This is a genomic window from Methylobacterium sp. NEAU K, assembly GCF_030700285.1.
Lineage (GTDB): Bacteria > Pseudomonadota > Alphaproteobacteria > Rhizobiales > Beijerinckiaceae > Methylobacterium.
Map to the genome: position 1 here is coordinate 1 of NZ_JAUYZJ010000027.1, position 57,671 is coordinate 57,671.

The 57,671-nt window shown below is 68.3% G+C and carries 40 protein-coding genes and 8 pseudogenes (1 of these 48 running past the window's edge); 34 read left to right on the plus strand and 14 right to left on the minus strand.

What is annotated here, in order from left to right; translation table 11 throughout:
• The 4 genes and pseudogenes from Q8W67_RS19545 to Q8W67_RS19560 form a co-directional block, all read right to left on the minus strand.
• Positions 1 to 170: pseudogene (locus Q8W67_RS19545) on the minus strand (transposase); the annotation flags it as partial.
• Between the two features lie 257 nt (positions 171 to 427).
• Positions 428 to 1,150: pseudogene (locus tag Q8W67_RS19550) on the minus strand (IS110 family transposase); the annotation flags it as partial.
• Positions 1,141 to 1,777, minus strand: a pseudogene (locus Q8W67_RS19555) (transposase); the annotation flags it as partial. The pseudogenes Q8W67_RS19550 and Q8W67_RS19555, both read right to left, overlap by 10 nt.
• Before the next feature lie 722 nt (positions 1,778 to 2,499).
• Positions 2,500 to 2,931: a PAS domain-containing protein gene (locus Q8W67_RS19560; RefSeq protein ID WP_305548808.1), complete on the minus strand. Its 432-nt coding sequence runs from the start codon at positions 2,929 to 2,931 to the stop codon at positions 2,500 to 2,502.
• An 878-nt stretch (positions 2,932 to 3,809) separates the two neighbouring features.
• Between Q8W67_RS19560 and Q8W67_RS19565 the strand changes: the two genes are divergently transcribed.
• A complete protein-coding gene (locus tag Q8W67_RS19565; RefSeq protein WP_305548810.1) occupies positions 3,810 to 4,031 on the plus strand; it encodes an SDR family oxidoreductase in 222 nt (73 codons plus the stop codon).
• A gap of 121 nt (positions 4,032 to 4,152) precedes the next feature.
• Positions 4,153 to 5,394: an ABC transporter substrate-binding protein gene (locus Q8W67_RS19570; protein WP_305548813.1), complete on the plus strand. Its 1,242-nt coding sequence runs from the start codon at positions 4,153 to 4,155 to the stop codon at positions 5,392 to 5,394.
• On the opposite strand, the gene Q8W67_RS19575 is transcribed toward Q8W67_RS19570, so the two are convergent.
• Entirely contained in the window at positions 5,391 to 6,377 is a 987-nt protein-coding gene (locus tag Q8W67_RS19575; RefSeq protein ID WP_305548816.1) for an ATP-dependent RecD-like DNA helicase, read from the minus strand. The genes Q8W67_RS19570 and Q8W67_RS19575 overlap by 4 nt on opposite strands.
• Here Q8W67_RS19575 and Q8W67_RS19580 point away from each other — a divergent pair.
• The 8 genes and pseudogenes from Q8W67_RS19580 to Q8W67_RS19615 form a co-directional block, all read left to right on the plus strand.
• Positions 6,360 to 6,587, plus strand: a pseudogene (locus tag Q8W67_RS19580) (helix-turn-helix domain-containing protein); the annotation flags it as partial. The gene Q8W67_RS19575 and the pseudogene Q8W67_RS19580 sit on opposite strands and share 18 nt — an antisense overlap.
• A 242-nt stretch (positions 6,588 to 6,829) precedes the next feature.
• Positions 6,830 to 7,816: an IS481 family transposase gene (locus Q8W67_RS19585; RefSeq protein WP_305548819.1), complete on the plus strand. Its 987-nt coding sequence runs from the start codon at positions 6,830 to 6,832 to the stop codon at positions 7,814 to 7,816.
• 265 nt (positions 7,817 to 8,081) lie between these two features.
• Positions 8,082 to 9,335: pseudogene (locus Q8W67_RS19590) on the plus strand (SulP family inorganic anion transporter); the annotation flags it as partial.
• A gap of 344 nt (positions 9,336 to 9,679) precedes the next feature.
• Positions 9,680 to 10,045 (plus strand): annotated as a pseudogene (locus Q8W67_RS19595) (transposase); the annotation flags it as partial.
• A gap of 185 nt (positions 10,046 to 10,230) precedes the next feature.
• On the plus strand, positions 10,231 to 12,618 hold the full coding sequence (locus Q8W67_RS19600) for an EAL domain-containing protein (RefSeq protein WP_305548822.1): 2,388 nt from the start codon (positions 10,231 to 10,233) through the stop codon (positions 12,616 to 12,618).
• A gap of 352 nt (positions 12,619 to 12,970) precedes the next feature.
• Positions 12,971 to 14,677, plus strand: coding sequence for a methyl-accepting chemotaxis protein (locus Q8W67_RS19605; RefSeq protein WP_305548825.1), 1,707 nt, complete (start codon positions 12,971 to 12,973; stop codon positions 14,675 to 14,677).
• Between the two features lie 411 nt (positions 14,678 to 15,088).
• Positions 15,089 to 15,443, plus strand: a pseudogene (locus Q8W67_RS19610) (transposase); the annotation flags it as partial.
• A 300-nt stretch (positions 15,444 to 15,743) separates the two neighbouring features.
• A complete protein-coding gene (locus Q8W67_RS19615) occupies positions 15,744 to 16,568 on the plus strand; it encodes a hypothetical protein (RefSeq protein WP_305548827.1) in 825 nt (274 codons plus the stop codon).
• A 189-nt stretch (positions 16,569 to 16,757) separates the two neighbouring features.
• Here Q8W67_RS19615 and Q8W67_RS19620 read toward each other — a convergent pair whose 3' ends face one another.
• Positions 16,758 to 17,042 carry a hypothetical protein gene (locus tag Q8W67_RS19620; protein WP_305548830.1) on the minus strand — a complete coding sequence of 95 codons (285 nt, stop codon included), beginning with the start codon at positions 17,040 to 17,042 and terminating at the stop codon, positions 16,758 to 16,760.
• A 201-nt stretch (positions 17,043 to 17,243) separates the two neighbouring features.
• On the opposite strand from Q8W67_RS19620, the gene Q8W67_RS19625 reads away from it, so the two are divergent.
• A complete protein-coding gene (locus Q8W67_RS19625; RefSeq protein WP_305548833.1) occupies positions 17,244 to 19,415 on the plus strand; it encodes a hypothetical protein in 2,172 nt (723 codons plus the stop codon).
• 165 nt (positions 19,416 to 19,580) lie between these two features.
• Here Q8W67_RS19625 and Q8W67_RS19630 read toward each other — a convergent pair whose 3' ends face one another.
• Entirely contained in the window at positions 19,581 to 21,020 is a 1,440-nt protein-coding gene (locus Q8W67_RS19630) for an IS1182 family transposase (RefSeq protein WP_305548836.1), read from the minus strand.
• 187 nt (positions 21,021 to 21,207) lie between these two features.
• Here Q8W67_RS19630 and Q8W67_RS19635 point away from each other — a divergent pair, with 187 nt between their 5' ends.
• Entirely contained in the window at positions 21,208 to 21,828 is a 621-nt protein-coding gene (locus Q8W67_RS19635; protein WP_305548839.1) for a hypothetical protein, read from the plus strand.
• Positions 21,829 to 21,875: 47 nt separating this feature from the next.
• Here the strand turns inward: Q8W67_RS19635 and Q8W67_RS19640 are convergent, their stop codons facing one another.
• Entirely contained in the window at positions 21,876 to 22,688 is an 813-nt protein-coding gene (locus Q8W67_RS19640) for an IS5 family transposase (RefSeq protein ID WP_305548842.1), read from the minus strand.
• Positions 22,689 to 23,100: 412 nt separating this feature from the next.
• Here Q8W67_RS19640 and Q8W67_RS19645 point away from each other — a divergent pair, with 412 nt between their 5' ends.
• From Q8W67_RS19645 to Q8W67_RS19690, 9 genes and pseudogenes are all read left to right on the plus strand, one after another.
• A complete protein-coding gene (locus Q8W67_RS19645; RefSeq protein WP_305548845.1) occupies positions 23,101 to 24,186 on the plus strand; it encodes an efflux RND transporter periplasmic adaptor subunit in 1,086 nt (361 codons plus the stop codon).
• Positions 24,183 to 27,296 (plus strand): efflux RND transporter permease subunit, encoded by a 3,114-nt coding sequence (locus tag Q8W67_RS19650; protein ID WP_305548847.1) that lies wholly within the window; start codon positions 24,183 to 24,185, stop codon positions 27,294 to 27,296. The genes Q8W67_RS19645 and Q8W67_RS19650 overlap by 4 nt, the downstream gene beginning before the upstream one ends.
• 199 nt (positions 27,297 to 27,495) lie before the next feature.
• Positions 27,496 to 28,038 (plus strand): TetR family transcriptional regulator, encoded by a 543-nt coding sequence (locus tag Q8W67_RS19655; RefSeq protein WP_305548850.1) that lies wholly within the window; start codon positions 27,496 to 27,498, stop codon positions 28,036 to 28,038.
• A 151-nt stretch (positions 28,039 to 28,189) separates the two neighbouring features.
• Positions 28,190 to 28,738 carry a PaaI family thioesterase gene (locus tag Q8W67_RS19660; protein WP_305548853.1) on the plus strand — a complete coding sequence of 183 codons (549 nt, stop codon included), beginning with the start codon at positions 28,190 to 28,192 and terminating at the stop codon, positions 28,736 to 28,738.
• Positions 28,739 to 28,875: 137 nt separating this feature from the next.
• Positions 28,876 to 30,336, plus strand: a complete 1,461-nt coding sequence (locus Q8W67_RS19665) for an MATE family efflux transporter (RefSeq protein WP_305548856.1) — start codon at positions 28,876 to 28,878, stop codon at positions 30,334 to 30,336.
• A 278-nt stretch (positions 30,337 to 30,614) separates the two neighbouring features.
• Entirely contained in the window at positions 30,615 to 31,436 is an 822-nt protein-coding gene (locus tag Q8W67_RS19670) for an oxidoreductase (protein WP_305548859.1), read from the plus strand.
• 877 nt (positions 31,437 to 32,313) lie between these two features.
• Positions 32,314 to 32,538: a hypothetical protein gene (locus tag Q8W67_RS19675; protein ID WP_305548862.1), complete on the plus strand. Its 225-nt coding sequence runs from the start codon at positions 32,314 to 32,316 to the stop codon at positions 32,536 to 32,538.
• Positions 32,539 to 32,646: 108 nt separating this feature from the next.
• Positions 32,647 to 35,541: pseudogene (locus Q8W67_RS19680) on the plus strand (PAS domain-containing protein); the annotation flags it as partial.
• A gap of 9 nt (positions 35,542 to 35,550) precedes the next feature.
• On the plus strand, positions 35,551 to 37,269 hold the full coding sequence (locus Q8W67_RS19690; RefSeq protein ID WP_305548865.1) for a sensor histidine kinase: 1,719 nt from the start codon (positions 35,551 to 35,553) through the stop codon (positions 37,267 to 37,269).
• A gap of 79 nt (positions 37,270 to 37,348) precedes the next feature.
• Here Q8W67_RS19690 and Q8W67_RS19695 read toward each other — a convergent pair whose 3' ends face one another.
• The 3 genes from Q8W67_RS19695 to Q8W67_RS19705 form a co-directional block, all read right to left on the minus strand.
• Positions 37,349 to 37,738, minus strand: coding sequence for a phage holin family protein (locus Q8W67_RS19695; RefSeq protein WP_305548868.1), 390 nt, complete (start codon positions 37,736 to 37,738; stop codon positions 37,349 to 37,351).
• Positions 37,739 to 37,821: 83 nt separating this feature from the next.
• Positions 37,822 to 38,253, minus strand: coding sequence for an RNA polymerase sigma factor region1.1 domain-containing protein (locus Q8W67_RS19700; RefSeq protein ID WP_305548871.1), 432 nt, complete (start codon positions 38,251 to 38,253; stop codon positions 37,822 to 37,824).
• Positions 38,254 to 38,334: 81 nt separating this feature from the next.
• Positions 38,335 to 39,429, minus strand: coding sequence for an acyltransferase (locus tag Q8W67_RS19705; protein WP_305548874.1), 1,095 nt, complete (start codon positions 39,427 to 39,429; stop codon positions 38,335 to 38,337).
• 600 nt (positions 39,430 to 40,029) lie between these two features.
• Between Q8W67_RS19705 and Q8W67_RS19710 the strand changes: the two genes are divergently transcribed.
• Both Q8W67_RS19710 and Q8W67_RS19715 read left to right on the plus strand, forming a co-directional pair.
• Positions 40,030 to 40,182 carry a hypothetical protein gene (locus Q8W67_RS19710; RefSeq protein ID WP_305548877.1) on the plus strand — a complete coding sequence of 51 codons (153 nt, stop codon included), beginning with the start codon at positions 40,030 to 40,032 and terminating at the stop codon, positions 40,180 to 40,182.
• A 1,044-nt stretch (positions 40,183 to 41,226) separates the two neighbouring features.
• Positions 41,227 to 41,448 (plus strand): hypothetical protein, encoded by a 222-nt coding sequence (locus Q8W67_RS19715; RefSeq protein ID WP_305548880.1) that lies wholly within the window; start codon positions 41,227 to 41,229, stop codon positions 41,446 to 41,448.
• Positions 41,449 to 41,854: 406 nt separating this feature from the next.
• Here Q8W67_RS19715 and Q8W67_RS19720 read toward each other — a convergent pair whose 3' ends face one another.
• Entirely contained in the window at positions 41,855 to 42,718 is an 864-nt protein-coding gene (locus tag Q8W67_RS19720; RefSeq protein ID WP_305548883.1) for an SMP-30/gluconolactonase/LRE family protein, read from the minus strand.
• A 186-nt stretch (positions 42,719 to 42,904) separates the two neighbouring features.
• A complete protein-coding gene (locus Q8W67_RS19725) occupies positions 42,905 to 44,206 on the minus strand; it encodes a sugar MFS transporter (protein ID WP_305548886.1) in 1,302 nt (433 codons plus the stop codon).
• Between the two features lie 163 nt (positions 44,207 to 44,369).
• Between Q8W67_RS19725 and Q8W67_RS19730 the strand changes: the two genes are divergently transcribed.
• Both Q8W67_RS19730 and Q8W67_RS19735 read left to right on the plus strand, forming a co-directional pair.
• Positions 44,370 to 45,521, plus strand: a complete 1,152-nt coding sequence (locus Q8W67_RS19730) for an aldose epimerase family protein (protein ID WP_305548889.1) — start codon at positions 44,370 to 44,372, stop codon at positions 45,519 to 45,521.
• Complete coding sequence (locus Q8W67_RS19735; protein WP_305548892.1) at positions 45,522 to 47,321, plus strand: IlvD/Edd family dehydratase; 1,800 nt, start codon at positions 45,522 to 45,524, stop codon at positions 47,319 to 47,321. It begins immediately after the preceding gene.
• An 80-nt stretch (positions 47,322 to 47,401) separates the two neighbouring features.
• Here the strand turns inward: Q8W67_RS19735 and Q8W67_RS19740 are convergent, their stop codons facing one another.
• Positions 47,402 to 48,151: a FadR/GntR family transcriptional regulator gene (locus Q8W67_RS19740; RefSeq protein ID WP_305548895.1), complete on the minus strand. Its 750-nt coding sequence runs from the start codon at positions 48,149 to 48,151 to the stop codon at positions 47,402 to 47,404.
• Positions 48,152 to 48,296: 145 nt separating this feature from the next.
• Here Q8W67_RS19740 and Q8W67_RS19745 point away from each other — a divergent pair, with 145 nt between their 5' ends.
• The 9 genes from Q8W67_RS19745 to ssuC all read left to right on the plus strand — a co-directional run.
• On the plus strand, positions 48,297 to 49,904 hold the full coding sequence (locus Q8W67_RS19745) for an aldehyde dehydrogenase (NADP(+)) (RefSeq protein ID WP_305548899.1): 1,608 nt from the start codon (positions 48,297 to 48,299) through the stop codon (positions 49,902 to 49,904).
• A gap of 67 nt (positions 49,905 to 49,971) precedes the next feature.
• On the plus strand, positions 49,972 to 50,952 hold the full coding sequence (gene araD1 / locus Q8W67_RS19750; protein WP_305548902.1) for an AraD1 family protein: 981 nt from the start codon (positions 49,972 to 49,974) through the stop codon (positions 50,950 to 50,952).
• A gap of 1 nt (position 50,953) precedes the next feature.
• Positions 50,954 to 51,889 (plus strand): Gfo/Idh/MocA family protein, encoded by a 936-nt coding sequence (locus Q8W67_RS19755; protein ID WP_305548905.1) that lies wholly within the window; start codon positions 50,954 to 50,956, stop codon positions 51,887 to 51,889.
• A 70-nt stretch (positions 51,890 to 51,959) separates the two neighbouring features.
• Positions 51,960 to 53,459: a carbohydrate porin gene (locus tag Q8W67_RS19760; protein WP_305548908.1), complete on the plus strand. Its 1,500-nt coding sequence runs from the start codon at positions 51,960 to 51,962 to the stop codon at positions 53,457 to 53,459.
• A gap of 290 nt (positions 53,460 to 53,749) precedes the next feature.
• Entirely contained in the window at positions 53,750 to 53,911 is a 162-nt protein-coding gene (locus Q8W67_RS19765) for a hypothetical protein (protein WP_305548911.1), read from the plus strand.
• A gap of 821 nt (positions 53,912 to 54,732) precedes the next feature.
• Positions 54,733 to 55,311 carry an FMN reductase gene (gene msuE, locus Q8W67_RS19770; RefSeq protein ID WP_305548914.1) on the plus strand — a complete coding sequence of 193 codons (579 nt, stop codon included), beginning with the start codon at positions 54,733 to 54,735 and terminating at the stop codon, positions 55,309 to 55,311.
• Positions 55,312 to 55,319: 8 nt separating this feature from the next.
• Positions 55,320 to 56,273 (plus strand): aliphatic sulfonate ABC transporter substrate-binding protein, encoded by a 954-nt coding sequence (locus Q8W67_RS19775; protein ID WP_305548917.1) that lies wholly within the window; start codon positions 55,320 to 55,322, stop codon positions 56,271 to 56,273.
• Positions 56,274 to 56,278: 5 nt separating this feature from the next.
• The gene (locus Q8W67_RS19780; RefSeq protein ID WP_305548920.1) at positions 56,279 to 57,292 is read left to right on the plus strand and encodes a sulfonate ABC transporter substrate-binding protein; all 1,014 of its coding nucleotides are present in this window, start codon (positions 56,279 to 56,281) and stop codon (positions 57,290 to 57,292) included.
• Positions 57,292 to 57,671, plus strand: the start of a protein-coding gene (gene ssuC / locus Q8W67_RS19785) for an aliphatic sulfonate ABC transporter permease SsuC (protein WP_305548979.1). It continues 403 nt past the right edge of the window; 380 of the gene's 783 nt are visible here — the first part of the coding sequence; its start codon is at positions 57,292 to 57,294; the stop codon falls past the right edge of the window. The genes Q8W67_RS19780 and ssuC overlap by 1 nt, the downstream gene beginning before the upstream one ends.

Sequence of the window (57,671 nt, forward strand, 5' to 3'; positions counted from 1 at the left end):
AGATGGGCCAGGCAGGTCTGGTGCTCAGCCGCGTGGCCCTGTTGGGCGGTGTAGCGGTCCGAGATCCACACCGCCGGCCGGTGGCCGTCCATCATCTCCCGCACCACGACGGCCCCGCGCGTCGGCGAGGCCGTGTGCACCACGGCTTGTGCCGCGTGGAACACCCATGTGTGGACGGCCCCTGCGGTGCAAGCGGGAAGTGACGCTGAGCGGTCGGGTTGCAGCCATGTGTCCGGCCTGTTCGTGCGGCGCACATGGCCGCTGGCCCTGATGAAGTCCGCGATCGAGGTCCCAATCAGTGGTCCGCGCTCAAATGCGCCTGGGTGTTGCGGGTTCGCCTCGATCCCGGTTCGACCGGTTCGTCATCACATCTCAGCACCCTGCACCCCCGGACGCCGGCATCTGACGACCAGCGGCCGGGATCACGTCAGGCGGCAGGTGCCGCCCTGTAGACTTCGCCGCGCGCCAGCACCGCCCAGGCGATCCGCGCGGTCTTGTTGGCCAGCGCCACGGACACGACCCGGGCGGGCTTGCGGTCGAGCATCTGCTTCGCCCATACCCGGCCGGGCGTGTCCTGACGCGCGACCCGGATCACCGATGTCGCACCGATGACCAGCAGGCGGCGGATGGCTCCGTCGCCCTGCTTGCTGATCCGGCCGAGCCGCTCCTTGCCGCCACTGTTGTGCGGCCGCGGCGTGAGCCCGAGCCAGGCCGCGAACTGTCGGCCGGAGCGGAACAGGGTGGGATCCGGCACCGCCGCCGAGATCGCACTAGCGGTGATCGGCCCAATGCCGGGTATCGTCAGGAGGCGGCGGCTGGCGGCATCGTTCCGACACCAGGCCACGATCTCGGCCTCGGCCTTCCTCACCTCGCCGGCGACCTCCTCGATCCGACCGATGAGGCGTCGGATCGCCGATCGCGCCAGTTCCGGCAGAGTATCCTGGTCGGCGTGGAACTCGGCGATGACGGCCTTCACCCCAGCGGGTCCCTGTGCTGCGACGAAGCCGAACTCGGCGAGATGACCACGCAGGGCGTTGATCAGCATCGTGCGCTGCCGGACGAGAAGAGGGCTCCTGTCGATGAGATCAACGACCTCATCCTGGCACAGCGATGCCAGTAGCGGGGCCGTCCACCTCATCAGTGGTAAGCGGTGGAGCCCTCGATGCGCACGCCGGTCTCGTCGCAGGCGACAACCTCAGCTTGGCGAAGAGCCGAGACGGCCGCGTCGCGACCCGGACGGAAGCAGTCTTGCGCGCGGCGGAGCAGGTTCATCAGGCCGCCCTGGCTGAGGTTGAGACCGAACAGATCGGAGAGCGCCATCTGTAGCCGCTCATACGAAAACGCCTGGAAGGTCTTCAGGTACGTGGCCACCGCATGCAGCCGCGGCCCGAACGGCGTGCCCCGCGCTGCCTCGGGAGCCGGGGCGATCACGCGCGTCCCGCAGGTCGGGCAACAAACGGCAAGGCGCTGATGCTGGGTGACGATGGGCGTCACCTCCGGCAGCTCGATCTGCTCAGAGACGCTGACGACCTCCGCCGCAGCACGCGCAAGCCTCGGGACGATGCTCGACGATCGTATCGGGATCGTCGCTCAGCACCCGGCTGTGGCCTTCGTGGCCGGGCTTGGCGCCGCCGGGCTTGGACTGCGCGCGTTGCTCCTTGCGATCTGTCGCGGGCGGCTTGGACGAGGTGCGTGAGGTCTTCTCTGGCCGCTGCAGCCGCAGCACCAGCTCGATCAGCTCTTCGCGGCTCAGCCGTTCGAGTTCGCTGCGGCCCATCTCACGAGGGAATCAGCGAAATCTGACCCGCGCAAGGGCCTGGGTAATTACACGGCGATGGCAGATTATATGATGAAAATATCCCACCCCAGGGAACAAGATGCACGCTTATAATTTTGAATGATCATGCTCATTGAAAGAGGCCCAATCATTATTCGGCATAGATGATGATGAAGCTATAGATATAGCGGATATATTATCAGACGGATAGAAATTTGAATTATGACAAGGATTTCGCTTCATATCTTGCTTGACGGGCAAGCCGCATTGAGAAATTATATTTCCTCTGAGGACTTTCTTCGCCTTCGGCTCGGACGTTCACGAGGCACTCCGGTGAGGTTCGCGCTCACGCTCCGTCAATTCCGCTCAATTTGGATCTCGGCGGTTATCCGAGCCGTTCTCTGCGCGTAATATATCTTTTAACTCCTGTTCAGCAACGAAAAGCAAATTCGCTATGTAGCGCCTCTGTTTTTCATCGACTCTCAGATAGTCATCGGAGTAATTTGACAATATATTTTGATAGCGTCGGACATTTTCTATAAGAACGAATTTCTGTGTTGCGCAGTCTATCGGGAGCGATTTCATTGTCCGGAACCTAAAGTTGTTAATTTTCGGTTGTAAATAATGATATCGCCTCAGCTACGTTCTCGCTACTAGGATATGACAAGCCCGATACACTTTATCTCATCCGTCGCGCCGCGGTTGGTATCGGAAGAGCGAACCTATGCCGCTCCGAGCGTTGTAATCCTCAGAAGAATGTTGGACGCTGCCACGATGGCGCCCGATGTATCCCGCAGTGGTGTCGGATAGGGCATGAACGGGATGCGCGTGCCATCTGGGCGCTCCAGCACGGCCTGCACACCGCGAATTGGACGCCCTGCCTTGATCGCCAGGGCCATCGGGCACTGGTCGAGCGGCAGGGGCATTCCGTCGGCGGTGTAGATGCGCCAGCAGCCGCACCAACGCGTCTTGCCGAGTTTGGGGCGGTAGCCCCACAGTTCGGCCGCGGCGTCGTTATAGTAGGTCAGCCAGCCGTCCGCGTCGGTCGTGTAGACGGGGGACGTGAAATGTCGGAAGAGATCGGCGCGTGAGGGCTCGTAGTTCCAGCCGCGGTCGGGGCCAACAAATTCGAATTCTTCGTCGTCCGGAAACATGCGACACCCCCTCGACCAGCGGGCAACGAAATGCCCGCTTAAGCATTTCGGTCGCCCCCCTCTGTCGCGGGTGCCTGCAAGTCGAGTTCCGCCGTCACAATGGCGGTCGCGGCTCGTCGGTGACGCGAAATGCGTCGCACTCCAGATCGTCCAACGTCACGAGATTGTGCCTCGAAGCTTCCGGGGGCGGTCGCTCCTCGACGCCATAACCGGCTCACGCCAGCCTGGGCTCTCCCGCATCGCCTTGTACGGACGCCTCTCCTTCGCACGAACCAGGATAGTATTCAACGGCCTGATACGAGATTCCAAATTCTTCGAACAGGCTCGCGATGCTCGATCCGGTGCGTCTCAGCAAAAACTCGCTGACGAACCTTCATTGCAATGCTCCTGACTTAAACGCTTCGTAGGAAGGTTACACGCTAGAAATAGCAGTCAAAAATTTCGTCAGGAGCATTATCGCCGAAGCTCCTCGATCCGCTCGAACGCCGCCTCAGCCGCCACGAGCCTAGACGCAATCCTCCCCTTGTTCTCGGGCGAGCAGCGCTCGGCGCGCTGCGCGGACGACGACATCGCGCGCGGTCGCTGTGAGCCCTACCGAAGCATCAGCCTACCATCCGCGTGCTTTGAACCACTTGCGAAAATCAGCCGCTTCAGTCGCGTCCTCGAACTCGAAGGTCACAGTATCCAACATGGCGTAGCCTCTTCGCTCGCCGATACGACGGCGCCATCAGCTATACGCATGTGCCTCACACCATTCGTTCGCGACGCGGTGCCGGTAGTCCCGAGATCGAGAATTTAGATCCAGGATCATCGGGACGGTTTCTGCGACCACGAAGGCGTGGCGAGCAAGGATGGCCTGAATTTCCGGCTTGGACTGTATGCGGGTCAACACGGCGACGTGCGGCCTCAGCAGGACGCCGCTGTGCTCGCGCATGCCGGAGGCGGATCGCTTGGCCATTTTCGCGAGCACGGCCGAGCGGCTCCCCACGCGACGTATCATGCAGGCCAAGGACACCTCCAACGTGGCCCTGTTTCTTGCCACAACACTGTTCGCGACCGGCTGCACGGTGCGCGTTGATGGCGATGACGTGATCGGCTGATCAATCCGGCCTGTCGCTTGCAACGCCGCTGTACCGGGCCCTCACACGATCAGGCTCGGATGAACGAGGCCGGTCTACCGGATGCAGATCCATCCCGGCCGTCACCGCGGAGAGCACGCGCATGCCGGGCAAGCTGAAGACTCATATGCGGGCATTGCTCGGGGGGCTCCTAATCATCACCGCTGGAGCCCCGGCGGCGATCAGCGCCGAGATCTCCGGCGGCGTCGTCCGGATCGGTGTCGTCAACGACCAGACCGGGTTCTTATCTGATCCGACCGGCAAGGGGTCCGTGATCGCCACCCAGATGGCGGTCGAGGACTTCCACCGGAAGGCGCCCGAAATCAAGGTCGAGATCGTCTCGGCCGATCACCAGAACAAGCCGGATGTTGGCGCCACGATCGTCCGCAAGTGGATCGACGTGGACGGCGTCGATCTGATTGCCGACGTCGGCAACTCAGCCGTCGCGCTGGCAATCCAGTCGATCATCAAGGAGAAGAACCGGATCGCCGTCTACTCAGCCGTGGCTACCACCGAAGTCACCGGCAAGCAGTGCGTCCCCACCGGGCTGTCGTGGCTGCACGATGCCTACAACCTCGTCGCCGGGCCGATCCGCGACCTCGTCCCGAAGGGTCAGAAGACGTGGTTCTTCATCGGCGCGGACTACGCCTTCGGACGCAACATGGTCTCCGTGTCCCAGACGCTCCTCGCAGCGGCTGGCGGCAAGTCCTTGGGCGAGGTGTTCCACCCCACGGCAGAGACCGACTACACTTCGTACCTGTTGCAGGCTCAGGCGTCCGGCGCCGACACCATCGGCTTCGCCAGCACCGGCTCGCAACTCGTCACCGAGATGAAGCAGTGGACCGAGTTCGGCATGACCGGCGGTCCCCAGAAGCCGGTGGCCGGGCTGCTCTTCCTCACGGACACGCACAGCATGGGCTTGAACATCGCCGCCGGGCTGCGCGCGGTGACGGCATGGTACTGGGACCTGAACGACGAAACCCGTGCCTTTGCGCAGCGGTTCTACAAGCTGCACGGCGCCATGCCGAGCGAGGCGCAAGCCTCGATGTACTCGGCGGTGAGCCACTACCTGAAGGGCGTCGCGGCCACTGGCACGGACGACACCGACAAGGTGCTCGCCTGGATGCGCGCCAACCCAGTGGACGACTTCTACGCCCGCGGCGCGACGCTGCGCGCCGACAGCAGACTCGTCCACGACTTCTACCTCGTGGAGGCGAAGGCCCCGGCGGAGTCGAAGGGGCCGTGGGACGTGTACAAGGTCCTGAGCACGATCAAGCCGAAGGACGCCTATCCGCCGCTGGCCGAGAGCGAGTGCCCGCTGGCGAAGACGGTTGCTGCTCGTTAAGCGGTCGTCCCGCCCAGCCACTCGACGAGCTTGGTGTAGCGCCGCCGTGAGCCACCGCGCACTGCCATGCCGACCGCCTTGCGCTGGCCAATCAGCACGACTAGCCGCTTGCCGCGCGTCACAGCGGTGTACAGGAGGTTGCGCGCGAGCATCGTGAAGTGCTGCGTCACGATCGGGATCACCACCGCCGGATACTCTGACCCTTGCGACTTGTGGATCGTCGTGGCGAACGCGGGCACCAGCGTGTCGAGTTCGCCGAACGGGTAGATCACCTCCCGACCCTCGAAGCTGACAATCACCGCACCCTCCTCCTCGTCGATGCGGGCCACCATGCCCAGATCGCCGTTGAAGACCTCGCGGTCGTAGTCATTCTGGGTCTCCATCACCCGGTCGCTCGGCGCGAACCGCCACCCAAACCGCTCTATCTGCTGGGGTGGGTTCGGGTTCAACACGCGCTGGAGTTCGTGGTTGAGGTTGCGCGCCCCCAGCGAGCCGCGCTGCATCGGGGTGAGCACCTGCACGTCCTTGACCGGATCGAGGCCGAAGGAGCGCGGGATGCGCCGGGTCGCCACCTCGATCAGCTTGACTACCCCGACCTCCAGGTCGTCGATCTCGACCATGTAGAAGTCTATCTTTTCGTCGGGTCTCGGCCGCTCGGGCATCTGGCCTGCGTTGATCCGGTGGGCGTTGACGACGATCCGGCTCTCGGCTGCCTGCCGGAACACCTCCGTGAGCCGCGCCACCGGCACCGCGCCCGAGGCGATCACGTCGGCAAGCACCTGCCCCGGTCCGACCGAAGGTAGCTGATCCACGTCACCGACCAGCAGCAGCCCCGCGTGCTCGGGCACCGCTTTCAGCAGCGCATTCATCAGCGGCACGTCGAGCATCGAGCACTCGTCGAGCACTAGGTGTTTGATCCCGCGGTGTGGTGGTACGGTTGACCACCATGCTGCGAGGGATGCGCTATGGGCCAAGTTCTCCACGGCAGCGCCCGCACGACGCAGGCGATCCGTCGCGCAATACAGCTACGTCAAGAGAGTGTGAGAGCGGCGGCCAAGCGGTACGGCGTCAGCCCGACGACGATCCAGAAATGGTGCGGACGGCAGTCGACGGCGGATGCCGCCATGGGGCCAAAGGACCCTCGCTCGACCGTGCTGACGCCAGAGGAGGAGGCGGTCATCGTCGCCTTCCGGCCGCAAAACGGACGCCTGGAATCACAAAACGACAAACCCTCCAACAGCTTGGTTCGGTTCACACCCTAGCGTTCGGGCGTTGGCTCTGCTGTAGCCAAGCTCCCCCGCCAGCGGACGGGAAAGGTGCTGTCGGGTAGCTATTTGGTTGCGGAACGTCGTTGGGATGCGGCGCGTTGGGCGATCAAAGCTTATGCGTGGCGGTTCGACGGTGTGCGCCTCCATTCTGCCAGGAAGGAGCGCTGATGCTCGCCATCCATCCCCAGGCCCGCACAACCCCAGCCGTGCGCGCCGAGATCGCCCGCTCGCACGAGAGCTCCGGCGTGCTGGCCAAGCGCTACGGTGTGTCCACCGAGACCATCCGCAAGTGGCGCAAACGCGGCCCCGATGCTTGCCAGGACCGCTCGGCGCGCCCCCACAAGCTCGCGTGGCGCGCCAGCGATGAGGAGCGCGCCATCGTATGCGCGCTCCGCCGCTCCACCGGCTTTCCCCTCGACGCGCTGACCTTCGTCGTCAGCCACTTCCTGCCACACCTGAACCGGGATGCGGTCTATCGCATCCTCAAGACGGAAGGCCTCAACCGGCTGCCGCCCGCCGAGAAGGCCCGCAAACCGCACGGCAGCTTCAAGGACTACGAGGTCGGTTTCATCCACGTCGATGTGAAGCACCTGCCCAAGCTGCAGGATCGCGACCGCGTCTCGCGCAAACGTTACCTGTACGTCGCCATCGACCGGGCCTCCCGCTATGTGCATCTCGCCGTCAAGGACGACGAGACCACCGCCTCGGCGGTGGCCTTCCTCACGGACGCCCTCGGGGCCTTTCCGTTCAAGGTCACGCATGTGCTCACTGACCGCGGCTCCTGCTTCACGGCCGATGCGTTTGAGGCCGCCTGCGAGCGGCACGGTGTGCAGCATCGCAAGACGCGCCCCTACACGCCCAAGACCAACGGCATGGTCGAGCGCTTCAACGGCCGCGTCCAGCGGGAGGTGCTGGGGATCACGCTATATAGCCACGCCGACCTGGAGATCGTGCTGCGCGGCTTCAACGCGGCCTACAACGGCCGCCGGCAGCGCGTGCTGAACGGGCTCTCGCCCGAGATGGTGCTGCGTCAGCGCCTCGACGCTGATCCCGCGCTGGCCAACCCAACCTACAAGCCACCCAGTCTCAGTCTCATCAAACGGGCCCTCCGCATCGTTAAAGACGCCAAGGAGGTCTCACATCCAGACAGGTAGAAAGCCTACCCAAACGCGGTGAAGAGCCCCGACGTTCGTTCCCCAGTGTTCTGTGCCCCGGTATCCCCGGACCTGATTTCGGCCGCCACTTTCAGCGAGGGAAGGTAAACCCCGTAGGAGCGCTCCGGCCAATTCCTGCCCACCCTCCTCAGTCAATGGAGGCGATCCTGGGAAGCTCTTGCGCTGGATCAATGCGGCCGCGGTGCTCACAAGCCGTGGTGAAAGGACTCCTCACTGGCGGACCCCGCAACCTGAAGACGAAGCCATGCCCAACGGCGCCGCGACTGCGCACCTCTACAAGCCCAAGCTCGTCACCGCCCTGGTAGAGGGCTATGGATTGCACGCGCTGCGCCGCGACGTCATGGCCGGGCTGACCGTCGCCATCGTTGCCTTGCCGCTCTCCATGGCCATCGCCGTCGCGTCCGGGGTCTCGCCGGACCGGGGGCTCTACGCCGCCATCGTAGGCGGCTTCGTCGTCTCCGCCCTCGGCGGCAGCCGCTTCCAGATCGGCGGCCCTGCGGGTGCCTTTATCGTCCTCGTTTCGGCTACCGTTGCTCGCTTCGGCGTTGAAGGCACGCTCCTGGCCGTGCTGCTCTCCGGCCTGTTGCTGACTCTCGTCGGCGCACTCCGGCTGGGCTCGCTGATCCGGCACATCCCGCACGCGGTCACCGTCGGCTTCACGGCAGGCATCGCCTGTACGATCCTGGCCAGTCAGTTGAAGGAACTGGGTGGTCTTAGACTAGACGGCGCTGAGCCCGGGCCTGTCATCCCGAAACTTGTAGCCCTCGCCCACGCTTTGCCCACCCTCAATCCACTAGCGCTTGCCCTGGGTTGTGGGGTCGCGGGAGGAATCTTCGCGCTGCGGCGGTGGAAGCCGTCCTTTCCTGGCATGCTCGTGTCCGTTGCCGCCGCCTCGGCTCTGGTTTGGCTTGGCGACCTCGACGTCGCCACCATCGGAAGCAGCTTCGGCGGCGTGCCGCACGGTCTGCCTATGCCTCAGATGCCGCAGGTGACATCCCAATTACTGCGCGACGTCTTCCCGACCGCCCTGGCCTTCACATTGCTGGGCGGTATCGAGAGCCTGCTGTCGGCCAAAGTTGCAGACAGCATGACAGACCGCATCCACCGCTCGAACATGGAACTGATCGCCCAGGGCATCGCCAACATCGTTTCGGCCCTGTTCGGTGGCATCAGCGTGACCGGCACGATAGCCCGAACTGCGACCAACATCCGTGCCGGCGCGGCAACCCCCATCTCCGGCATACTGCACTCGGCCTTCCTCCTACTCTTCATGCTGGTCGCAGCGCCGCTCGCCGGCTTCGTGCCGCTGGCGGCTCTGGCAGGCGTGCTGGTGGTCGTCTCCTGGAACATGGTGGAGAAGAGCGAGTTCGCGCGGCTCCTGATGAATTGGCGCATGGCCATGGTTCTGCTCACCACCTTCGGCCTGACCCTGCTGGAGGATCTGACTGCTGGCATCATCGCCGGCTGCGTGCTCGCCACCGTGCTTGCTTTGATGCGCCGAGGTGTGCCGGAAGAAGGTGCCTGACGTTGTGCTTGCCCTGTCATGCGCCAAACGAGAGCTACGCTGACTCATTCAAGGCGAATCTTGTTGAACTCACAGAACCTTCGGCGGGAGCAAAATCCGCCCCGAGCCAAGGCAGGGAGTAAACCAAGTTTTGAAGAGTCTGGCGGCCTCTCATCAACGAAGTGCGGATGATAGAAGGTCGGTTGCCATGTAGTGAGCGGTCATCCCGGACGCTTACATCGAAGGTCCGCTGATGGCCGATTGTGTTGAAAAACTCGGGTGTTGCGGCGGTAGTCGTGAGATGACTCATTTCTGTCGAGAGACGGAGATAGAAGCAGATGATGGGATATCGGCAAGTCGAGCAGGGTGCCCTGTTCTACGAATTCTCGCTCGATACCCACGTCCCAGCCGACCATCTGCTGCGCTCCATCGACCGCTTCTTCGACCTGTCGGACCTGCGCGCGTACCTGCGGCCCTTCTACAGCACGACGGGCCGGCCCTCGATCGGCCCCGAGCTGATGATCCGCATGCTGCTCGTCGGCTACTGCTTCGGCATCCGCTCCGAGCGCCGCCTGTGCGAGGAGGTGGACCTCAACCTCGCCTTCCGCTGGTTCTGCCGGCTCGGATTGGAGAGTGCCGTACCCGACCACTCGACCTTCTCGAAAAACCGCCACGGCCGCTTCCGCGACAGCGATCTGCTGCGTGAGCCGCCTCGGCGGCGGCGTCGAGGGTCAGCCGCGCAGGCTGGAGGCGAAGGCTGCGGTGACTCGCCGCGGCCATAAAGGCGCCCCTCACTTGCCGATCCACAAATCGATTGCCCACTATTAAGTCGATCTACAGAGGTGCCGAGCACCCTGGGTTGAACTCACGGCTCTCCGGGCTTCCTCCCATGCTCACCGTCGTCGGCTGCCTCGTCGAGGCCCATGATCTTCGCCTCGTCACCCTGGCGGCGCTCATCTGCGCGCTGTCCGCCTTGACGACGGTCTGCCTCGTCAGCCACGCGCGCAGGGCTGGCGGCTGGGCGCAGATCGGCTGGCTCGCCGTCGCGGCTGCCGCCGGCGGCTCCGGCATCTGGGCGACCCACTTCATCGCGATGCTTGCCTTCGAGCCCGGCGTCCCCGGCGGCTACGACATCGCGCTCACCGCCCTATCCCTCGTCATCGCCATCGCTCTGGTCGGCAGCGGTCTTTCCCTGTCGGTGCTGGTAGGGGGCGCGCCCGCATCCTGGTGCGGGGGCGCCGTCCTGGGCCTCGGCATCGCGGCGATGCATTACACCGGCATGGCTGCCTACGCCGTTGCCGGCCACAAAGTGTGGGATGTGACTACGGTGTGTGTGTCGCTCGCGCTCGGCGCGATACTCGCCGGGGCGGCCCTCTCGACCCGGCCCGGCGGCAGCGGCATGAGACACCAGTTGCCGGGCGCGGTCCTGCTGCTGCTCGCCATCTGCAGCCACCACTTCACCGCCATGGGCGCCGTGACCGTGATACCGGACCCCACAGTCGTGGTCTCCGAGGCCGCCGTCCCCAACAGTTGGCTCGCGGTGGCCGTCGCGCTGGCGAGCTTCGCTATCCTGCTGCTTGCCGGCGCCGCCCTGGCGCTCGACCTCCGCGACCACCGACACGCCAAGCTGGAGGGGGAGCGCATGCGCAGCCTCGCCGACGCCGCCGTTGAGGGACTCGTGGTCTGCACGGGCGACACCATCGTCAGTGCCAACAACAGCTTCGCTCGCCTCGTCGGCCTGCCCCAAGGGGCGCTCTCGGGTGCTTTGCTCTCGGCCTTTCTTCCGGCCGAGGCGGCCCGGATCGCCCTGGCCAGCCGGCCCGAGCGGCCCGCCGAGGCTGAACTGCGACAGGCGGACGGCGGATTGGTTCCGGTCGAGATCATCATGCAGCCGGTCGACCACGCCGGCCGGCCCCACTACGCCGTGGCGGTCCGCGACTTGCGCGGCAGCCGCCAAGCTGAAAACCAGATCCAGTTCCTCGCCCACCATGACGCGCTGACCGGACTGGCCAACCGCGCGAGCTTCGGCAAGCGGCTGGAGCAGGAGATGCGGGCGGCGGACGCGGGCAACCGCAAGCTCGCGGTGCTTTGCCTCGACCTCGACCGCTTCAAGGAGGTCAACGACCTGTTCGGGCACGCCGCCGGCGATGCTATGCTGGAGAACGTGGCCCGGATCGTCACGGACGAGCTCGACAGTACGCAGATGATGGCGCGGCTCGGCGGCGACGAGTTCGCCGTCCTGATGCCCTGCGAGCATGCTGCAGCGGTCGGGCGCTTGGCCGAGCGCATCTTGGAGGCCTTGCGCTCCGGTAAGGCCGAGAGGACTGGCCCGCAGATCGCCACCAGCATCGGCATCGCCCTCTACCCGGACGATGCGCAGGAGCGAGCGGCGCTCCTCAGCTACGCCGATACGGCCCTCTACCGGGCCAAGTCGGAGGGTCGCGGCACGTATCGCTTCTTCGAGGCCAAGATGGGACTGGAGGTGCGGGAACGTCGCCTCCTGGAGCACGACCTTCGCCACGCCGTGGCTCGCGGCGAGATGCATTTGGTCTACCAGCCTCAAACGGAGGTCGGCAGCGGCGACGTCACGGGCTTTGAGGTGCTGCTGCGCTGGAAGCACCCGGAGCGGGGCTATGTCTCGCCGGCCTTGTTCATTCCCATCGCGGAGGAGAGCGACGCCATCCTGCAAATCGGCGAGTGGGTTTTACGCGAGGCTTGCCGCGAAGCGGCAAGCTGGCCGAACCCGCTGAACGTAGCTGTAAACGTCTCGGCGGTGCAGATTCACAGCGCGCATTTCGTTGGCCTCGTGCACGAGATCCTGCTTCAGACCGGCCTGGCGCCGAAGCGGCTGGAGGTCGAGGTGACCGAGACAGCCCTCATCCGAGACCCAACCCGCGCGCTGCTCACGCTCCGCCAATTGAAAGCCCTCGGCCTGCGCATCGCGATGGACGACTTCGGCACAGGCTATTCGTCGCTGTCGAACCTGCGCTCATTCCCGTTCGACAAGATCAAGATCGACGCGTCATTCGTACGGGCGGTCGACAGCAACGAGCAGACGGCTGCTATTGTCCGCTCCGTACTCGGTCTTGGTCGCGGTCTCGGGCTTCCGGTCCTGGCCGAGGGCGTGGAGACGGAGGCGGAACTCGGCTTCCTCGCCGCCGAGCAGTGCCACGCGGCGCAGGGCTACCTGATGGGCCGGCCCTTACCCATAGCGGAGTTTAGTGGACATACGCATGATGGGAATTCAGTCACGGCCGGTGAGCGTAAAGTCGCCTAAGGACGGCAGAGGAAAGGTTGCTCGGTTTTTCTGAACAGCGGATTTCTGGTCTTGGCCAAGTATGCGATCAGCAGGGTCAACATTGCGTGGCGCGGCCCTTCCGGTAATTGCACTGGGCCGGGACGCTGAGTCTGGGTACGATACTGTATTTGATCATCGGCGCAGACCATCACGTTGCTCCCAACGCCGGTTGATGGGCGGACTCCTCCTCGACTACAGGCAGCCACACGCGCGGCGCGAGGAAGGAGGACGCCGTCGAAGATCGTCCGTGCCAGCTTCAGCATTTCAATCGATCCGGGATGAGGCTTTCTTAAAATTTTAAGGCGACTCTTATTCAGGATCGCGGTGTGCCATGGCGATCTCATCGCAGCCCCGGCTCAAAATCATGTCGCTCAAGATATCTCATCGAATTGCCCTGCTGATCGTCTGCGCCATCATGATCATGGCAGTTCTTGAAGGGCTGCACCTTTCAAGCGCGCGCGAAGCAATCCTCCAAGAACGTCGAACTGCGATCGCCGCTCAAGTCGAGACGGCGCTCTCTGTTGTTAAGTCTCTGGCAGGCAATGTTGATGCGGGGATCGTCTCAAAACAAGAGGCGCAGGATCGCGCCAAGAAGATCTTGCGATCTGTGCGATATGGGAAGGGGGACTATTTCTTCGTTTATACATTCGATGGCATCAACCAAGTACATGGTCTCAAGCCTGAGATGGAGGGCAAGAACCTCCTAGAGGCGAAGGATGCAAACGGGGTGCGCTTTAATGCCGCCCTGATCGACGCCGCCAAGGCGGGTGGCGGCTATGTCGAGTTGTTGTTCCCCCGCGCCGGGCAGGATCAGCCTTCTCCGAAACTAGCCTATTCTCTGGGTTTCGAGCCCTGGCAGTGGGAGATTGGTACGGGTGTCTACATTGACGACATTGACGCTCGATTCCGGGAAATCATGCTGCGCGACTCGCTGTATCTCGCGGGACTTCTCGCGCTTCTGATCGCCTGCGCATGGCCGATCGCGCGTAGCATCATACGGCCCATTCGTGCGCTCACGAGCGCCATGGATCACTTGGCTACCGGTGACACCGCCGTAATAGTACCCACCCTGGACCGCACCGACGAAGTCGGCCTGATGGCACGAGCGGTTCAGGTCTTCAAGGATGCGCTGATCGAGAAGCAAGTGGTGGAGACCGCCGCGCTCGAAGAGGCCGAAGCTAAAATGCGCCGCGCCAGCGCGCTGGACGACCTCACCAAGCGCTTCGAGCGCAATGTCTCGGTGCTGACGCAGGAGCTTGCCGGAGCGGCAACCGAGATGGAGGCCACGGCCCGCTCAATGACCGGTACGGCGGATGAGACCACCCAACAGACCCTGTCTGTGGTCGGTGCGGCCCAGCAGACCTCAGCCAACGTGCAGACGGTCGCCGCTGCCTCCGAGGAGATGTCGGCTTCCGTGCAGGAGATCGTACAGCAGGTCAGTCAGTCGGCTCAGATCGCCAATAGGGCCGTCGAGAAGGCGCAGCTGACGGACGCCACTGTTCAGCGGCTGGCCGGGACGGCAGAGCGGATCAACAGCGCCGTGTCCATCATCTCCACCATCGCGGCGCAGACGAATCTGCTGGCGCTGAACGCTACCATCGAGGCCGCGCGGGCCGGCGAGGCGGGCCGCGGCTTTGCCGTGGTCGCTACAGAGGTGAAGGAGTTGGCCGGTCAGACGAGCCGAGCCACGGGCGAGATTGGCGAGCGGATTGCCGAAATCCAGGGCGCGACGGATGAGGCGGTTGCCGACATCCGCGAGATCGGCCGTGTGATCTCCGAGATGTCCGCCTACACCGCCTCGATCGCGGCTGCGATGGAGGAGCAGGGTGCGGCCACCCAGGAGATTACCCGCAACGTGCAGCAGGCGGCTCAGGGGACTGAACAGGTGACGCGGAACATCGCTGGTGTGCGTGAGGGGGCAGGTAAGACGAGCGTGGCGGCCTCGCAGGTCCTGAGCGCTGCCCAAGAACTGGCCCGCTATTCAGCCAGCTTGTCGCAGGAAGTAGGAACCTTCCTAAGCAGCGTCAAAGCCGCCTGAACTGCCGAGAATCGACCGACTGATCTCCGTCGTCAGATGATTTGAGACGGCTTGCGGCGCTCAGGAGCGGAGGCTCTGGTCCACCTAGGGTGTGACCCTCCCCGATTTTGCGGTTCTCCCGCACGTTGATATTGGTGGCGAATTCGTCGCGGCCCGGTCGGGCCGCAAGTGGATGCAGCCGCGCGAAGACTGAGGATCTTGTTTGGGCCTTTGGTTCGTTCACCAGCCACCGCAGCAATCGCACCAAGTTCATCGCCGCTGCCGTCATGAGGTGGGCGAGGTGCGTCGTTGCGTACCCGAAGTACGGGGTTCGTCGACCCCGCCACCGGCGTCGTGCGCGAGGCCGAGATCTTCGTGGCCGTGCTCGGCGCGTCGAGGCTCCCTACGCCGAGACGACCTGGACCCAGACGCTATGGCACCAAGGCCTGCGTGATCGCTGACGGCAGCGTACGCGCCATCGCCTTTGGGCTGGCGCCTGGTCAGGCCCATGAGCTGCCTCACGCGGTTCCTCTGCTCGACGAACTGCCGGGTGTGCCCAAGTGATCGTGGGAGATCGCGGCTACACCAGCCACGCCTTTCGCGAGCACATCTGGAACATGGGCGCCCGGCGATCCCACCGCCGCGCTACGAGGCACCTGTGACCTGCCCGGACTGGATCTACAATAATCGCAATCAGGTCGAGCAGCTCTGTGCCAGGCTCAAAGAGTGGCGCGGGATCGCCACCCGCTACGAGAAGACCGCCGTCAGCTTCATGAACGTCCTCTGAGTGGCCGCCGCCCTCGACTGGCGCAAGCGATGACGCGCCCTGGCGGAAGTGTTCGGGCATCCGCTTTGGAGACGCGGATTCAGCCCACTGAATGACCACAATGGGCGCAAAGCCGCTCGTCGACTTTCGAGCCATCAACCATGACGGTCCACCATCTCGCCCACCCATTCGGCTGCTTGAGTCACACTGGCCCGAAATCGAGGGCTTTCGAGCAGGCTGCTTTCGCCCTTTTCACGTCGCTCATGATAGCGAGGCCTCGGCTCCGAAGCCGCCGCTGGTCGGCAGCAAGACGCCTGGGATATGGTCTTGGCAGCAATGTGGGTGACAGCTCTTATCCGGGCGCTGACCTCGGGAGCCGTCGTCGTACTCGCCTCGGTTCTGGCGGAACTCTTAGGGCCGGTCTGGGGAGCGCTCATCATCAGCCTGCCGGTCTCCGCCGGACCGGCCTACGGCTTCATGGTCTTGGAACATGATACCGCCTTCGTCGCAGGCGCGGCCCTCAACGGTTTCGCGGCGACCGCGGCAACAGGCGTGTTCCTGATCGTCTATGCCCGCCGTGCGGCCGGCCGAGGTCTGGTCCTCAGCCTGGGCACAGCGATGCTGGCGTGGCTCGCGGTGGCCGTGCCAATCTCTGCCGTGTCGTGGACGCCGCTCACGGCGTTCCTGCTCAATGCCGCCGTCTACGGCACTGGCACCCTGATGACCCGAGCGGCGACGGGAGCGTCTCTTGCCCGGAGCCCCGTCGTTGCAAGGCCCCGACCGCTGGACCTCATCGTTCGGGCGGCCGCTGTTGCTCTCTTCGTGACAGCCGTCCTGGCACTGAGTTCAGCCTTGGGGCCGGCGCGAACCGGGGTGATTGCCGCCTATCCGGTCACCCTCACAAGCACCTTCGTCATCCTGCACCGCCGCGTCGGTGGAGCGGCGATGGCGCGGCTCGCGAGCATCACGATCCGCGGCGTTTTTGGCTTCGGCCTAACTCTGCTCACGCTTCACCTGATGGTCCAGCCATTCGGTGCCGCTCTCGCCCTTGTGGGCGCTCTGCTCGTCTCTCTGACCTACTCGGCCGGGCTTCTCGCCCTGCAGCGCCGTCCAAGTCTCCACGAGCCAAGCATAACCACGCGCTAGGTTTCCGATAGTCGATCGCTGACCATCGCGCGTACCTGCGTCGCGTATGATCGCGTTTGGCCGAAAGCCGCTGGTCCGCTTCGGAGCAGGTGCGCCGCAAAAGCAGACGGTCCTGTACCGACTCAACTCAGCCACACTGGCTATCCCGCTGGATGCTCCTAACCAGACATTGAGAGCGCTTTCGATCGCTTAGCGTCCCCCGTTCAACGGCATCAAACTCTTGGGATAGATCTCTGGCATCTTCGCCATCTGGTCGAAGGGCACGACCGCCATCACTTGGCCGCCCGGCATTTTGATGATTTTGAACTGCTTGCCGGTGGCCTTGTCGGTTGCCATCGCGACCATGAGCTGCATCGGCCCGAACGGCGTGACGACAAAGTCGTGCCCCCAGGCGCCGACGACACTCGACAAGGACGCCGTGGTCACGCCTGTATCGGCGAGGAGAGCGACAGCCGGTAGAATTGCGCGCATCATGATGAATCTCTTCCGGTTCGATCAATGGGACTTCGCAGGACTGGGCCAGGCGGTTACCTGGACTGGATCTCCATCGCCCGTCCCGTAACGGAGAGCCGACGGCGAACGAAGAGCGGCAGGGCGAAGAGGAATTTCGATGACGCCGTATGCGCTCCGACTGATGTGGCAACCTTCGGTGACCCAGACCAGGACACGGGCACGATGAGCGTGGGACGGGTGACAGCGCGGGGCGAGCGTCGGCACGCCGTGCGTCGGGCAGTCTTCAGGCTCGTTCGCTGGGTCATGCACGCGTTGCGCACCACCGTCCGGATTGCTGGCGCGCTCGTCCTCGGGGGCCTCGGCATATTGTTCCTGAACTACGTCGTGCTCTCCACGGACAAGGCGCACGCCTATCGCAACCTCGATCCGAGCCTCGCCGAATGCCGAGACGGGCTCGCGAAGGGCTGGACGGTCCTGGCCGATACCGGGCGCGAGGCTCTGCGGGCAACGATGCCGTCCGACGGCGACGGTTGGGTCGATGCCAGCAACGACGAGGGCGCGGTGATCGCGACGGATGCGCATTGGGCGATACGGCTGCGCTGCGTCCTGCAGCGCCACGTCGTCCCGGCCCTCAAGCCCGGCGGGCAGGACCTCGCCTACCACCTCGGCTTTATCGAGTTCCAGGAGGACGGCGAACCTTACGCGCTGGTCTCTCGCGAGGGGGCGGGCGACACGGCCATCGACAGCGCGATGCTTCGCCACGCCATGGACAACGAGATGCGAGCCAAGGGCATGCCGGCCACGATGGTCAAGCCCGTCATCACCCAGCTCGATGCCCTGAAGCAGCATCTTTCAACCGGGTCGCACTACGTAATCGCGTTCGTCCACGGCTGGCGGCACGACGCGCGGATCGGCGACGGCAACGTGGCGGACCTGCGCCTTTACGCGGCCCACGCCGCCCGTTTTCTCGCGCAGCGCTGCCCGAGCGACCCGAGCGTCTGCGACATGGACGTTACGGCGATCTATGTCGGCTGGCGCGGGGCGCGGGTCGACGAACGTGGTCTGCGGCTCTGGTTCGGCGACGCGATCGGCGGCTTCTTTGGAAGCCTATCGGCCGGCGTCACCCTGTTCGACCGGAAACCCGTGAGCGAAGCGATCGCGCCCGCGGCGATCTCGGCGCTCCGCACGATCGAGACGACGCTCAGTGCGCCGGGTGCGCACAACAAGCTGATCGTCGCCGGACACAGCCTCGGCGGCAACATGCTCGCGAGCGGGCTCAAGGACGACATGGTCAAGGCGGTGCGCCGCCATCGGTTCGGAGAAACACTACCGCCGGTGCTCGGCAATCTCGTGGTCCTGATTAACCCGGCCTCCGAGGCGAGCAAGTGGACCGCGATCCAGCGCGAGGTCTGGATGAAGCTAGCCGACCATGCTGACGCGCACACGCCGGCCTCTGAGGTCGAGCGCGACGACGGTTACTTTCCGGCCGACCAGCGGCCGGTCCTGATGTCGGTGACCGCGGCCTTAGCATTCCCGGCGGGTGGACTGCGGCCTGGGGACTGCGCGTGGATCGGCCTCGATGTCGACGACGCATTCGCTGCCGCCCGCCGGAAGATCCGGGGCCGGCTCTCCGCGACCGACAGCATGTTCGATGCGGGCGTCGATTATGATTGGGCGACTCACGACCTGTTCCCGACCTTCAAGTTTGATTTCCGCCCTGCTGCTGGCTTCCTCGACCGTGTTGCGGCGCGGTTCGAGGGCCGCCAGCCCCGCGGCGAGAGCTGCTCGCCGCCGCCGCCCGTCGACCTCGTGGCTGGATTGCTGACGCTGCCGCTCCGCACCCTGTCGCTGCTGGCTGCGACCTTCCCGTTCCAGAACACCGCCCGAGAGGATTCGCACACCATCGGCAACCTCGACCCGCCGCGGCCGGCGGCTGGCGTGCTCGCCGATGCCCAGCCTTCAGCCGCGCCCTTCGGCACGACTCACGAGCTGCTCGGGCTCGACGCTCCGGGCCTCGAACGGCACCACCCCTACGCGACGCTTGCCGACGCCGCCTTCGACTGCCCCCGTTCTGACCACTGGCTGACCCGGGCTCGGCTGGCGCGCGCCGACCGGCGCGGCAACTTTTGGGACAGCGCCGACCTCGCGCCCGGCGCGTCCGGCGAGAGCAGCCCGGCCGCGCGCTTCCTGCACGGGCTGCAGTTGACCGGCCTTGCACCGATCACCCGCTCCAACGACCCGTTTTGGAACGTCCGAGCGTTCGACAACGCCCTCTCGCGCCACGACGGCTACCGGCTGTCTTCGTTCATCTGTGCCCTGAACCAACTCGTAATGGACGACATCACCGATGCACCGTCATCAATGAGCGATCACCGGGACACTCAGATCCCGTAGAGCTTATTCTGAACGGCCGGTTTCTCAAGCTTTCGCCCCGAAGCGGACGGTCGCCGATCCACCCCAACCGGTCATTCGGCTTGCGACCGAGGCCGTGTCAAAACGCATTGATCGTGGCCGCCAGGGCCGATCGGCGAGATGATGACGGCGGCGCAGTGGGCTGCTTCAGGTTCGAATGGCCTGGATGAGCCAGGTTGCGCCGAACAGGCGGATCATCCGCTTCACGTTGTAGGCGAGGATCGCGAGGCTCATCTCGGTTCTCACGCCTTTCAGGCCCTTCGTCAGGAAGGGCGTGCTGCCCATCCAAGCTTTCAGCGTTCCGAAGACGTGCTCGACCGTGGCGCGCCGTACCGCCATGGCGTCGGGCATGGCATCGAGCCGCCTCTGCATGGCCTCCAGCACCGCCTCGTGCTTCCAGCGCTTGAAGCGCTTGACCTTCTCGGTCGTGCAATGCGCCCGCATCGCGCAGGCATGACAGGCTTCCAGGTTGCGGTATTGGTCGATGTCGCCGTGTCGATCGGAGCGCGCGGCAGACTTCGTCAGCACAGCGCCGGCGGGACAGACGTAGTGATCGGCCGCAGCGTCGTAGACGAAGTCGGCGCGCACGAAGAGCCCCTTCTTGGCTCGACCCGACGTGTCGGCCCGCGGCATGGCCGGCAGGATGCCCGTGCCTTCGCAGGCCAGAACCTCGTCGCCGTTGTAGTCGCCGCGATCGGCCAGGACCACGACCACCCCCGCATCGATGACTCGCCTGGCCCGATCGCCCATCGGCACGAGCTGGGTCCGGTCGTGGCCCTCGTTGACGACGTCATGGGCTACGACGAGACGATGCTCGGGATCGACGGCGATCTGGACGTTGTAGCCGACGATGCCGGTGCCGCGTCCGCTCGTCGCCATCGAGCGGGCGTCCGGGTCGGTGAGTGAGACCTGTCCGTCGTCCGCGGCCTCCACGCGCTCCTGCATCTCGCGCAGGAAGGCCATCTGTCGGCGCAGGGCGGCGATCTTCTCGCCGATACGCTGCCTCCGCGCCTCGGGAACGTCGTTGCCTTCCCTGTCCGCTCGGTCGAGCGCCGCCAGGTAGCGAGCGATGCTGGCATCCACCTGTTCCAGGCGCTTGGCGACCTTGGCCACGGTGTCGTTGCGGTCCCGGTTGTTGACCGCTTTGAACTTCGATCCGTCCAAGGCGACGGTCGCCGCGGCGAAGAGCTTCAGATCTCGGCACAGGACCACGAACTGCCGACAGGCCGCCTGGATCGCAGGCTCGTTGTCGCGCCTGAAGCTGGCGATCGTCTTGTGATCGGGGGCAAGGCGGCCGGTTAGCCACATCACCTCGATGTTGCGCTGTGCTTCACGCTCAAGCCGCCGGCTCGACGGTACCCGGTTGAGATAGCCGTAGAGGTAGAGCTTCAGAAGGGTGGCCGGATCATAAGCAGGCCGCCCCGTCGCTGCGGGCTCGAAGCGGGTGAAGCCGAGGGTGCCCAGATCGAGTTCGTCGATGAAGACCTCGATCACCCGAACCGGATTGTCCTCGGTGACATAGTCGTCCAGCGAACTGGGCAGCAACCAGGACTGCCGACGGTCCTGCCCTTCGACGAACCGACCCATGCTGGCCTCCGCGGATGAGGCCGCAAGTCTATCTCAGAAAGGACTTTTGACACACCCTCGACCCATAGCGGCCATCAAAGCTGCCCTGGGATGGCGTGGTGACCCGGTCGAAAGGCATCTGCCGTAGAAAGGTCGACCCATGCCACGGGATGCGATGATGGACACAGAGACGGTTCGGATACCGGGAGTGGCGACGTTCGCTCGAACCTATGCGATCCCTCCTATTTCAGTTGGACTGCCTCTCGAAGCTCGAACCCGTGTGAGCTTGCAGCTTCTCTACGCCCTTTTCGCCTTCACGACTGGCCTAGTCGGCATCCTCGTGGTCGTCGTAGCGATCTGGCTGGCGGCGTCGTATCCAGCGGAATGGGTCACCTGGATCGTTGCTGTCGCCGGTGTGCCCCTCGCCCTTGCCGGAGCGATCTCCGGTCCCGCCATCGCCTGGAATTGCCTGAAGGACGCTGCTCGGCCAGACCCCGTCCTGATCGTTCGCGCGAACGGGATCGAGGATCGACGCGCACAGGCGATGATCCCGTGGGCTACGGTTTCCGAGGCCCGCATGGTCTATTCCTATGCTCTCGGTGGCCTGAACCACGTCCATCTTACGCTTCGGACGCCAGTCCTTGCTCGACATAACCCGTTCCGCCCCGGAACGAAGGGCTATCCGTGGCGCAGGCGGCCGGATGAAGTGCGCGTCCCCGTGGTCCTGCTCGACGTGAAAGCCTATACGCTCGCGCAGGTCGTCGCTGCCCTCGTCAAGCGTTATGGCGGAGAGGTTACGGTGATCGGGGGTCCAATGCTGCCAAGCTAAAACCGATGGCGTCCGCTTTTCACCCAACTGAGAGTCCGTCCGAGAAGTCAGGCTGATCGGGCGAGACGTCTGACTAGGATCATGACGGCTGCGGCGTAGAGGAAGGCTCTGGCGGAGGCGAGGGTCGCTTCCGGATCCTTCCAGAGGCGTCGGTTGCGGCTGATCCAGGCGAAAAACCGTTCACCGACCCACCGGCGTGGGTGGACAGCGAAGCCAACCTGATCCGTCGGCTTGCGCACGATCTCGACGGCGATGATCGTCGCGCTCGCTGGCTTGTCGCCGGCATAGCCGGCATCGGCGAAGGCCTTGGTGATGAACGGGAAGGTCCGGCGCGACAGGCGCAGGACCGGAACGGCTCCGTCCCGGTCCTGCACGTCGGCAGGCTGCGGATCGAGGACGAGCGCACGCCCGTCCGTGTCGACCAGCGCTTGGCGCTTGCGGCCTTTGACCTTCTTACCGGCATCGTAGCCGCGCGGCCCGCCGCTCTCCATTGTTTTGACGGTCTGGCTGTCGAGCACTGCGGCAGACGGCGAGGCTTCCCGTCCGACACGCTCGCGATCAGCCATGACGAGGTGGTGATTGATTCGGCCGAACAGCCCTGTGTCGCGCCAGCGGCTGAAGTAGCCAAACGTGGTCGAACGCGGCGGCAGATCCTTGGGGATCAGCCGCCATGCGATGCCGCCGCGCAGGACGTAGAAGATCGCGTTCAGGATCTCCCGCGGCGTCCAGACCGGAGGCCGGCCGCGCGGCTCAGGCCTCGGCATCAGCGGCTTGATCACTGCCCACTCGGCATCGGTCAGGTCGGTTTCATAGCGAAGGCCCGCGCGGCTATGCTGCCGCCGGGTGGTCGGGGTCCACATGGCGCGTCCAGATCAGGCTTCAGCAACCCGCCTGGAATCATCGCCATCCCGGCCACTCAACCCCACCTCAGACCCTTATCGGACGGGCTCTGAGACATTCACGCGGGCTCTGTGCGGTCGCCGATGCTGGCCGGAAGCGGCTGGTCCGCTTCGGTGCATCGGGCGTGACAAACCGGCCCTCGGTTGCCGGCTCTCGCTTTTCCGCCCCGGCCGATCCTGTCCATCGCCCATGATCGGCGCTGACGGATCGGTGCGACGTTCAGCCAGACGTCGCCAGCCGACCTCAGACCCTTGCCTCCCATCGAAGCGAACCCGCAGGCCGCGCGCCACGGCAGCCATTGACGATGTCGCCGCGCCATAATAGATGATGACAATAATTTTTAAGGCGCTCGGACGGCGACGGGGATCGGCAATGGACGCGAGATGGATGATCGGGCTCGCCGGCCTGGCCCTGGCGGCATGCTCCCCGGCCGAGACCGCCGTGACGCCGGAGCCTGCGCTGGTGCAGACCATCGCGGTCGCGCCCGCCGCAGGCAGCGTCGCGCGCTACACCGGCGTGATCCGAGCCCGCACCGAGAGCAATCTCGGCTTCCGCGTCGGCGGCAAGATCTTCGAGCGCCTCGTCGATCCGGGCGACCACGTGCGCCTTGGGCAGCCCCTGATGCGGCTCGACCGGACCGACTTCACCCTCGCGCTCAACGCGGCCCGCTCCTCGGTCGAGGCGGCCCGGGCGCAGATGATCAAGGCCAAGGCCGACGAGGAGCGCAGCCGCAAGCTCGTCGGCGACGGCTGGACCTCCAAGCAGACCTACGATCAGAACAAGGCCGCCGCGGATGCCGCCATCGCCCAGTTCACCAATGCCGAGGCGCAGGCGAGCCAGATCGCCAACCAGGCCGGCTACGCCGAGCTTCAGGCGGATGCCGATGGCGTCGTGATGGAGGTGCCCAGCGAGCCCGGGCAGGTCGTCGCCGCCGGCCAGACGGTGGTGAAGCTCGCCCGCGACGGCGCCCGCGAGGCGGAGGTGTTCCTGCCGGAGGGGCGCGGGCACCTCGCGAAGGGGACGGCGTCGGCGACCCTCTACGCCGAGGGCGAGATAACCTATCCGGCCCGGCTGAGGGAGCTGTCGGCCACGGCCGACCCGGCGACCCGCACCTACCGCGCCCGCTACATCCTCTCCGGTGGCGGCGAGACCGCGCCGCTCGGGGCGACGGTCACCCTCCGGTTGAGGCCCGCCCAGCCACAGGCGACGGCTGCGGTGTCCGTTCCGCTCGGAGCCCTGTTCGACCAGGGCGGCGGCTCGGCCGTCTGGCGCTACGACGCCCAGACGCAGACCGTCACGGCGCAGCCCGTCACCGTCGCGCGCCTGTCCGAGGAGAGCGCGGACGTCGCCGCCGGCCTGAACCCGGGCGACCGGATCGTCGCGCTCGGCGCCCATCTGCTCAAGGCCGGGGAGAAGGTCCGGCTGGCCGACTCGAGCATGGCGGAGGCCGGCCGATGACCGCCTCCAGCTTCAATCTCTCGGCCCTGGCGGTGCGCGAGCGCGCCGTGACGCTGTTCCTGCTGCTCGCGGTCACCGCGGCTGGGATCTTCGCCTTCGAGAAGCTCGGGCGGGCCGAAGATCCGACCTTCACGGTCAAGACGATGGCGGTCTCGGCCGCGTGGCCCGGCGCGACCACCGACGAGATGCAGCGGCAGGTCGCCGACCCGCTGGAGAAGCGCCTGCAGGAACTCGTCTACTACGACCGGGTCGAGACGACGGTCCGTCCCGGCCTGATGCTGATGAAGGTGTTCTTCAAGGACTCGATGCCGCCGGCCAAGCTCCCGTCGGAGTTCTACCAGGCGCGCAAGAAGCTCTCCGATCAAGCTTCCACCCTCCCGCGCGGCGTGCTCGGCCCGCTGTTCAACGACGAGTTCTCGGACGTCTACTTCGCCCTCTACGCGCTCCAGGCGCAGGGCCTGCCGCACCGGCACCTCGTGCTGCGCGCCGAGGACCTGCGCCAGCAGCTGCTGCGCGTGCCCGGTATCGAGAAGATCAACATCCTGGGCGAGCAGGCGCAGAAGATCTTCGTCGAGGTCTCTTACCAGCGCCTCGCGACGCTCGGAATCACCGGCCAGCAGCTCCTGGCCGCGTTGGCCAACCAGAACGACGTGACGCCGGCGGGCTTCGTCGAGGCCGATGGTCCGCGCGTGTACGTGCGGCTCGACGGAGCCATCGACGGCCTCGACGCGATCCGCAACCTGCCGGTGGCGGCTGGCGACCGCAGCCTCAAGCTCGGCGATATCGCCGAGGTGAAGCGCGGCTACGAGGACCCGAAGACCTTCGCCATCCGCAATGACGGCGAGCCGGCCCTCGTTCTGGGCCTCGTGATGAAGCCAGGATTCAATGGCCTCAGCCTGGGCGAGGCGTTGAACGCCGAGGAGGTCGAGATCCACCACGCGCTGCCGACCGGCGTGACCTTCACCAAGATCACCGACCAAGCGAAGGTCATCGACGACGCCATCCACGAGTTCATGGTGAAGTTCTTCACCGCGCTCTCGGTGGTGATCTTCGTGAGCCTCGTGGCGCTGGGCTTCCGGGTCGGCATCGTGGTGGCCCTTGCGGTGCCACTGACCCTCTCGGCCGTGTTCGTGGTGATGATGGTCACCGGCCGCGACTTCGACCGTATCACCCTCGGTGCGCTCATCATCTCGCTGGGCCTCCTCGTGGACGACGCGATCATCGCCATCGAGATGATGGTGGTGCGCATGGAGGAAGGGGCCGACCGGATCTCGGCGGCGACCTACGCGTGGAGTGCCACCGCCGCGCCGATGCTGACCGGCACCATCGTCACCATCGCGGGCTTCCTGCCCGTGGGCTTCGCCGCCTCCACGGCGGGCGAGTATGCCGGCAACATCTTCTGGGTGGTGGCGTTCTCGCTGATCGTCTCGTGGATCGTGGCCGTGACCTTCACGCCCTATCTCGGCGTCAAGCTCCTGCCGAACATCAAGAAGGTCGAGGGCGGGCACGAGGCGATCTACGCCACCAAGAACTACCAGCGCCTGCGCCGAACCGTGCGGCTCTCGGTCGACCACAAGTGGATCACGGCCGGCATTACCGTGGCGCTGTTCGCGGCGTCGGTGGTCGGCATGGGCAAGGTCGAGAAGCAGTTCTTCCCGAATTCGGAGCGCTCTGAACTCATCGTCGAGGTGACGCTGCCGACCGGTTCCGCCTTCGCGACCACCGAGGCCAGCGTGAAGAAGGTCGAGGCGGCCGTGCGGTCGCTTCCCGAGGCGCGCGAGATCACGAGCTATATCGGCCAGGGCATGCCGCGCTTCGTGCTCTCCTTCGACCCCGAGCTGCCCGATCCCGCCTTCGCCCAGATCGTCGTCCAGACTGCGGATTCCCACGCCCGCGACGTGCTGCGGGCCAAGGTGCGCCAGCTCGTCGACGAGGGCCGCTTCCCCGAGGCGCGGGTGCGCGTCCTGCAGATCGTGTTCGGGCCGCCGGTGCGCTTCCCCGTCGCCTTCCGGGTGGTCGGGCCCGACCTCGACGTGATCCGGGGCATCGCCGCGGAGGTGCGCGACGTCATGATGGCCAACCCCAACATGCGCCTCGTCCACCTCGACTGGGGCGACCGGACACCGACCCTGCATCTCGCCCTCGACCAGGAGCGCCTGCGCCTGATCGGCCTGACACCGAAGGAGGCCGGCCAGCAGCTGCAGAGCTACCTCAACGGCACCCCGGCGACCCAGGTGCGCGAGAATCTCCGCTCGGTGGACGTGCTCCTGCGCAGCCCCGGCACGGAGCGGCGCTCACTCGGCGACATCGGCGATCTGACGCTCGCCACCCGGGACGGGCGGCAGGTCCCGCTCTCGCAGGTCGCGCACCTGGAGAGCCGCAACGAGGATGCGGTGCTCAAGCGCTACAACCGCGAGACCTACATCCGCGTGCAGGGCGACGTGATCGACGGCAAGCAGCCGCCGGACATCCATGCCCAGATCGTCCCCGAACTCGCGGCGATCAGGGCGAAGCTGCCGCCCGGCTACCGCATCGACACGGCCGGGTCGGTGGAGGAGAGCGAGAAGGCGATGAAGGCGCTGGTGACGGTCTTCCCGCTGATGCTGATCGTGACGCTGACGGTCATCATGCTGCAGGTGCGCTCGTTCACCACCATGTTCATGGTGTTCGCCACCGCGCCGCTCGGCCTCGTCGGCGCCGTCCCGACGCTGCTCGTCTTCCACCAGCCCTTCGGCTTCAACGCGATTCTCGGCCTGATCGCCCTGTCGGGCATCCTGATGCGCAATACGCTGATCCTGGTGGACCAGATCCACCACGACCGCGCGGCGGGGCTGTCGGACTACGAGGCCATCGTCGAGTCGACGGTGCGCCGGGCTCGTCCGGTGATCCTGACGGCGGCGGCCGCGATGCTGGCCTTCGTCCCGCTGACCCACTCGGTGTTCTGGGGGGCGCTGGCTTACGTCCTGATCGGCGGCGTCGGGGTCGGGACGCTCCTGACGCTGCTGTTCCTGCCGGCCCTCTACGCCCTCTGGTTCCGGGTCGCACGCGAGCCGCGTAGACAGGACGTTCCGGCCGGTCGGGACGCAGTGCCCCACCAGGCCCAAGCGTGAAGCCTCGGTCCCGAAGCCTTGAAGGATCGCGCGCTCACACGGTGGTCGCGCGGTACGGCGGCCGGCCTGCGCTTTGCCCCCTCGCGCAGGCCGGTCGACTGCCCTCGCGGATCGCTCCCGCGTGTGTAACGGATGGACGACCTTCTTTAGATGACGCGGCGCATCTATATTGGAGTCGGAAGCACTGAGGGATCAGGCAATGCCGCGGGTTTCGCAGGAACAGGCCAGGATCAACCGGCAACGCGTGGTCGAGGTCGCCGCGGCCCTGTTCCGCGAGCGGGGACTCCACGGCGTCGGGGTCGTGGACATCATGGCCGCCGCCGGCCTGACCCATGGCGGCTTCTACGGTCAGTTCGCCAACAAGGATGCGCTGGCGGCCGAGGCGTTCGATGCGGCGCTCGCGGAGGAATACCGGGGGACCACGGACACCGTGGTCGCGAACTACCTGTCCCTGGGCCATGTCCAGACGCCGGGGAAGGGCTGTCCCCTGGCGGCGCTGGCGAACGACGTGTCCCGCGAGCTATCGGGCAGCCTCGTCCGGGCGCGGTTCACGCAGGGCGTGGAGCGACTGGCGTCCCTCTTCGCCGGTCTGACACCCAAGGCCTCGAAAGAGCGCCGTCGGCAGCGAGCCTTGGCGACGATGGCCACCCTCGTCGGAGCGGTGGTCCTGGCGCGGGCCGTCGATGACGAGGCACTGGCGAAGGAACTCCTCCAGGCGGCGCAGGACTCCGTCGCGCCCTGACGGCCCTTCGCGCGACGGGCCTTCCGCACGCCGGACCGATTGACTCTCGCTTCATATAGATTATGGTCAACATGAAAATGTGGAATGCGGCTCGGGATCGATGTGCGCACGTCCGCAGGCCGGGCATTCGGCCTTTTCTTGGAGGCCGGCGATGGACGACGGAGCGACTTCGGGAATCGATGCACCGCCGCGGCAGAGGGTCGTCGAGTGGGCCGATCCCCGGTCCATCGCCACGGCGGGAGACGGTCTCGCGGGCCTCGATTTCCTGCGCGCGCTCCTGACGGGAGACCTCCCGCCACCGCCCGCGATCCAGCTGCTCGGGATCGAGTTCGTTTCGGTCGAACCGGGCACGGCCAGCATGTGCATGCCGGCCGCCGAGTACCTCTTCAACCCGCTGGGCACGGTCCATGGCGGATCCCTCGCCACGCTCCTCGACAGCGTCATGGGGTGTGCGGTCCACTCGACCCTGCCGGCCGGGCGCGCCTACACGACGCTCGAGTTCAAGGTGAATTTCCTGCGCGCGGCCACCGAGAGGTCCGGCCTGCTGACCGCTGTCGGCCAGGTCGTTCACGCCGGGCGTCAGCAAGCGGTGGCGGAAGGTCGCCTCAACGACGCGTCCGGCCGCCTCGTCGCGACCGCGAGCACGACCTGCCTCCTGTTCGACCGGCCCGTGGCCAGGATGCCTTCCGCCGCCGGATGACGGGGACCGCCATTGCGGCGCCACCGCCGCTCCGTCGGCCGGACACCGCATCGCCTCGGCCCGGCGGGCCGCGCCGGCCGGGAGCGTATCGGCCGCCGTGCCCGCGCTGAAACCCGTGACGCCGTGAGGGCTCTGCCATGGACATCCGAACGCGTCGCCTGCTCGAAGCGCCCCTCGTGCCGACCCTGGCCCGGCTGGCCGGGCCGAACGTCGTGGTGATGGTCGTCCAGACCTCCATCGGCCTGATCGAGACCTACTTCGTCGCGGAACTCGGCACCGATGCCCTGGCCGGCATGGCCCTCGTCTTCCCGTTGGTCATGCTCGTCCAGATGCTGTCCGCCGGCGGCCTGGGCGGCGGCATCCAGTCGGCGGTCTCGCGCACCCTCGGCACCGGCCGGCGGGTGGATGCCGGACTTCTCGCTTGGCACGCCGCCGCCATCGGTCTCGGACTGGGTATCGTGACCAGCCTCCTCGCCCTGCCTCTGGGGCCGCGCCTCTACGCCGCGATGGGGGGCGCCGGGGGCTCGCTCCAGGCGGCGACGGCCTATGCGACCGTCGTGTTCGGCGCGGCCATCCTGATCTGGCTGTTCAACGCGCTGGCGGCGGTGATCCGCGGCACCGGCAACATGGCGCTCCCGGCCGGCGTCACCTGCGCCGGGGCGCTCGTGTTGATCCCGCTCTCGCCCGCGCTGATCTTCGGCTGGGGTCCGCTCCCCCGGCTCGGGATCGTAGGCGGCGGCGTCGCCTTCGCGATCTACTACGCCGTCGGCACCGCCGTCTTCGCCACCTACCTCTGGTCCGGCCGCGGCGTCCTGCACCCGAGCCGGCGTCTCCCGCGGCTCGCCTGGGCGCCGTCCCGCGAGATCCTGCGCGTCGGCCTGCTCTCCGGCATCGCCAGCATGACCTCGAACGTCACGGTCATCGCCGCGACCGGCTTCGTCGGGGTGGCGGGGCCGGCCGCTGTGGCCGGGTACGGAACCGGCGCGCGGCTGGAATACCTGCTGGTCCCCCTCGTGTTCGGGCTCGGCTCGCCCATCGCCGCCATCGTGGGCACCGCTCTGGGCGCCGGCATGCAGGCACGCGCCCGTCAGGCCGCGCTGACCGGCGCCATCGTGGCGGGCGTCCTGACAGAAGCCATCGGCCTGGCGGCCGCCCTGCATCCAGCGGGCTGGCTCGGGCTGTTCGGGGGCGATCCGGCCATGGTGGCAACCGGCTCCTCCTATCTCCGCATCGTGGGACCGTTCTACGGGTTCTTCGGCGCCGGCCTCGCCCTGTACTTCGCGGCCCAGGGCGCAGGCCGCGTCGGCTGGCCGCTGACCGCGAGCCTCCTCCGGATGGGCGTGGCGCTCGGCGGCGCCTGGATGGCGGCAGCCCTCGGACTCGGGCTCCCGGGGATGTTCGCGGCCCTCTCGGCCGGATTCCTCACCATGGGCCTCGTCAACGCGACGGCCTTTGTCACGGGAAGACTGTTTCGGGCCGAGGCTGCGCCCCAAGGAGCCGGAGCGCGGGACGCCCTCGCGGCGGGCGGCGGTCTGGAACACCGCGCCGGGATGCCCGAACCGGCACCGGCCCTCGCGGCCCGACGGCCGGCGTCGTGACCCCTTGGCGCCGAGAGAGCGATGAGGACCGTGTTCTGCCCGCCCGGCCTTGCCGTCGGCGTCCGGGATGATGCTCTGCGCCTGCGGGGCGGAATGGTTCTCTGACCGATCGGGCGGCCTTGCTCCATCGAGGGGCTTTCGTTGGGCGGTGGTGCTTTCCGGTGCTCCAGCGCACCGGACACCCGCCAAAGTGCGATCCGTGGCTTGCCATTATATATTACGTTCGTAATTTATAAGCGTCGGTTGGCCGCACGCCGGCCGCTCGGAAGGAGAGCATCGTGAACCAGACGTCCAGCAAGACTGCCGTCGTGACCGGAGCGGCCTCCGGCATCGGCCTCGAAACCGCCAAGGCCCTGCGGGCTGCCGGATACCGTGTGTTCGGGACGAGCCGGAAGTCGCCCGCCGCCGCGGTCGCCGATATCAGGATGCTCACCTGCGACGTCACCGACGACGCGTCCGTCGCCGACATGATCAAGACGGTCTTCGGTGAGACGGGTCGGATCGACCTCTTGGTCAACAATGCCGGCTTCGGCATCAGCGGAGCTGCGGAGGAATCTTCCATCGCGCAGGCCCAGGCCATGTTCGACGTCAACGTCTTCGGGATCATCCGCACGACCCGCGCCGTCCTACCCATCATGCGGGCTCAGAAGGGCGGTCGCATCGTCAACATCAGCTCTGTCATGGGGCTGATCCCGGCGCCCTACATGGCGCTCTACGGCGCGAGCAAGCATGCGGTCGAAGGCTACTCCGAGTCGCTGGACCACGAGGTTCGCGGCCAGGGCGTTCGGGTGATGCTCGTCGAGCCCGCCTTCACGCGCACGGCGTTCGACCAGAACCTCGTCCGGTCCGACGCGCCGCTCGACGTCTACGACGTTGAACGCGCCGGGCGCGACCGTTTCCTGAGCGAGGCCATGAAGAGCGCGGATGCGCCCGAAGTCGTGGCGCAGGTCGTCATCCAGGCCGCCACGGCGTCGACGCCCAAGCGCCGTTACACCGCCGGATCCAGGGCGCGCCAAGTCAGCTTCCTGCGCAGGTTCGTTCCGGCGGGCGCTTTCGACAAGAGTTTCCGCAAGGAGATGCGTCTTCCTCAGCTGCCGTAATTCGCTGAAAGCCCATCACAGCCGGTGTTGCTGGGCACAGACGACCACGCTCGGTGAACCGTGGACCGTTATACAGCCGCAGGCGCTCCGGAAACCGGGGTTGGCCTGCGGCCCGTAGCCGTGGCCGGCTCTGTCGAAAGCACAGGCTAAGGTGAAGAGCGCCGGACCGATGTCCGGTTTGGGGACGCTTGCGAAGGTCGTTTCATGACCGAGAAGGGCGCATTGCGGAACGTCCGGTTTCGTAGGACGCGTTGCGGCTTGTTAGGGGTCACATTGACCGTGACGTGCCGGGGTAGCGGCAGAGCCATTGAAATTACCGCGCTACCTCAATAACATAGGTGTCCGCATTTTTCTTGAGACTGGCGCGCCAATTAAGTCAATGACTTAGCCGGCGTCGCAACGCGGTCCGCAGGTCGCTGCGGAAGCGGGCGGATCGAAGCGCCGTCCCCTTGTCCGCGTTGCTTGGATCTCGGAACTGCCCGGTTCGGACCATGCGCCTCGAGGGGCGGTCCGCGACATTGCCATGACGCTGCGAAGGCCCGTCATCGGGGGTCTATCGGGTTCAGGGTTGGTCGTCGCAACCCGACCCCGCAACCGCCGATGACCACCTCTCAGCTACACCACCACTGGGGACACGACCTTCGCGCCCCGCAGGGCCGCCAGTACCACCTTCGCCTCGAAGGCCGGAAGATGGTTCCGGCGCTGTCGCTTGCTCAGCGTCACTCCTGATCCCCCGCCGTCCTGGCCGCGGTCAGGCAGAAACTCCACTCCGCCCCGTGGGGCGGATTCCCCGAGCCGATTCTGCGTCCTCGCGTGAGCGCGTGTTAACCTTTCATCAACCATGCGGGCGCGAAGGTTCCTGACTGAGGGCTGAGCCATGACCCGACGCCGGGATTTCGACGCGCTGAGCGAGGCGCAGATCGCCGCAGGACGCACGCTGAAGCGCTGGGTCGAGCCCAAGGCCCAGTTCCGTCCCGTCGCGCCGCAGGCGGTGGCCGATCTGCTCGACACGATCCAGCATGTGGCGGAGGCGGCCACCGGGGAGCGCAGCTTCCTGCACCTGCGCCCCGCTGCGGGCGGCGCGCGCGGGCGCGACCACTGAGGCGATCCGGTCCACGGGTCGGTCCCCCCGGCGGGCTGGCAAGCGCAGGCCGGTTCTGCAAAAAGCCCGGGATGAGCCGGCGCACAGCCTTCGATCCCGCTCCCGGCGGTGCGCAGACCGCCTCCGGGCGATGCTGCGCCGTCCGCGCGCCATGAGTGCGGACGAGACGGAAGAGCTTCGCCGTCGCAACCGCGCACTCGAGGACGAAGTGGGCCGCCTGCGCGCCGCGACCGGCGCGGGGAGCGCGGCCGAGGCGACGACGCAGGACGAGACCGCCTTCAGCCGCGAGTTCTGGCACAAGCCTGCGCGGATCGACGCGGTCCTGCCCGAGCCCGACCCAGAGCGGATCGACGATGCCGAGTTCCGCCGGCTCGCCGACCACCTCCCGAGCCTGTGCTGGCTCGCCCGGAGCGACGGCTATCTCTACTGGTACAACAGGCGCTGGCTCGACTATTGCGGCACCACGCATGCCACGATGGCGGGCTGGGGCTGGCAGAGCGTCCACGATCCCGTCGCGCTGCCGAGGGTGATGGCGGTCTGGGCCGCCTCGATCGCCACCGGCGAGCCGTTCGAGATGGTCTTTCCCCTGCGCGGGGCCGACGGTGTTTTCCGGCCGTTCCTCACGCGGATCGTGCCGCTGCGGGACGCCACCGGCCGGGTAGCACGCTGGTTCGGCGTCAACGCCGAGATCGGCGCCCAGGCCCGGGCCGAGGCGGCGCTCCGCGCCTCCGAGATCCGGCTGCGTCGGGCGCAGGAGGCCGGCGGCGTCGGCGTGTTCTCCATCGACATCGCCGACGACGTCATCCACGCCACGCCGCACTTCTTCCGCCTGTACGGACTGCCCGAACGGGAAACGGTGCCGGTCGAGGCGGTCGCCCGCCTCGTCATCCCGGACGATGCCGGGATCATTACCCGCCGGGCCGACCGGGACGCCGGCCTGACCGAACAGGACGCCGCCTACCGGATCCGGCGCGCGGATGACGGCGCGGAGCGCTGGATCGCCCGCCGCGGCGCGTTCGAGCGCGACGGCCAGGGGCGCGCCGTCCGCTTCGTCGGGGCGGTACGCGACGTCACCGACCACGAGGCCGCCGAGCTGCGCGCGGAGGCCAACGAGCGCGAGCTGCGCCTCGTCACCGACGCGCTGCCGGTTCTCATCGCCTTCATCGACCGGGACTACATCTACCGCTTCGCCAATGCGGCGTACCAGGACTGGTTTTCCGCCCGGCCTCGGAGATCGTGGGCCGGGACGTGCGCGATCTGATGAGCCCGCCGGGCTACGAGGCACGGCGCCCCTATGTCGAGCGCGCGCGCGCCGGCGAGGCCGTCCTGTTCGAGCTCGCCTGGCCCCGTCAGGACGGGCGTCACCGCGAGGCCGAGGTGCGCTACCTGCCGCGGCGCGGCGCCGACGGCGCGGTCGACGGGTTCCATGTCTTCGTGCAGGACATCACCGACCGCAAGCAGGCAGAAGCCGCGCTCCTCTCCGAGGTCACGCAGCGCACCCGCGAGCGGGACCGGCTGTGGGAGACCACCAACGACCTGATGGGCACGGCGGGCCTCGACGGCTTCCTCAAGAGCGTCAATCCGGCCTGGACGCGCATGCTCGGCTGGAGCGAGGCGGACCTGCTCGACCGCGCGTTCCTGGATTTCATCGATCCGGCCGACCACGCCGAGACGGCCGACGTCGTGTCCCGCCTCGCGGCCGGCGAGACGGTGACCGGCTTCCTCGACCGCGTCCTGACCCGGGCGGGCGAGCGCAGGGCGGTGATGTGGACGGCGGTGCCGGATCCCGGCACCGGGCTGTTCTACGTCGTCGGGCGGGACCTCACCGAGCAGCGCAGCGCCGAGGAGCAGCTGCTGCAGGCGCAGAAGATGGAGGCGATCGGCCAGCTCACCGGCGGCATCGCCCACGACTTCAACAACCTGCTGACCGGCATCGTCGGCTCCCTCGACCTGATGCAGACCCGGATCCAGCAGGGACGAACCGACGCGATCGAGCGCTACGCCCGCGCGGCCCTGTCGTCGGCCAACCGCGCCTCGGCGCTGACCCACCGCCCCCTCGCCTTCGCCCGGCGCCAGCCCCTGGAGCCGCAGCCGACCGCCGCCAACCCGCTGGTCACCGGCATGGAGGACCTCCTGCGGCGCACGCTCGGCGAGCGGGTGCAGCTCGAGCTCGTCACCGCGGGCGGCCTGTGGCTGACGCTCTGCGACCAGCACCAGCTCGAGAACGCGCTGCTCAACCTCGCCATCAATGCCCGGGACGCGATGCCCGAGGGCGGCCGCCTCGTGATCGAGACCGGCAACACCCATCTCGACCGCGCCTACGCCCGGCAACACGCGGGGGTGAACGAGGGCCAGTACGTCTGCGTCAGCGTCAGCGATACCGGGACCGGCATGCGCCCGGAGATCGTCGCCCGGGCCTTCGACCCGTTCTTCACCACCAAGCCCCTCGGCCAGGGCACGGGCCTCGGCCTGTCGATGATCTACGGCTTCGTCAAGCAGTCGGAAGGCCACGTCCGGATCTACTCGGAGCTGGGTTGCGGCACGACGGTCAAGCTCTATCTGCCGCGCCACCGCGGCGGCGTGCCGCCCGAGACGGTGGCGTCGGGTCTGACCGACATGCACCGGGCCGAGCGCGGCGACACCGTGCTCGTGGTGGAGGACGAGCCGGTGGTGCGCGATCTGATCGTCGAGGTTCTGGGCGACCTCGGATACACCGCGCTCCAGGCCGCGGATGCCGGCGCCGGCCTCGCCCTGCTGCGCGGGCCGGGCCGGATCGACCTGCTGATCAGCGATGTCGGATTGCCCGGCGGCCTCAACGGCCGGCAGATGGTCGACGCCGCCCGCCTGCACCGGCCCGACCTGAAGGTGCTGTTCATCACCGGCTATGCCGAGAACGCGACCTTCGGCAACGGCCATCTCGAACCCGGGATGCGCATGATCACCAAGCCGTTCCCCGTGGAGGCGCTGGCCGCGCGGGTGCGCGAGATGATCGCCGGCATCGACTGACCGCCCATGTCGCTCACAACGCGCATCCTGCTGCTGGTGCTGCTCGCGCTCGTCCCGGCTCTGGCGATCCAGGGCTACAACGAGGTCGACCTGCGGACGAGCCGCAACGCGGCGGTGCGTGCCGACACGCTCGCCACCGTCCGGGGCGTGACCGAGGACCTGTCCCAGCTCTCCGAGCGGATGCGGCAGGCCCTCGACCTCATCTCCGGTGACCCGTCCGTGCGGGCCCGCGACCCCTCCGCCTGCGCCGCCTATTTGCAGCGTTCCGCCGCGCGGCTGCCGCACGTGATCCTGCTCGCCCTCACGAATCCTGACGGCACCGTGATCTGCGACAGCGCCGGCTCGGCGGCGGGATCCTATTCGAGCGGGGCGCGCGCGTATCACCGCCGGGCCCGGGAGGCAGCCGGCTTCGCGGTCGGCGGCTATGCGCTGGGCATCGTGTCGAAGCGGCCGTCGATCCACTTCGCCCGGGTCGTGGGCGGCGGGGACGAGGCGGACGGTGCCGCGACGGACGTCCCTGCGACGGGAATCCTCTTGGCCGCCGTCGACCTCGACTGGCTGTCCGACCACCTCGAGCAGGCGGTGCACCAGACGGAGACCGCCATCACGGTGATGGACAGCGACGGCCGCATCATCGCGCGGCGCCCGGACGGGGCGGCCTGGCTCGGCAGGCTGGTCCCGCCCGAGCGCGTCGCCCTGCTGGCAGCCCGGGACGGCGAGGTCCGGGTCGCCGAGGGCCTCGAAGGCCGGGCGCGGATCATCGCCACCGCCACGCCGGGCGGCCCGCTCTCGGGCATGCGCGTGGTGGTCGGGCGCGACAGCGCGGCGGCCTTCGCGGATATCGACGCCGCCACCCGCCGCGGGCTGGTGCTGATCGCGCTGGGCGCCATGCTGGCGCTGGCGGCGGCGCTGATGGCCGGACGGGTGTTCATCCGACGCCCGATCGATCGCCTGCTTCGGACGGCCGCCGCCTGGCAGGCGGGCGACCTCACCGCCCGCACGGGCCTTCACGGCACGACGGAGTTCGGCCGCCTCGGGCGCAAGCTCGACGCCATGGCGGGCACGCTCCAGCGCAACGCCGACGATCTGCACGCGGAGATCCACCGTGGGCGGGCGCTCCAGCAGCAGCAGGTCACGATGCTGCACGAGTTGAACCACCGGGTGAAGAACACGCTAGCCACCGTTCAGGCGCTGGCGCGCCAGTCCCGCGGCTCCGAGGGCGGTCTGGAGGCCCGGATCCTGGCGCTTTCGAAAACCCACGATCTCCTGACCCGCGAGGACTGGAGCGGAGCCTCCTTGAGCGAGATGCTGGAGAGCGAGCTGAGACCCTACCGCAGGAGCGCCGACCATATCGACCTCGACGGGCCCGACGTATCACTGTCGCCGCGACATGTGCTGGCGCTCGGCATGACGCTCCACGAGCTGACCACGAATGCCGCCAAATACGGCGCGCTCTCGGTTCCGGAGGGGCGCGTGCGGGTCTCGTGGTCGCTGGCCATGACCGGGGAGGGGACGCGGCGCCTGCGGCTCACCTGGCAGGAGAGTGGCGGTCCGCCGGTCCGGGAGCCGGCCCGGGCCGGCTTCGGGACGCGGTTGATCGCTGGCGGCGTGCGGCGCGAACTCGCCGGAACCGTCGACCTCGCCTTCGAGGCCGAAGGCCTGCGCTGCGACCTCGACGTGCCGCTGGATCCGCGCCTCAGCGCGATGCTCGCGCCGACGCAATAGGGCGCCCCCGGCCCGGGAACGGCAGCAGGCGCGAACTCTCGTCGTCGGAGGCCGGAAACCCGGGTTCCGCCGATCCGCCTCAGGCTTCGGTCGGCGCCACGGCCCGACCGTCGCGCTTCACCTGCCGCCAGGTCCGCCACGGCTCGAGGTTCGACAGCGCCATCCGGCGGGCGCCGACCCAGCCGAGCACGAGTGCCACGGCGATGAACGGCGCGGCCACGATCAGGGCCGCCGGCGCCTCGGAGCCGAACGGCACGGCGAGCAGCTTCACCACCGCGTCGAGCCCGAGGAAGAAGGTGACGATCAACAGCACGGGAATCGTGCCGACGATCGCGATCAGCGACACGAGGGCACGGACGTTGCCGTCGAGCTCGCTCCGCGCCAGGGTCAGCAGCGCCTCCACGTGCGCCGCGCTCTCGCGCAGGGCCGCGACGAGCAGGGCCAGGGTTCCGTCGGCGCGTTGGCGCATGGTCCGGGATTGTCCTCTTGGATCACTTGGTCGGCAGGGGCCGAGGCCAACGGAGCGGGTGCCGAAGCGTTCCGCTCCGCCTCTCACAGCATCAGCAGCACGGCGCCGAGAACGAGCAGGGTGGCGAGGCCCGCCAGGGCGACGGCCCGGGTGACCCCCGCGCGGTCCTCCGGGTCCCGCTCCGGTGCGGCCTTGGGCCGGATCCCTGCGGGGTCGGACGCCGCGAAGGCCGGGGCGCCGGCTTCTCCCGCAGGCCGGATCGGCGGCGGCGACCCGGGGCTCGGCTCCGGGAGGGTCAGCGCGCCCGGGACCCGCCGGTCCGCGGGCGGCCCGAAGGCCTCCGGCTCGACGCTCACGCCCGCCGCCTCGAGTTCCAGCATCACCAGCACGAGGGCGTCGACCTCCATGCGGTCGACCGGCAGCGCGGCCTGAAGGTCGACCGCCGTGAGTTCCCCCCGGGCCCGGCCGAGGGCGATCAGCCGGTCCAACGTTCCGCGATCGATCATCTGCGACATCGCGCGCTCCCGTCGCCGCGCCGTCCGTGCGGCCGGCGCTCCGTTCGAGAACCCCCGAGGCCCGGGGTGGTTACCGGTGCGCTACGGGCTGAGCGCCGGCTCGCCCGCCAGCGCGTCGCCCGCAACCCGGTCCCCGGCACCGTACGCGCCCGGCCGGCGCAGGAGAAACGGCTTCTCGATCAGGGTCCAGCTCAGGATCCCCAGCGGGATGGCGGCCGCCAGGGCGAGGGCCGCGACCATCCAGGGCGAGATCCCCGGCATCCGGGCGACCAGCAGGTTCTGCACAGGCCAGGCGTAGAGATAGAGCCCGTACGAGGGATCGATCCGCGCCGTGCCGCGGCTGAGGGCGTTGGGGCGCACCGCGAAGGCGAACCAGAAGACCAGATAGCCGCCGAGGATCGCGAAGGCCGGCTCGGCCAGCGGCCGGCTGAACATCAGCGGCAGGAGCAGCAGGGCGGCGAGGCCGGCGCCGCGACCGGTGTAGGTGATCCGGTCGCCGAACAGCCGGAATGCGCCCCCGCAGCAGAACACGAAGGTGAGGCGGATCATCTCCGACAGGGAGCCGAGCCCGTCGCCCGGGGCGCCCACCGGCAGGTACAGCCAGCGCAGGGCGAGCAAACCTCCGAGCCCGGCCAGAAGGACGAGGTAGCGCCGCCGCCGCCGCAGGGCCCGCGCGGTGCCGACCAGGCCCAGCAGCAGGTAGCAGCCGAACTCGCAGGGGATCGTCCACATCGCGCCGTTGAGCAGGGGGTAGGGCAGCCCCTCGAACGCGCCCGGAACCACCGGCATGAGCAGCAGCGACAGCCGCAGCAAAGTCTCCGGGAGCGAGGCCGCCGCGACGTCGCCCCCGCCCAGGGGGGCGACCACGGCGATGCACACGAGGGACGCCACCACGAAGGCCGGATAGATCCGCACTACCCGGCGCATCAGGTAGTCGGAGAACGACCGCTTGGCGCGGTAGCTCGCGGTGATCAGGTAGCCGCTGACCAGGAAGAAGCCGTCGACCGCGATCTCGCCCAGCGACATCGTACCGAAGGCTTGCGTGAGCCATTCGCGCGAACGATTGCCGTCCACGAGTTCGGGCGCGTGCGAAAGAATCACCAGGACCGCGAACAGAAGGCGCAGCGAGCCGAAATTGTTCGCAACCGTGTCGCGTGCCCCCACCTGCTGCGACACCTGCGCCCGCCTCGTGATCCCTCAGACGATTCCAGGGGCGGGGAAACGGCGGGCGAAGACAAGGACGCCGGGGCAACACCCGCCGGCCTTCGTGCGGCACATGTCGGGTCGTCACAGGGGTGGCTCGCGACGATCGACCCACCCAGATCGTGCCGTGGCCTGTCTGGCCAGTTCCCCCTGTGAAAAGGGCGTGCACGGGCCCGCACCACCGCAGCGAAGGGCGGCTCAACACGCCGGAAAATCAGGATCGGATAAGCACGACTGGAATGCTTGATACTGCTTAGCAGTGCGATCCAGCGGCACCGTCACTTGTTCGGACCGAGAGTTTTTGACATTATCAACCTACGTGAGGTTGCCGATGTCGGAAACAGCAAAGTATAAGGGCGGTCGGCCCCGGGTCGACGCCCAGCCGATCACGCTCCGGCTACCCCCAGAACTTCTAGGCGGAGTCGACCGCTACATCGCGCACGAGCAATCCATCGCCGGACGCTCGCTGACACGGCCGGAGGCGGTGCGGCATGCACTGCGGAACTGGCTTGCAGGGCACGGCTATCAGCATCACCGTGGGGATCCTGACGGCGCGAACTGAGGGAGACGACCGTGAACCCGGTGGCGCTGGTATTGATGGCCGCACTGCTGGCGGCATGGATCGGGATCGGCACCGTCGTGATCGCCTACGGTACGCCCTTCGGTGTGGCGTTCTATGTCTTGGCCGTGGTCGCGACGAACCCGCGGGTCTGGCGGCTGCACTGACGGCAGCGCCTGGACCGTCTGCCGCACCTGCAAGGAAGCCCGGAAGCCGAAGCGACTTGCGAGACCCGCCGATCGGCGGCGCCGTGAAACCTCTGCCTGGCCTACGCTGCCGGGAGAGGCGACCCAGGATTCAAAAAGGACGACGCGCCCCGTCAGGAGCGCGTCGCCAGTCGACTCGCGGTCTCATCGACGAGCCGGGCAAACCTTCCGCAAAGTGCGGGCCAGAGGCTACTTGCCGCTACCGCTGGGGGCGGCGCCGCTGCCGGTCGCACCGTTGCCAGTGCTGTTGTCTCCAGCCGGTGCACCGGCCGTCGAGGTATTCCCGTTCGGTGTGGACTGCGCGGCGGCCATCCCGGCGCTGCCGGCCACGAGCGCCAGGGCAAGAAGGGCGGATTGAAGGGTTCGGCTGGTCATAGCACTCTCAAATCGCGACGGGCCGGCCTAAGCCGGCATGACCCCATCAACGAAAAGGCGCCGTCGCCGTTCCCAGATGCGCTCGAGACCGTCCCGCACGCCGGTTCGCGATCCCCCTTCAGCGACACCACCGCCTGGGACACGACCCCAGGAAAACACGCTTTTTGAAGAGTCCGGCTACGCAAAAGGTGGGACGGGTGCGGAGCCTGCCCGCCATACTCTTCGCCCAAGGACGTATTGCGGCGCCGGAATCAGCGCGACTGTTCTTTCGGTATTGGTAGTGTCCCAATTTTTGAAATAATGCCTCTAATATGAGCGCGAAGAATTTCTTTGTTCTTTGAATTTTTGTCCGCGCTCTTCGCGGCGGGCGGCTTATCGGCGGTCGACATGGCATGTGCCCCGGATCAGGAGCGCCACCTCTTCGGGCCACGGGGACGTGGTTGGGAGGGCGATCACCAGCACCTATAGTGGATCGCCCAGCCGGAATCTCGGCATTATTGCAACGCGCCCGACCAATTCAACTTTTAGATGCGTTAAGGTTTATTATACCGCGCTGTCGTCGCTATAGCGCCCAGGACTACGTAGGGAGTTTAACGCGCCCTCAAGAGGGCCCCACCAGAGGGGATCTCGGTGCCCGAGCGCTTTTACTTCGATGTCGAGAACAGCCGGGAGCGGATCCGCGACGAAGTGGGCGTCGAGGCAGGGAGCCGGGAGGAGGCTCTGGCGGAGGCGCGCAGCGTGATCGAGGAGATGGCGGACCACGTGGGCGTGACCGAGTCCGATGATCCTTGGATGCTCGTTGTGCGCGACGGGGCCGGGTTCCTGGTCGGTCGGCTGCCGATCGGGACATAGCAGCGCCGGAAGAAAGAACCCGCCGCGGCAGGCGCCGGGCGGGCTGAAGGTGATCTCGGCTCGGAGAAGGCTCGACCGTAAACGCCGTACGGAACCGGCGCATCCCCCATCCAGATGAGGCGCGCACACGATCATGCGATCGGACGCGGTCCTCGAAAGGCCGCGGGCCGCCGGGAGCCGAACCCGCACGCCCATCCGATCGCGGCGCCTGGAACGGACGGCGACGTGGCCGGCTCGCCGTGACACCACATCCGAAACGGATCACCGTCGTCCGGGCGGCGCTCAGGCAGCGCCGTCGGCCTCAAACAGAGTCCATCGCCGAGCCGTCCCCCCCCGAACTCCTCCAGGTGCGGCCCGCGCGAACCGGGCTCGATCCGACGGGCATGCCGCGGAGGCTCGCCGCGTGTCAGCCTCCGAAGGCGCGCGGCGGCAGGCCCGGCACCCCGACATCGAGCTCGAACAGGGCGCCCGCGGACGGCTCATGCGCGGCGCCCCGCGACGCCGACGTGACGAACAGGCGGTCAAGCCCCGCCCCCGCGAAGGCGCAGCTGGTGACGTTCGTGGCCGGCAGCGGGATCGCCCGCATGAGGCGCCCGTCCGGATCCAGGCGGCTGATCCGGCCCGCCCCCCAATGAGCGATCCAGAGGCAGCCCTCGGCGTCGGTGGTCATTCCGTCGGGCCAGCCCCAGGAATCGGGGAAGCGCAGGAAGTCGCGCTTCCCCGCCAGGGTGCCGTCATCGGCGAGGTCGAAGGCGAAGACGGTCCGGGCTGCGCTGTCGCTGTGGTAGAGGATCCGGCCATCCAGGCTGAAGGTCGGCCCGTTCGCGACCCCGTAATCGCCGTCCATCCGCCGCCAGGTCAGGTCGGGATCGAGCCGGTGCAGGGCGCCCGAGACGGCCGCCTCGCCGTGGTGCATGCTCCCGGCCCAGATCCGGCCGGCACGGTCGACCTTGGCGTCGTTCAGGCGGTTGTCCGGATGGTCGGGCTCCGGATCGCCGATCGGCGCGAGGCGGTCGGCCTCCAGGTCGAAGACCGCGAAGCCGCTCTTCAGGCCGACCACGAAGTCGGGGCGGCCGGCCCGAGGGATGATCCAGCCGAGCGGCTCCGGGAACGGGCGCGTGCCGGTCCGGCCGGTCGCGAGGTCGAGCCAGCGCAGGGCCGGCGCCTCGATGTCGACCCAGAACAGCCGGCCCCGCTCCGGCACCCAGACCGGGCCCTCGCCGAGCCGGTCGCGCTCGGTGCGGGCGATGATGCGGACCTGTGCCTCCATGGGATCGCCCATCCTTCCAGCGACGGGTCGCGGCCCGCCGCGCGCTACGCATCGAAGAGGTCGCCGGTCGGGCGAGCCGGACAGGGGCGGGCGCCCGGAGCCGGCCTGACAGAGTGCGGGGACAGGCCGTGCAGCTCCGTGCACCCCGCGTCGGATCAAGGCCGCGAGGGGGCGACGCGCGTTTGCTCAGCTGACCGCGCCCCGGCCCAGCCGGCTGCCCCAGACCGCGTAGGCCAGGACGTAGAGCTCGCAGGCGGACGTGATCAGGAAGGAATGCTGGAGGCCGAACCGGTCGGCGGCCCAGCCCTGGACCACCACGAGGGAGCCGCCCGCGATCGCCATGATCAGCAGCCCCGCCCCCTCCTCGGTCAGCGGCCCCAGCCCGCGGATGCCCAGGGTGAAGATCGTCGGGAACATGATCGCGTGGAACAGCCCCACCGAGATCAGCGCCCACATCGCCAGCGGACCCGTGGCGAAGCTCGCCACCAGCATCACCGCGCAGGCGGCGATGGCGGCCCCGGCCAGGACGGTCTCGGCCGACCGCACCCGCATCAGGTAGCTGCCGGCGAAGCGGCCCACCATCATCCCGCCCCAGAGCAGGAACAGGTAGCGCGAGGCCTGCGCGTGCGTCAGGTTGCCGATCTCGGGCTGCGAGACGAAGTTGATGAACAGGTTCGACACCCCGATCTCGGCGATCAGGTAGATGAAGATCGCCGGCACGCCGAGCACGAGGTTGCGGTGGCGCCAGAGCGACAGGCCGGCGCGCTCGGACTTGGCGACCCGCGCGGCGCCGCCCATGGCGGGCAGCGGGAAGCGGGCGATCACCACGGCCAGCCCCAGGAGGATCGCCGCCGCGATCATATAGGGCAGCTGCACCGACTGCGCGTCGGCCAGCCGCTCGGCCGGGCTCAGGACGGCCCCGGCGGCCACGTTGCCCGAGGCGGAGCGGCCGAGGATCAGGTAGCCTCCGAACAGCGGCGCCAGGGTCGTGCCGAGCGAGTTGAAGGCCTGGACGAGGTTGAGCCGCGCCGGGGCGCTCTCCGCCGGGCCGACCACCGCCACGTAGGGGTTGGCGGCGACCTGGAGCAGGGTGATGCCGCTCGCGATCACGAACAGGGCGGTGAGGGTGATCGCATAGGAGACCTGGTGCGAGGCCAGGACCATGCCGAGCGTGCCCAGCGCCATGATGCCGAGGCCCACCACCAGCGCGCGCTGGTAGCCGACGCGCTCGATCAGCTTCGCCGCAGGGATCGAGGCCACGAAATACGCGATGAACCAGACCGATTCGATCAGCGTGGTCTGCGTATAGCTGAGGTCGAACACGCTCCTGAGGTGGGGCAGCAGCGTGTTGTTGATGACCGTGATGAAGCCCCACATGAAGAACAGGCTCGCGAGCAGCGACAGCGCCAGGCGGAAGCCGCCCACGGTGCGCGGGTCTGTCTCCGCCAGCGCCGCGGGCGGCCCGAAGTGCACGATCGGTCCTGCCATCACTCGTTTCCTCCGGTCGCGGCCGCCTTGTCGGAGCGCCTTGTTGTGCATTTGATTTGTCTGAGTATATATCGGAGTCGCGGGCGTCAACCGCGGCTTCCCGTCGAGGACCTGCGCACGATCGGCAGGACGGGCGGCCTCAGGATAGCGAGGGGGGAAGTACATGCGGGGCGTGGTATCGGTGGCGCTGTGCGCCTGTGCGGCGATCCCGGCGGCCGCCCAGGCGGCCGAGCCGGGCCGGACCGTGTTCGGCACTCTGCCGGACGGCAGCAAGGTCGAAGAGGTGACCCTGGCCAACGGCAAGGGCGTCATCGCCCGGGTGATCTCGTGGGGGGCGATCCTGCGGACCCTCGAGGTGCCGGACCGCGCCGGCAAGACCGCCGACGTGGTGCTCGGCTACAACGATCTCGCCGGCTACCTCGCCAAGCCCAAATATTTCGGGGCGAGCATCGGGCGCTACGGCAACCGCATTCGCGCCGGCCGCTTCAGCCTCGACGGCCACGCCTATACGCTCGCCACGAATGACGGATCCAACAGCCTGCACGGTGGCACGGCCGGCTTCGACAAGAAGCTCTGGACGATCACCGAGGTGAAGGGCGGAGCGACCCCGTCGGTCAGCCTGCGCTACGTCAGCCCGGACGGCGAGGAGGGCTATCCCGGCACGCTGACGGTGACCGCCACCTACACGCTGGACGACACGAACACGCTCACGGTTGCCTACCGGGCCACCACCGACAAGCCGACGATCGTCAACCTGACCAACCACAGCTTCTTCAACCTGGCGGGCGAGGGGTCGGGCCGGTCGATCCTGGACAACGTCCTGACCATCCCGGCCGAGCGCTATACCCCGGTCGACGCGACGCTGATCCCCACCGGGGAGCAAGTCGCCGTGGCGGGCACGCCCTTCGACTTCCGCACGCCAAGGGTGATCGGTGCGCGCATCCGCGACGGGCGCGACCTCCAGATCGTGCGCGGGCGCGGCTACGACCACAACTGGGTCGTGACCAACGTCCCCACGGCCGAGACGCACCTCGCGGCACGGGTCGAGGATCCCGAATCCGGCCGGGTCCTGGAGGTCGCCAGCAACCAGCCGGGCGTGCAGTTCTACGCGGGCAACTTCCTCGACGGGACCGCGGTGGGCAAGTCCGGCCTCGCCTACCGGCAGTCGGACGCCCTGGCGCTCGAGCCCGAGCTGTTCCCAGACACCCCGAACCAGCCGGCCTTCGGCTCGGCCCGGCTCGATCCCGGCGCCACCTACCGGAACGTGATCGCCTACCGCTTTTCGACCAGCCCCGACCACCGGACCCATAAATAGATGACCGATTGCCCGATCGCACGGCCCCTGCGCTCCCGCGCCTGGTTCGACAACCCCGACAATATCGACATGACGGCGCTCTACCTCGAGCGATACCTGAACTTCGGCCTGAGCCTGGAGGAGCTGCGTTCGGGCAAGCCGATCATCGGCATCGCCCAGACCGGCTCCGACCTGTCACCGTGCAATCGGCACCACCTCGTCCTCGCGGAGCGTGTCCGCGAGGGCATCCGCGAGGCGGGCGGCATCGCCCTCGAATTCCCGGTCCATCCGATCCAGGAGACGGGCAAGCGGCCGACCGCCGGGCTCGACCGCAACCTCGCCTATCTCGGCCTCGTCGAGCTCCTGTACGGCTACCCCCTCGACGGGGTGGTCCTGACGACGGGCTGCGACAAGACCACCCCGGCCTGCCTGATGGCGGCCGCCACCGTGAACATCCCGGCCATCGCCCTGTCGGTGGGGCCGATGCTCAACGGCTGGTACAAGGGGCAGCGCACGGGCTCCGGCACCATCGTCTGGCGGGCCCGGGAGATGCTGGCCGCGGGGGAAATCGACCACGCGGGCTTCATCAAGCTCGTGACCTCGTCCGCCCCCTCGACCGGCTACTGCAACACCATGGGCACGGCGACGACGATGAACGCGCTCGCAGAGGCGCTCGGCATGATGCTGCCGGGCTCCGCGGCGATCCCGGCGCCCTACCGGGACCGCCAGGAGGTCGCCTACCGCACCGGCAAGCGCATCGTCGCGATGGTGGCCGAGGACCTGAAGCCCTCCGACATCCTGACCCGGGAGGCCTTCCTCAACGCGATCGTGCTCAACTCAGCGATCGGCGGCTCGACCAACGCCCCGATCCACCTGGCCGCGCTTGCCCGCCATGCGGGGGTCGAACTCGACATCGCCGACTGGCAGACCCACGGCCTCGACGTGCCGCTCCTCGTCAACCTGCAACCGGCGGGCGAATACCTCGGCGAAGATTATTACCGCGCGGGCGGCCTCCCGGCGGTGGCCGCGCAGCTGATGCGGCGCGGGCTGCTCCACGAGGGCGCCCTGACGGTGAACGGGCGCACCATCGGCGACAATTGCCGCGGCGCGACCATCGAGGACGAGGCGGTGATCCGCCCGATCGAGCGGCCCCTGAAAGAGGCCGCGGGCTTCCTGGTGCTGCGCGGCAACCTGTTCGAGGCGGCGGTCATGAAGACCAGCGTGATCAGCGAGGCGTTCCGGGCGCGCTACCTCTCGAACCCCCAGGATCCGGATGCCTTCGAGGGCCGGGCCGTGGTGTTCGACGGGCCGGAGGACTACCACCGCCGCATCGACGACCCGGCGCTGGACATCGACGAGACCACAATCCTGATCATGCGGGGCGCCGGCCCGGTGGGCTATCCCGGCGCGGCCGAGGTGGTGAACATGCGGCCGCCCGCCTCCCTGATCCGCGCTGGCGTGCACGCGCTGCCCTGCCTGGGCGACGGGCGCCAGTCCGGCACCTCGGCCTCGCCCTCGATCCTCAACGCCTCCCCCGAGGCGGCGGTCGGCGGCGGCCTCGCGCTGCTGCGCACCGGCGACCGGGTGCGGATCGACCTGAAGCGCGGCACCGCCGACATGCTGGTCGCCGCGGACGAGATCGCGCGCCGGCGGAGGGCTCTGGAGGAGGCCGGCGGCTATCCCTATCCGGCGTCCCAAACCCCGTGGCAGGCGATGCAGCGCGCGGCGGTGGGTCAGATGCAAACCGGAGCGATTCTGGAAGGGTCCGAGCGCTTCCAGCGCATCGCCCAGACCAGCGGTGTCCCGCGCGACAACCACTGACACCAGGTCTCATGGATCGCGACAGAGGGTCGGGATCCATGGGTTCCGGCGGACGTCCGCCGCCGCAGCGGCGGCCAGGCTCACGCCTTGAGCGAGAGCTCTGTATCGGCGAGAGCGAGGCGGACGAGTTCGGTCATCGCCGCCCGCGCCGCCGCCGGGTCCCCGGCCACGATCGCCTCGTACAGGGTGCGATGATCGGGCATCGGATCGCGGGGGAGGGCACTGCGCCGCTGCTTGAAGATCGTGGTCCACGTGACGGCGGCGGCGATGGAACTCGAGAGGGCCATCAGCGGCGCGTTGCGCGCCGCCTCCAGGATCGTGTTGTGGAAGGCCTGGTCGGCGGCCCGGCCGGCCTCGGTGGCGAGGCCGTGACGGCCCATCTCCTCCAGCGCGTGGCCCATCCGGGCGATGTCGAGGCCCGAGCGCCGCTCGGCCGCCAGGGCCGCCAGGGCCGCCGCGGCCGGCTCGACGATCATCCGCAGCTCGAACAGGTCGCGGATGAACGCTTCGCTCGGCTCGGCCTCGAACGCCCAGGCGAGAATGTCGGGATCGAGCAGGTTCCAGCGGCTGCGCTGGGTGACGCGCGTCCCGGTGCGGGGCCGGCTCTCGACGAGGCCCTTGGCGCTCAGGATGCGAATCGCCTCGCGATAGGCGGTGCGCGAGACCTTGAGCTGCTCCGAGAACTCGATCTCGCCGGGCAGTACATCCCCCGGAGCATACCGGCCGCCCAGTATCGCGACGCCCAGGTCTCGCGCGACCGAACCGTGGATCCGGCGCGAGCCTGAGGCGAGCGGAAGCCTGATGTCCTCGTGCCCGTGCTCCTGCCTCAACTGCAACCTCCAGTCCGCGCCACCGGGACGGGGCAGGATCATCGTAACCGTACCTGGAAGTTGTAGGAGCGCAAGCGTCAACACCTGCAGGGAGCGCGGGCCCGCCACGCTTGCGCGCGATGATAAACTGATCTAGCTTAATTGTATGAGTAAACAGACCAACGCATACGGCGAGGTCCGGGGCGCCGTCCTGATCGGCGCCGGAGATGCGATGACGGCCGAGACCTTCCGGGCCGTGGATCCCGCGAGCGGAGCGGCGCTGGAGCCGGTATTCTCGTCCGCGGGGTCGGACCACGTCGAGGCCGCTTGTGCCTTGGCGGAAGCGGCCTTCCCGAGCTTCTCGGAAACGAACCCCGAGGCGCGGGCCCGGTTCCTGGATTCGGTGGCAGAGGCCGTAGCCGAACTCGGCGCCCCTCTGATCGAGCGGGCGATGGCCGAGACCGGGCTGCCGCGCGCGCGGCTCGAGGGCGAGCGCGCCCGAACCATCGGCCAAATCCGCCTGTTCGCCGCCCTCGTCCGCACGGGCGACTGGGTGCAGGCCACGATCGATCCGGCGCAGCCCAAGCGCGTGCCCCTGCCGCGCTCCGATCTGCGCCGCCGACACGTCGCCCTCGGTCCGGTGGCGGTGTTCGGCGCCAGCAACTTCCCGCTCGCCTTCTCGGTCGCCGGCGGCGACACCGCCTCGGCGCTGGCGGCCGGCTGCCCGGTGGTGGTGAAGGGACACCCCGCCCATCCGGGGACGGGCGAGATGGTGGCGCGGGCGGTGCGGGCTGCGGTGGCCGCCTGCGACCTGCACGCGGGCGTTTTCTCCTACCTGCCTGGGCCGTCGAACGCCCTGGGGACGGCGCTGGTCGCCGATCCGCGAATCAAGGCGGTGGGCTTCACGGGCTCGCGCGGAGGCGGGCTCGCGCTGATGCGGGTGGCGGCAGGCCGCGCCGAGCCGATCCCGGTCTATGCCGAGATGAGCGCGGTCAATCCCGTGCTGCTCCTGCCCGGCGCCCTTCGGACGCGGGGCACGGCACTGGCCGCCGGCTTCGTCCGGTCCCTGACGCTGGGGGCGGGGCAGTTCTGCACCAATCCCGGCCTGCTGATCGGGATCGCGGGCCCCGAACTCGACGCCTTCGCGGAGACCGCCGCGGCGGCGATTCGGGAGAGTGCGCCGCACGCGATGCTGACCGCCGACATACGCGTCCGGTTCGAGCGCAGCGTCGCCGAGATGGCGGCCCGCCCGGGGGTCGTGACGGTGGCGCACGGGGAGGCGACGGGGCCCGGGGGCGCCCCCGCAATCCTGCTGCGCACCGCCGGGGCGCGGTTCCTGGCGGATCCGGCGCTCACCGACGAGATGTTCGGTCCCGCGGCGATCCTGGTGGCGGCCGCCGACGCGGCAGAGGTCGCCCGCATCGTCGCCGCGCTGCCGGGTCAGCTCACCGCGACGCTGCACCTCGATCGCGCGGACGAGCGCCTCGCCGCCGGCCTGGTCCCGGTCCTCGCCCGCAAGGCCGGCCGCATCCTGGCCAATGGCTGGCCCACCGGCGTGGAGGTGGCCCCCGCGATGGTGCATGGCGGCCCGTTCCCGGCGACGTCGGATGGCCGCACCACGTCGGTCGGCACCCTGGCGATCGAGCGGTTCCTGCGCCCGGTCTGCTACCAGGACCTGCCCGATGCGCTCCTGCCGCAGCCGCTGCGCCCGGACAATCCCTGGCATCTCACCCGCCGGATCGACGGGACCCTCAGCCCGGCCTTCGGCCGCTGACGCGCCGCCGCGCGGCGCCACAGGATTTCGCGCCGGGCCGGCGAAGACCGACCCTGGGAGGACGAATATGGGGCCCTCACTCCTACAATTCCGCGCGCCCGACGGGCAGCGTGGCATCGCGATGCTGGCGGACGGTGCGGCGCGGACCGTGGTCGGCATGCGCAGCGTCCTGGATCTGGCGCGGCAAGCCCTGGCCATGGGGGACGGGCTGGCCGAGACGGCGGCTCGGGCCGGACTCGGCGCGCCTGTCGACCTCGATGCCGTGCGCCTGCTGCCCCCGGTCGATCACGCGGATCCCGCGCACCTGCTGCTCAGCGGCACCGGCCTGACGCATTTCGGCTCCGCGGAGGGGCGCGACCGGATGCACCGGGCCGCAGCGGCCGACCCGGCCCCGACCGATTCGATGCGGATGTTCCGGATGGGCGTCGAGGGGGGCAAGCCTGGCCCCGGCGAGACCGGGGTCCAGCCCGAGTGGTTCTACAAGGGCGATGGCGGCGCGGTGGTCGGCACCGGCGAGCCGCTGCTGTCGCCCGCCTTCGCCCTCGACGGCGGCGAGGAGCCGGAACTCGCCGGCATCTACCTGATCGACGCGGCCGGCACGCCGGTGCGCCTGGGCTTCGCGCTGGCCAACGAGTTCTCCGACCACGTGACCGAGCGGGGCAACTACCTGTGGCTCGCCCACTCGAAGCTGCGCCCGGCGGCGCTCGGCCCGGAACTGTGGCTCGGCGCGTTGCCGCCGGACGTGCGCGGCACCAGCCGCATCCTGCGCGACGGCGCCGTGCTGTGGGAGAAGCCGTTCCTCTCGGGTGAGGCGAACATGTCCCACACCATCGAGAACCTGGAGCGGCACCACTTCAAGTACGCCCAGTTCCGCCGCCCCGGCGACGTGCATGTCCACTTCTTCGGGACCGCGACCCTGTCGTTCAGCGACGGCGTCACGGCACGCCCCGGCGACGTGTTCGAGATCGAAGCGGCCCCCTTCTCCCTGCCGCTGCGCAATCCGCTGGCGGTCGCGCCCGCCCTGGACCCGGCCGTGACGGTGCTCTGAGGTGGCGGCTTCGGACGGGACGATCCGCATCGGACTGGTGGGCGTCGGCAAGATCGCCCGCGACCAGCATCTGCCGGTCATCGGCGCCTCGCCGGACTTCGCCCTGACGGCCGTGGCGAGCCGCGATGGTCGCCACGAGGGCGTCCCGAACCACCGAACGCTGGCGGAGATGATCGCGCGGCATCGCGACCTGGACGCGATCGCCCTGTGCCAGCCGCCGCAGGCGCGCTTCGCCGCCGCCCAGGCGGCGATCGAGGCCGGCCTCCACGTCTTCCTGGAGAAGCCCCCGGGAGCGACCCTCGCGGAGGTCGGGGTCCTCGTCGAAGCCGCGCGGGCGAAGGGCGTGAGCCTGTTCGCCAGCTGGCACTCCCGCTACGCCCCCGGGGTCGAGCACGCGCGCCGCTGGTTGTCCGGCCGCCGGATCCGGACGGTCACGATCGCCTGGATGGAAGACGTGCGGCACTGGCACCCGGGCCAGGGCTGGATCTGGGAAGCCGGCGGCATGGGCGTGTTCGATCCGGGGATCAACGCCCTGTCGATCGCCACGCACATCCTGCCGCCCTTCTTCCTGACCGGCGCGACCCTGTCGGTCCCGGAGAACCGGCAGGCGCCGATCGCCGCCGACCTGCACTTCTCCGACGCCGCCGGCACCCCGATCCGGGCCGTGTTCGACTGGCGCCAGACCGGCCCGCAGACCTGGGACATCCGCGTCGATACCGAAGACGGCCCGCTGGTCCTGTCGGAGGGCGGTGGCGCCCTCACGATCGGCGACCGCCTGCAGCCTCTGCCGCCGGAGGCCGAGTACCGCGGCCTCTACGACCGTTTCGCCGCTCTCATCCGCTCCGGCGCGAGCGACGTCGACCTGAATCCGCTGATCCACATCGCCGATGCCTTCATGCGCGGCGAGCGCCGCACGGTGGAGGCCTTCACGGACTGACCGGGAGGATCCCGAGCGGGAACGAACGCGACAGAGCCGATCAGGGCCGCGCGTCTGCGGGGGAGTCATCATGGGAATGCAGTCACGCTGGGCGGCATGCGCGCTCTGCGCGCTCACGGTATCGGCCTGCGGCCGAGCCGAGGCTCAGGACGCGACACCGGAGGCCGCTCTCACGGCGCCGGCGCCGCGCAAGCTCGACGCCCGCGCGAGCCGCAAGATGCAGCGGCGCGTCGCGAACGAGGCCAGGAGCTACGCCGGGGCCGATAGCGCGGCGGCCTCGATCGACCTGCAGGGCAGCAGTGCGACGCCGCCCGCGGTGGCGCCGGGCGCGCTCGACCTCGGCAACGGGATCAGCATGTTCCTGAACTACACCGGCGAGTTCGCCGCCAATCCGTCCGGCGGCATCCGCCAGGGGTCGGCCTATGCCGGCCAGATCGCGTTCGGCCTCGACGCCGATCTCGGCCGGCTCGCCGGGATCGACGGCGGCTCGGTGCACACCATCGTGACCCAGCGCCACGGCCGCAGCCTGGCGCAGGACGCCATCGGCTTCGACGGGAGCGTGCAGGAGATCTACGGCGGCGGCCAGACCGCGCATCTCACGATGCTGTCCTACGAGCAGAAGCTGCTCGACAACCGCCTCGACATCGAAGTTGGGCGTCTACTGGCTAATCCGAACTTTCTTGGCTCGCCGCTCTACTGCAACTTTCAGAACAACGTTACCTGCGGTGCACCGAAATCCATCTTCAAGCTGACCAACTTCACCTATTGGCCGATCGCCACTTGGGGCGCCCACGCCAAGGCCTGGGTCACCGACAAGGTGTTCGTGCATGCCGGCGTCTATGAGGTGAATCCCCGCGATCAGCTCCCGACCCAGAACGGTATCGACTGGTCGACCAATGGCGCCACCGGCGTCCTGATTCCGGTCGAGGTCGGCTACTCGACCACCTCCGGCAACGACCTTCTGCCGCGCACCTACAGCGTCGGCGTGGTCTTCGACCAATCGGACTACAAGGATCCGGTGCTCGACGTGCGCAGGAGTGCCCGCGTGTTCAGCGACCTCGACCCGCTAACCCGGTTCGGCCGGTCGGCGGTCTATGCCCGCTTCGACCAGTTGGTGTGGCGTCCGGATCCGAACGGCGTCCAGGGCCTGTCCCTGTTCGGAGTCGCGATGGGCGGCACCGGCGGACGGCAGAGCCAGGATTACTTCCTGGAGGGCGGCGCCGTGCTGACCGGCACCTTCCCGGGCCGGCCCTACGACACCCTCGGCTTCGTGTTCGCCATGGAGAAGCTCTCGCCCCTGGGCGCCGCCGACATCCGGGCGGCTCGGGCCTCGTACGGGCTCAGCAGCCGCACCGTCGAGACCCTGCAGACCATCCTGGAACTGAGCTACGGCATCCAGGTCACCCCGGCGGTGCGGCTGATGCCGAACCTGCAATACGTGATCGACCCGGACCAGACCCGCTTCCCGTTGCGGCCGAAGCCGATCCCCAACGCCTTCGTGATCGGCGCGAAGCTGTCTGTCGACCTGTTCACCCTCGCCGGCCTGGCCAAGGGACCCGGGAGCCTCTGAGGCCGGGCAGGGGGCGTCGCGCGTCCGCGTTCGGCGGGCTCGCGGATGGCCCGCTGACGAGAGACTGACCGCGCGGGTCGTCCGCGCGGCCGTTTGACGTCCGGGGCGGCCCTGACGGCCGGATGAGCCGGGACCGTCCGCCAGATTTTTGGGTGTGTCGATCCCGAGCGGCGGGCTTGGCCGACCGGATGGAACCACCCGCCCGGTCACGGATTGATCGCCAGATTATAGCTGTTCTAATTCGTAACAAAGAACGGCACGACGTCGATCCAACCCGGGAGCATCGAGACATGGCCAGCGCGAACTGCGAGAGCTGCAAGTTCTTCGACGAGCACAAGGGCAACGGCGCGGCCGCCCCGGGCGATGCAGGCCTGTGCCGGTTCAACCCCCCGGTCAGCCAGCCGGAGCCGGAATCCAAGGGGCTGTGGCCGGTCGTGTCGACGGGTGACTAGTGCGGCCACTTCACCGCCGGGATGACCGCGGCCGAATAGGCCTTCTCGACCGACCGAACCATCGCGGCCCGCCTGTCCGGCGGGCCTTTTTCGTGCGCGGTGCGGTCCGTACCCAGACCGGCGGAGCACGCTCCGGGATCCTGTCGAGAACCACGGCTGCAAGTCCTTGCCGTGAGGCGTTCTCTCGCGCCGAACCGGCGGCCGCTCCGGCGGCGCGCGCTTCAGCCGAGGGCGCCGCTCAATCCCTGCCCAGCAACCGGTCGGCCTTCGGGCCAGCGCCGCCCGTGCCTCGGCGTTGCGGACTTGCGCGGCGTCCTCGATGCCGAGCGCCGCGCCTCGGGCAGCGCGAAGGCATCCTCGGGAATGGTCTTGCGCCGCTTGGTGCTCGGGCGCGCCAGGGCGTCTTCCCGTTCCACGCGGCAACCGTACCGGGGCCGGGACCGTCTCGGGAATCCGGCGAGCGAGATTCGGGTCGGGCCAGGGGTCCGCGCACCGGGAACGATCCTTCCCCGAAAGGCGGGACCCGACAAATCCTATCCTCCCGACGAGGCGAACGGGAGGTGGAACGCGCGTTCGGGTGCTCTGCCCTGGCCCTTCAGGCCGAGATCTGAAGCCATCACCGCCGGCAGCTGAGATGAAATCACATTCAAGACGAACATTTTCGAGGAGAACTTTTTTTCATGAAAGACGAATTGGAAAATCTGTTTCATTGACGTCGGATACTACAGGCAGCAATTCTAGCATCCTGTTCAGATCTTCGGTCAAAGATCTACAGCGCTCGACCGACCCGAGCGATCCAGCATCATCGCAAGGCTTCCGCAATGACACGACCGAGACTCGTCGGGCTGAGCGCCAACGTGCAGCGCCCGTCCAAGACCCGTACGCTGGTCGACGCGGTGCTGCGCGAGGCCTGCAACCAAGCCGCGTTCGACGGGCGGATCTTCGACTTCGTCGATGCCGGACCCGGCCTGGGAGGCGCCTGGACCCGCGACCAGCTCCCGCTGCCCGCCCGCAGGGTGCTGGAGGCGATCGAGGAGGCGGACGGGCTCGTAGTCGGCTCGCCGGTCTACAAGGGCGCCTATACCGGACTGTTCAAGCACCTGTTCGACCTGGTCGATCCGGGCGCCCTGGCGGGCAAGCCCGTGGCCATCGTGGCCACCGGCGGCGGGGCGCGCCATGCCCTGGTGGTCGAGCATGCCTTCCGGCCGCTCTTCGGCTTCTTCGGCGCGCTCCAGATCCCCACAGCCGTCTACGCCTCGGACGCCGATTTCAGCGCGGGCGCGCTCACCGAGGCCGGCGTGCGCGCCCGCGCCGCGGAGGCGGGCGGTCAGCTCGCCGCGCTGCTCGCGCACCGGGCGGCCGCGACGGCCGGCCCGGTCGCGCTCGCAGCGGCCGAATGAGGGGCGCGATGCTCGACCGCCGCACCCTGCTGGCCGCGTCCCTGGCGGCCGTCCCCACCTTGCGGGGCGCCCGCGCGGCCGAGCCCGGCGTGCTGCGCATCGGCTACCAGAAGAACGGCATCCTGGTGGTCGCCAAGCAGCAGGGGATCATCGAGCGCCACCTGGAGCCCCTCGGCCAGACGGTGCGCTGGATCGAATTCTCGTTCGGGCCGCCTCTGCTGGAAGCCCTGTCCCTCGACGGGATCGATTTCGGCCAGACCGGCGATGGACCGCCGATCTTCGCGCAGGCGGCGCGCTCCTCCGGCCTCGTCTACGCGGCGGCCCAGGAGTCGGGCGGCTCCGGCGCCGGGATCCTGCTGCCCAGGGGGTCGACCATCCAGACCCTCGCCGACCTCAAGGGCAGGCGCGTCGCATTTCCCAAGGCGTCGAGCGCGCACAACCTCACGGTCGCGGCCCTGGAGAAGGCAGGCCTGCGCTACGCCGATATCGAGCCGGTGACGCTGGCCCCGGCCGATGCGGCGGCGGCCTTCGCCCGCGGCAGCATCGACGCCTGGACGATCTGGGATCCCTATTTCGCCATCGCCGAGGCGGGGGAGGGGGTTCGGGTGCTGGCCCTCGCCACCGACATCACCCCGCAGAACAACTTCTTCCTGGCGAGCCGGCCCTTCGCGGAGACCCGCGGCGCGGTGCTCACCGCGGCGCTCGACGCGCTCGGCGAAGTGGCGGCGTGGTGCACGCAGAACCGCGGCGCGGTCGCCACGCTCCTGTCGCAGGGGACCGGCGTGCCGCTGACCGCGGCCCGCCGGGCTGTCGGCCGGACCGACTACGTGATCGGCCCGATGAACGCCCGCGTGACTGCCGCACAGCAGGCCATCGCCGACCGCTTCCACGCCCTGAAGCTGATCCCGACGCCGATCCGCATCGCCGACGCACTCTGGACGGCCCCCGCCCGCAACGGCTGAGATCCATGACCGACCGAACGCCCCGCGCCCTGTCCCTGCCTCGCCCCGCCGAGCTCACCCCGAGCCGCCGCCTGCTCCTGTCCGCCGGGCTCGGCCTCGCGGCGGCCTTCACCCTGCGCCCGGCGCGCGCGGCGGGCGGCAGCATCCGGGTCGGCTACCAGAAGTACGGCTCCCTCGTGCTGCTGAAGGGCCGCGGGGTCCTCGAACGCGCGCTCCAGCCCCTGGGCTACACGGTCGCCTGGTCGGAATTCCCGTCCGGGCCGCCGCTCATGGAGGCGCTGAATGCCGGGGCGATCGATTTCGGCTCGGCCGGCGAGGCTCCGCCGATCTTCGCGCAAGCCGCGAGCGCGGAGCTGCGCTACGTCGCCACCGAGCCGCCGGCCCCGCGGGGCGAGGCGATCCTCGTGCCCAAGGACAGTCCCGTCCGCAGCGTGGCCGACCTGCGCGGCCGGACCATCGCCCTCAACAAGGGCTCGAATGTCCACTTCCTGCTGGTGCGCGCCCTGGAGCGGGCCGGCCTGCCCTACGACGCGGTGAAACTCGCCTTCCTGGCACCGGCCGACGCCAACGCCGCCTTCGTGCGTGGCGCCGTCGATGCCTGGGCGATCTGGGATCCGTACCTCGCCGCCGCCGAGCGCGCCACGGGCGCCCGGGTGCTCGCCGATGGGCAGGGGCTCGCCCCCAACCGCCAGTTCTACCTGTCGCGGCGCGCCTTCACCGAGGCGAGCCCGGAGATCGTCTCGGCCGTGCTCAAGGTGATCGGGGAGGTCGATACCTGGGCCGCGGGCCACGCCGAATCCGTGGCGACGGAACTCGCTCCCTCCGTGGGCATCCCGGCCCCCGTCCTCGGCGTGGCGCTGGGCCGCCTGTCCTACGGCGTGACGCCCCTCGACGCCGCGACCGTGGCCGACCAGCAGCGGGTGGCCGATGCCTTCCACGGCCTCGGCCTCCTGCCGAAGCCCATCCGCGTCGCCGATGCGGTCTGGATCCAGCCCGAACGCCGGGCGGAGGCGCGATGATGCGCGCCACCCCCCTCGGCCGTCTCCGCGACACGGCTCTGCCCTGGCTGCTGCCGGCCGCGATCCTGCTGGGCTGGCAGGCCGCGGTCTCGTCCGGCCTCGTCTCCAGCCGGTTCATGCCGGCGCCCCTCGACGTGGTCCGGGCCGGCTGGGAGGCCGGACGGACCGGCGAACTCTGGACCAATCTCGGGGTCAGCACCCTGCGGGCGCTCGCGGGCTTCGTGGTCGGTGGCGGAATCGGCTTCGCGCTCGGCCTCGCCAACGGCCTGTCGCGCCTCTCGGAGCGGCTGACCGACACCTCCGTGCAGATGGTGCGCAACGTGCCTCACCTGTCGCTGATCCCGCTGGTGATCCTGTGGTTCGGCATCGGCGAGGAGGC

Bases quoted from the DNA above. Each gene is read 5' to 3' on its own strand.
- Q8W67_RS19605 (WP_305548825.1), top strand. From the start codon at position 12,971: ATGGCGATCTCATCGCAGCCCCGGCTCAAAATCATGTCGCTCAAGATA.
- Q8W67_RS19690 (WP_305548865.1), top strand. From the start codon at position 35,551: ATGTCGCTCACAACGCGCATCCTGCTGCTGGTGCTGCTCGCGCTCGTC.
- Q8W67_RS19700 (WP_305548871.1), bottom strand. From the start codon at position 38,253: ATGTCGCAGATGATCGATCGCGGAACGTTGGACCGGCTGATCGCCCTC.
- Q8W67_RS19760 (WP_305548908.1), top strand. From the start codon at position 51,960: ATGGGAATGCAGTCACGCTGGGCGGCATGCGCGCTCTGCGCGCTCACG.
- Q8W67_RS19630 (WP_305548836.1), bottom strand. From the start codon at position 21,020: ATGGGTCGGTTCGTCGAAGGGCAGGACCGTCGGCAGTCCTGGTTGCTG.
- Q8W67_RS19725 (WP_305548886.1), bottom strand. From the start codon at position 44,206: ATGGCAGGACCGATCGTGCACTTCGGGCCGCCCGCGGCGCTGGCGGAG.
- Q8W67_RS19565 (WP_305548810.1), top strand. From the start codon at position 3,810: ATGCGGGTCAACACGGCGACGTGCGGCCTCAGCAGGACGCCGCTGTGC.
- Q8W67_RS19665 (WP_305548856.1), top strand. From the start codon at position 28,876: ATGGACATCCGAACGCGTCGCCTGCTCGAAGCGCCCCTCGTGCCGACC.
- araD1 (WP_305548902.1), top strand. From the start codon at position 49,972: ATGGGGCCCTCACTCCTACAATTCCGCGCGCCCGACGGGCAGCGTGGC.
- Q8W67_RS19735 (WP_305548892.1), top strand. From the start codon at position 45,522: ATGACCGATTGCCCGATCGCACGGCCCCTGCGCTCCCGCGCCTGGTTC.
- Q8W67_RS19660 (WP_305548853.1), top strand. From the start codon at position 28,190: ATGGACGACGGAGCGACTTCGGGAATCGATGCACCGCCGCGGCAGAGG.
- msuE (WP_305548914.1), top strand. From the start codon at position 54,733: ATGACACGACCGAGACTCGTCGGGCTGAGCGCCAACGTGCAGCGCCCG.
- Q8W67_RS19655 (WP_305548850.1), top strand. From the start codon at position 27,496: ATGCCGCGGGTTTCGCAGGAACAGGCCAGGATCAACCGGCAACGCGTG.
- Q8W67_RS19695 (WP_305548868.1), bottom strand. From the start codon at position 37,738: ATGCGCCAACGCGCCGACGGAACCCTGGCCCTGCTCGTCGCGGCCCTG.
- Q8W67_RS19570 (WP_305548813.1), top strand. From the start codon at position 4,153: ATGCCGGGCAAGCTGAAGACTCATATGCGGGCATTGCTCGGGGGGCTC.
- Q8W67_RS19730 (WP_305548889.1), top strand. From the start codon at position 44,370: ATGCGGGGCGTGGTATCGGTGGCGCTGTGCGCCTGTGCGGCGATCCCG.
- Q8W67_RS19625 (WP_305548833.1), top strand. From the start codon at position 17,244: ATGAGCGTGGGACGGGTGACAGCGCGGGGCGAGCGTCGGCACGCCGTG.
- Q8W67_RS19560 (WP_305548808.1), bottom strand. From the start codon at position 2,931: ATGTTTCCGGACGACGAAGAATTCGAATTTGTTGGCCCCGACCGCGGC.
- Q8W67_RS19765 (WP_305548911.1), top strand. From the start codon at position 53,750: ATGGCCAGCGCGAACTGCGAGAGCTGCAAGTTCTTCGACGAGCACAAG.
- Q8W67_RS19615 (WP_305548827.1), top strand. From the start codon at position 15,744: ATGGTCTTGGCAGCAATGTGGGTGACAGCTCTTATCCGGGCGCTGACC.
- Q8W67_RS19640 (WP_305548842.1), bottom strand. From the start codon at position 22,688: ATGTGGACCCCGACCACCCGGCGGCAGCATAGCCGCGCGGGCCTTCGC.
- Q8W67_RS19745 (WP_305548899.1), top strand. From the start codon at position 48,297: ATGAGTAAACAGACCAACGCATACGGCGAGGTCCGGGGCGCCGTCCTG.
- Q8W67_RS19645 (WP_305548845.1), top strand. From the start codon at position 23,101: ATGGACGCGAGATGGATGATCGGGCTCGCCGGCCTGGCCCTGGCGGCA.
- Q8W67_RS19600 (WP_305548822.1), top strand. From the start codon at position 10,231: ATGCTCACCGTCGTCGGCTGCCTCGTCGAGGCCCATGATCTTCGCCTC.
- Q8W67_RS19650 (WP_305548847.1), top strand. From the start codon at position 24,183: ATGACCGCCTCCAGCTTCAATCTCTCGGCCCTGGCGGTGCGCGAGCGC.
- Q8W67_RS19720 (WP_305548883.1), bottom strand. From the start codon at position 42,718: ATGGAGGCACAGGTCCGCATCATCGCCCGCACCGAGCGCGACCGGCTC.
- Q8W67_RS19585 (WP_305548819.1), top strand. From the start codon at position 6,830: ATGCTCGCCATCCATCCCCAGGCCCGCACAACCCCAGCCGTGCGCGCC.
- Q8W67_RS19780 (WP_305548920.1), top strand. From the start codon at position 56,279: ATGACCGACCGAACGCCCCGCGCCCTGTCCCTGCCTCGCCCCGCCGAG.
- Q8W67_RS19675 (WP_305548862.1), top strand. From the start codon at position 32,314: ATGACCCGACGCCGGGATTTCGACGCGCTGAGCGAGGCGCAGATCGCC.
- Q8W67_RS19775 (WP_305548917.1), top strand. From the start codon at position 55,320: ATGCTCGACCGCCGCACCCTGCTGGCCGCGTCCCTGGCGGCCGTCCCC.
- Q8W67_RS19620 (WP_305548830.1), bottom strand. From the start codon at position 17,042: ATGATGCGCGCAATTCTACCGGCTGTCGCTCTCCTCGCCGATACAGGC.